The organism is Psychrobacter sp. PSi21, assembly GCF_054960615.1.
The window spans coordinates 173,015-230,685 of the sequence record NZ_JBHNYR010000001.1 but is presented as its reverse complement, the minus strand read 5'-3'; the positions used below and the strand labels follow the sequence as shown (position 1 = coordinate 230,685).

At 48.1% G+C, this 57,671-nt stretch carries 43 protein-coding genes (1 of these 43 cut by a window edge); 20 read left to right on the top strand and 23 right to left on the bottom strand.

Annotated elements, in window-relative coordinates; translation table 11 throughout:
* Positions 1-1,282 carry the final stretch of a preprotein translocase subunit SecA gene (gene secA / locus ACFI32_RS00980; protein ID WP_462624620.1) on the top strand. It extends 1,520 nt beyond the left edge of the window, so the window shows 1,282 of its 2,802 coding nt (coding positions 1,521-2,802); the start codon falls outside the window, past its left edge; its stop codon occupies positions 1,280-1,282.
* A 178-nt stretch (positions 1,283-1,460) separates the two neighbouring features.
* The gene (locus ACFI32_RS00975; protein ID WP_462624619.1) at positions 1,461-1,979 is read left to right on the top strand and encodes a hypothetical protein; all 519 of its coding nucleotides are present in this window, start codon (positions 1,461-1,463) and stop codon (positions 1,977-1,979) included.
* A 102-nt stretch (positions 1,980-2,081) separates the two neighbouring features.
* Here the strand turns inward: ACFI32_RS00975 and ACFI32_RS00970 are convergent, their stop codons facing one another.
* The 5 genes from ACFI32_RS00970 to ACFI32_RS00950 form a co-directional block, all read right to left on the bottom strand.
* A complete protein-coding gene (locus ACFI32_RS00970) occupies positions 2,082-2,735 on the bottom strand; it encodes a YsnF/AvaK domain-containing protein (protein ID WP_462624618.1) in 654 nt (217 codons plus the stop codon).
* A 209-nt stretch (positions 2,736-2,944) separates the two neighbouring features.
* Complete coding sequence (locus ACFI32_RS00965) at positions 2,945-3,811, bottom strand: DUF2382 domain-containing protein (protein WP_462624617.1); 867 nt, start codon at positions 3,809-3,811, stop codon at positions 2,945-2,947.
* A gap of 474 nt (positions 3,812-4,285) precedes the next feature.
* Entirely contained in the window at positions 4,286-5,467 is a 1,182-nt protein-coding gene (locus ACFI32_RS00960; RefSeq protein WP_462624616.1) for a thiolase family protein, read from the bottom strand.
* Between the two features lie 142 nt (positions 5,468-5,609).
* Positions 5,610-6,953, bottom strand: coding sequence for a homoserine dehydrogenase (locus ACFI32_RS00955; protein WP_462624615.1), 1,344 nt, complete (start codon positions 6,951-6,953; stop codon positions 5,610-5,612).
* Positions 6,954-7,074: 121 nt separating this feature from the next.
* The gene (locus ACFI32_RS00950) at positions 7,075-7,914 is read right to left on the bottom strand and encodes a DsbC family protein (protein ID WP_462624614.1); all 840 of its coding nucleotides are present in this window, start codon (positions 7,912-7,914) and stop codon (positions 7,075-7,077) included.
* A gap of 395 nt (positions 7,915-8,309) precedes the next feature.
* Here ACFI32_RS00950 and ACFI32_RS00945 point away from each other — a divergent pair, with 395 nt between their 5' ends.
* The gene (locus tag ACFI32_RS00945) at positions 8,310-9,230 is read left to right on the top strand and encodes a DUF808 domain-containing protein (RefSeq protein ID WP_462624613.1); all 921 of its coding nucleotides are present in this window, start codon (positions 8,310-8,312) and stop codon (positions 9,228-9,230) included.
* A gap of 159 nt (positions 9,231-9,389) precedes the next feature.
* On the opposite strand, the gene ACFI32_RS00940 is transcribed toward ACFI32_RS00945, so the two are convergent.
* Positions 9,390-13,235, bottom strand: coding sequence for an Rne/Rng family ribonuclease (locus tag ACFI32_RS00940; RefSeq protein ID WP_462624612.1), 3,846 nt, complete (start codon positions 13,233-13,235; stop codon positions 9,390-9,392).
* Positions 13,236-14,200: 965 nt separating this feature from the next.
* On the opposite strand from ACFI32_RS00940, the gene ACFI32_RS00935 reads away from it, so the two are divergent.
* A complete protein-coding gene (locus ACFI32_RS00935; protein ID WP_462624611.1) occupies positions 14,201-15,205 on the top strand; it encodes an RluA family pseudouridine synthase in 1,005 nt (334 codons plus the stop codon).
* 98 nt (positions 15,206-15,303) lie between these two features.
* A complete protein-coding gene (locus ACFI32_RS00930) occupies positions 15,304-16,026 on the top strand; it encodes an HAD-IA family hydrolase (protein ID WP_462624610.1) in 723 nt (240 codons plus the stop codon).
* 88 nt (positions 16,027-16,114) lie between these two features.
* Here the strand turns inward: ACFI32_RS00930 and yihA are convergent, their stop codons facing one another.
* Entirely contained in the window at positions 16,115-16,873 is a 759-nt protein-coding gene (yihA, locus tag ACFI32_RS00925; RefSeq protein ID WP_462624609.1) for a ribosome biogenesis GTP-binding protein YihA/YsxC, read from the bottom strand.
* A gap of 287 nt (positions 16,874-17,160) precedes the next feature.
* On the opposite strand from yihA, the gene ACFI32_RS00920 reads away from it, so the two are divergent.
* The 4 genes from ACFI32_RS00920 (at position 17,161) to ACFI32_RS00905 (ending at position 20,153) form a co-directional block, all read left to right on the top strand.
* Complete coding sequence (locus tag ACFI32_RS00920) at positions 17,161-17,496, top strand: c-type cytochrome (RefSeq protein ID WP_462624608.1); 336 nt, start codon at positions 17,161-17,163, stop codon at positions 17,494-17,496.
* A gap of 365 nt (positions 17,497-17,861) precedes the next feature.
* Positions 17,862-18,530, top strand: a complete 669-nt coding sequence (locus ACFI32_RS00915) for a c-type cytochrome (protein ID WP_462624607.1) — start codon at positions 17,862-17,864, stop codon at positions 18,528-18,530.
* A gap of 178 nt (positions 18,531-18,708) precedes the next feature.
* Positions 18,709-19,824 (top strand): hypothetical protein, encoded by a 1,116-nt coding sequence (locus ACFI32_RS00910; RefSeq protein ID WP_462624606.1) that lies wholly within the window; start codon positions 18,709-18,711, stop codon positions 19,822-19,824.
* Positions 19,812-20,153 (top strand): RnfH family protein, encoded by a 342-nt coding sequence (locus ACFI32_RS00905; RefSeq protein WP_462624605.1) that lies wholly within the window; start codon positions 19,812-19,814, stop codon positions 20,151-20,153. Before ACFI32_RS00910 ends, ACFI32_RS00905 begins: the two co-directional genes overlap by 13 nt.
* A 4-nt stretch (positions 20,154-20,157) precedes the next feature.
* On the opposite strand, the gene ACFI32_RS00900 is transcribed toward ACFI32_RS00905, so the two are convergent.
* A complete protein-coding gene (locus tag ACFI32_RS00900) occupies positions 20,158-20,571 on the bottom strand; it encodes an outer membrane protein assembly factor BamE (RefSeq protein ID WP_462624604.1) in 414 nt (137 codons plus the stop codon).
* Positions 20,572-20,885: 314 nt separating this feature from the next.
* On the opposite strand from ACFI32_RS00900, the gene fur reads away from it, so the two are divergent.
* Positions 20,886-21,317 (top strand): ferric iron uptake transcriptional regulator, encoded by a 432-nt coding sequence (gene fur / locus ACFI32_RS00895; RefSeq protein ID WP_462624603.1) that lies wholly within the window; start codon positions 20,886-20,888, stop codon positions 21,315-21,317.
* 97 nt (positions 21,318-21,414) lie between these two features.
* Here fur and ACFI32_RS00890 read toward each other — a convergent pair whose 3' ends face one another.
* Together ACFI32_RS00890 and ACFI32_RS00885 are read right to left on the bottom strand one after the other, a co-directional pair.
* Positions 21,415-22,536 (bottom strand): PilT/PilU family type 4a pilus ATPase, encoded by a 1,122-nt coding sequence (locus tag ACFI32_RS00890; protein WP_462624602.1) that lies wholly within the window; start codon positions 22,534-22,536, stop codon positions 21,415-21,417.
* 98 nt (positions 22,537-22,634) lie between these two features.
* Positions 22,635-23,690 carry a type IV pilus twitching motility protein PilT gene (locus tag ACFI32_RS00885; RefSeq protein ID WP_462624601.1) on the bottom strand — a complete coding sequence of 352 codons (1,056 nt, stop codon included), beginning with the start codon at positions 23,688-23,690 and terminating at the stop codon, positions 22,635-22,637.
* Positions 23,691-24,095: 405 nt separating this feature from the next.
* Here ACFI32_RS00885 and ACFI32_RS00880 point away from each other — a divergent pair, with 405 nt between their 5' ends.
* Entirely contained in the window at positions 24,096-24,788 is a 693-nt protein-coding gene (locus ACFI32_RS00880) for a YggS family pyridoxal phosphate-dependent enzyme (protein ID WP_462624600.1), read from the top strand.
* 40 nt (positions 24,789-24,828) lie between these two features.
* Here ACFI32_RS00880 and paeA read toward each other — a convergent pair whose 3' ends face one another.
* Positions 24,829-26,103, bottom strand: a complete 1,275-nt coding sequence (paeA, locus tag ACFI32_RS00875) for a polyamine export protein PaeA (RefSeq protein WP_462624599.1) — start codon at positions 26,101-26,103, stop codon at positions 24,829-24,831.
* Positions 26,104-26,575: 472 nt separating this feature from the next.
* Positions 26,576-28,267, bottom strand: coding sequence for an NAD+ synthase (locus ACFI32_RS00870; RefSeq protein ID WP_462624598.1), 1,692 nt, complete (start codon positions 28,265-28,267; stop codon positions 26,576-26,578).
* A gap of 674 nt (positions 28,268-28,941) precedes the next feature.
* On the opposite strand from ACFI32_RS00870, the gene ACFI32_RS00865 reads away from it, so the two are divergent.
* The 3 genes from ACFI32_RS00865 to epmA all read left to right on the top strand — a co-directional run bounded on the left by ACFI32_RS00865 (position 28,942) and on the right by epmA (position 32,502).
* Positions 28,942-30,114, top strand: coding sequence for an AI-2E family transporter (locus ACFI32_RS00865; RefSeq protein ID WP_462624597.1), 1,173 nt, complete (start codon positions 28,942-28,944; stop codon positions 30,112-30,114).
* Between the two features lie 71 nt (positions 30,115-30,185).
* Positions 30,186-31,331: a 4-phosphoerythronate dehydrogenase gene (locus tag ACFI32_RS00860; RefSeq protein WP_462624596.1), complete on the top strand. Its 1,146-nt coding sequence runs from the start codon at positions 30,186-30,188 to the stop codon at positions 31,329-31,331.
* 130 nt (positions 31,332-31,461) lie between these two features.
* Complete coding sequence (epmA, locus tag ACFI32_RS00855; RefSeq protein ID WP_462624595.1) at positions 31,462-32,502, top strand: EF-P lysine aminoacylase EpmA; 1,041 nt, start codon at positions 31,462-31,464, stop codon at positions 32,500-32,502.
* Between the two features lie 306 nt (positions 32,503-32,808).
* Here epmA and ACFI32_RS00850 read toward each other — a convergent pair whose 3' ends face one another.
* The 6 genes from ACFI32_RS00850 to ACFI32_RS00825 all read right to left on the bottom strand — a co-directional run bounded on the left by ACFI32_RS00850 (position 32,809) and on the right by ACFI32_RS00825 (position 38,101).
* The gene (locus ACFI32_RS00850) at positions 32,809-33,447 is read right to left on the bottom strand and encodes an NAD(P)-binding oxidoreductase (protein WP_462624594.1); all 639 of its coding nucleotides are present in this window, start codon (positions 33,445-33,447) and stop codon (positions 32,809-32,811) included.
* 394 nt (positions 33,448-33,841) lie between these two features.
* Entirely contained in the window at positions 33,842-34,294 is a 453-nt protein-coding gene (locus ACFI32_RS00845) for a YaiI/YqxD family protein (RefSeq protein WP_462624593.1), read from the bottom strand.
* Complete coding sequence (locus ACFI32_RS00840; protein ID WP_462624592.1) at positions 34,294-35,706, bottom strand: 5-(carboxyamino)imidazole ribonucleotide synthase; 1,413 nt, start codon at positions 35,704-35,706, stop codon at positions 34,294-34,296. Before ACFI32_RS00840 ends, ACFI32_RS00845 begins: the two co-directional genes overlap by 1 nt.
* 222 nt (positions 35,707-35,928) lie before the next feature.
* Entirely contained in the window at positions 35,929-36,471 is a 543-nt protein-coding gene (gene purE / locus ACFI32_RS00835; protein ID WP_462624591.1) for a 5-(carboxyamino)imidazole ribonucleotide mutase, read from the bottom strand.
* A 61-nt stretch (positions 36,472-36,532) separates the two neighbouring features.
* Positions 36,533-37,492 carry a metallophosphoesterase gene (locus tag ACFI32_RS00830; RefSeq protein WP_462624590.1) on the bottom strand — a complete coding sequence of 320 codons (960 nt, stop codon included), beginning with the start codon at positions 37,490-37,492 and terminating at the stop codon, positions 36,533-36,535.
* A gap of 51 nt (positions 37,493-37,543) precedes the next feature.
* Positions 37,544-38,101: a rhomboid family intramembrane serine protease gene (locus tag ACFI32_RS00825; protein WP_462624824.1), complete on the bottom strand. Its 558-nt coding sequence runs from the start codon at positions 38,099-38,101 to the stop codon at positions 37,544-37,546.
* 496 nt (positions 38,102-38,597) lie between these two features.
* Here ACFI32_RS00825 and ACFI32_RS00820 point away from each other — a divergent pair, with 496 nt between their 5' ends.
* Together ACFI32_RS00820 and ACFI32_RS00815 are read left to right on the top strand one after the other, a co-directional pair.
* Positions 38,598-40,208, top strand: a complete 1,611-nt coding sequence (locus ACFI32_RS00820; protein WP_462624589.1) for a hypothetical protein — start codon at positions 38,598-38,600, stop codon at positions 40,206-40,208.
* Between the two features lie 357 nt (positions 40,209-40,565).
* The gene (locus ACFI32_RS00815) at positions 40,566-42,230 is read left to right on the top strand and encodes an OmpA family protein (protein WP_462624588.1); all 1,665 of its coding nucleotides are present in this window, start codon (positions 40,566-40,568) and stop codon (positions 42,228-42,230) included.
* Positions 42,231-42,342: 112 nt separating this feature from the next.
* Here the strand turns inward: ACFI32_RS00815 and nagZ are convergent, their stop codons facing one another.
* Complete coding sequence (gene nagZ / locus ACFI32_RS00810) at positions 42,343-43,440, bottom strand: beta-N-acetylhexosaminidase (RefSeq protein WP_462624587.1); 1,098 nt, start codon at positions 43,438-43,440, stop codon at positions 42,343-42,345.
* 530 nt (positions 43,441-43,970) lie between these two features.
* On the opposite strand from nagZ, the gene ACFI32_RS00805 reads away from it, so the two are divergent.
* Positions 43,971-46,178 (top strand): carboxy terminal-processing peptidase, encoded by a 2,208-nt coding sequence (locus tag ACFI32_RS00805; protein ID WP_462624586.1) that lies wholly within the window; start codon positions 43,971-43,973, stop codon positions 46,176-46,178.
* A gap of 516 nt (positions 46,179-46,694) precedes the next feature.
* Here the strand turns inward: ACFI32_RS00805 and ACFI32_RS00800 are convergent.
* On the bottom strand, positions 46,695-47,180 hold the full coding sequence (locus tag ACFI32_RS00800) for an FKBP-type peptidyl-prolyl cis-trans isomerase (protein WP_462624585.1): 486 nt from the start codon (positions 47,178-47,180) through the stop codon (positions 46,695-46,697).
* Between the two features lie 384 nt (positions 47,181-47,564).
* Between ACFI32_RS00800 and ACFI32_RS00795 the strand changes: the two genes are divergently transcribed.
* The gene (locus ACFI32_RS00795; protein WP_462624584.1) at positions 47,565-49,526 is read left to right on the top strand and encodes a M61 family metallopeptidase; all 1,962 of its coding nucleotides are present in this window, start codon (positions 47,565-47,567) and stop codon (positions 49,524-49,526) included.
* 67 nt (positions 49,527-49,593) lie between these two features.
* Here ACFI32_RS00795 and copM read toward each other — a convergent pair whose 3' ends face one another.
* Positions 49,594-50,493 carry a CopM family metallochaperone gene (gene copM, locus ACFI32_RS00790; protein ID WP_462624583.1) on the bottom strand — a complete coding sequence of 300 codons (900 nt, stop codon included), beginning with the start codon at positions 50,491-50,493 and terminating at the stop codon, positions 49,594-49,596.
* 212 nt (positions 50,494-50,705) lie between these two features.
* Positions 50,706-51,320: a pseudouridine synthase gene (locus ACFI32_RS00785; protein WP_462624582.1), complete on the bottom strand. Its 615-nt coding sequence runs from the start codon at positions 51,318-51,320 to the stop codon at positions 50,706-50,708.
* 451 nt (positions 51,321-51,771) lie between these two features.
* Between ACFI32_RS00785 and icd the strand changes: the two genes are divergently transcribed.
* Positions 51,772-53,031, top strand: coding sequence for an NADP-dependent isocitrate dehydrogenase (icd, locus tag ACFI32_RS00780; RefSeq protein WP_462624581.1), 1,260 nt, complete (start codon positions 51,772-51,774; stop codon positions 53,029-53,031).
* Positions 53,032-53,387: 356 nt separating this feature from the next.
* Here the strand turns inward: icd and ACFI32_RS00775 are convergent, their stop codons facing one another.
* Entirely contained in the window at positions 53,388-55,607 is a 2,220-nt protein-coding gene (locus tag ACFI32_RS00775; protein ID WP_462624580.1) for an NADP-dependent isocitrate dehydrogenase, read from the bottom strand.
* A 700-nt stretch (positions 55,608-56,307) separates the two neighbouring features.
* Between ACFI32_RS00775 and ACFI32_RS00770 the strand changes: the two genes are divergently transcribed.
* On the top strand, positions 56,308-57,669 hold the full coding sequence (locus tag ACFI32_RS00770; RefSeq protein ID WP_462624579.1) for a GNAT family N-acetyltransferase: 1,362 nt from the start codon (positions 56,308-56,310) through the stop codon (positions 57,667-57,669).
* Positions 57,670-57,671: the final 2 nt, after the last annotated feature.

The window sequence follows — 57,671 nt, the reverse complement described above, 5'->3', positions numbered from 1 at the left end:
GGGCCGTGGTACGGATATCATCTTGGGTGGTAACTGGCAATCGTTTATTGAAGATCCTGAGTCGGTCAGTCCTGATGAAATGCAGCGCCTAAAAATCAACTGGCAAGCCAAACACGATCAAGTGGTGGCAGCAGGCGGTTTACACATTATCGGTTCTGAGCGTCATGAATCACGCCGTATTGATAACCAGCTGCGTGGCCGTGCTGGTCGTCAAGGTGACCCCGGTATGTCACGCTTTTTCTTATCGCTTGAAGATGACCTGATGCGTATTTTTGCAGGTGATCGCGTTGTTAACATGATGCGAGCGATGGGTCTAAAAGAAGATGAAGCGATTGAGCACAAAATGGTCTCACGCTCTATCGAAAACGCACAAGGTAAAGTCGAAAGCCGCGATTTTGATGCGCGTAAAAACCTACTCAAATATGATGACGTGGCTAATGAACAGCGTAAAGTCATCTATGGGCAGCGTGACGACCTATTGGCAGAAATGGATTTGCTTGAAGCCATTGAGACCATGAATCATGAAGTCTATAACGCCATGATCAGCCAGTTTATTCCACCAGGTTCGGTTGATGACCAATGGGATATTGATAGTTTAGAGGATGAGCTTGAGGATGAGTTCAAGCTATATATGCCGATCAATGATTGGCTGGATGCTGACAATCGCCTTGATGAAGAAGGGCTACGCGCCAAAATTATCGATACTGCATTGTCGCATTATCACAGCCGCCGCGAGCAAATGGGGCCTGACAATGCCGCCCAGCTTGAGCGTCACTTTATGCTCCAGAGCCTAGATAAGCATTGGAAAGAGCACTTGACCCAAATGGACCAACTGCGTAAAGGCATTCACTTACGCGGCTACGCACAAAAGAATCCTGAGCAAGAGTATAAGCGCGAATCGTTTGAGCTATTCCAGATGATGCTGGGTGCGATTAAATCTGAAACGGTCCAAGATTTGTCTCGTGTCCATATCCCAACCAAAGAAGAGCTTGAGGCACTAGAAGCGCAGCAGCGTACAGACGCGGCCCATATGCAGATGCAGTTTGAGCACGATGATGTCGACAGTCTAACGGGTGAGACGCATTCTGAGAACACTCAAAATCAGCCCGCACGTGCCAATGGACAAATGCAGGTGAACGTTGCCGCTGGTGTGGCCGCAGGTACAGCAGCGGGGGCGGGCGCTAATGAGCCAAATCCATATGCTGGTATGAATATCAGCCGTAATGCGCCATGCCCTTGTGGCTCTGGACTCAAGTACAAGCAATGCCATGGCAAAATCTAATTAAAACAGATTTTGTTTGAAGGAGCACCAAAATACCCATAGCGAGCAGTCGTTATGGGTATTTTTATGAGTATTGACCGATATATCGGGTCACTCATATCTTTTGTTTACAAATTCAGCATAGGCGTGACTGTACGGACACGTTATAGTATTTAGCATCACAAATGAGGAGATTGTCATGAATTTAGGGCATTTGCGTCACTCTGTCTTGATCACTGGTTTATTAGCAAGTGTCATCGGTATGAGTGCCTGCCAAGAACAGCCAGAACCAGAAGCCAGCTTGGGTGAGGACATCGCGGCTGAGCAATCTATGTCAGCTGAGCCTGCCGAGCCCAATGATACGGCGTTGGCCACTGAAAGTAATGACATTGAGATGGTTGCAGATGACACTGCAGCCACGGTAGATGGCGGCGTCACACAGCTGACGTATCTGTGCTCGCCTGAGCTAAAAATCGACGCGACTTATAAAGACGATGCGCGAGAAGTGGTCTTAGATACCGATCAAGGGACACTTACGCTGATGCAGACCAATGACGGCAGTAATCCTGAAGTCTTTGAAGCACAAACAGCGATGGATGGCGGCGAAGGCTTTACGCAGTGGCGTGTGGCGCATGAAGCGCGCGAAACGGGCGTGATGCGGACAGCTGGGACTGACACAAATGACGTGACGACCTATGAGTGTAATAAAGCAGAGTAGTGGTTGAATAATTGCTCAACCCTATTGGTCATCACTCAGGCACAAAAAAAGCAACGATCACGTTGCTTTTTTTGTGCCCGATTCATTCAATCATGTGTTTAATCAGTCGTTGTTGATATCGGGGCCGTTGGTATGGTCTAAAAAACCCTCTTCTTGCACATCAAGCTCTTCATGTTGTAGTTCGACTTGGATGCTGTCAGTGTGTGTATGCGTGGTTTTGCTGACCGATACTTCCTGCACGGCATAAGTGTCTTTGGTGATGTTTGCCACTTGGCGCGATAAAACAATCTCTAACGGCGCATCACCAATATCGACTTTTTTACCATTGATGGTGACCACAGCTTTGCTATCTAGTGATGGAGACACATGACGCACGATGTCCTTGTCGTCATAGCTGCCTGAAAGCAGTTCTTGACTGTCTGTGTCATTGTATTCAGTCTGAATGGTAATGTACTCCTCCACCAACTCAATCGGTACCGTAATGCTCTTGGTACGCGTGTGCTTGGTGACCGTGACTTTGCCAACATCTAGGCGCTCTTTATTGACAACGGGACGCTCCTCTAACAGCTCCAAACTGCCGATAAAGCCTTCTTTGACATTATGATGATCAAGCGCTGTATTGAGGTGGCTGTCATTGTCCATCTCTGGTGAGGGCAGTTGGTTCTCACCGCTATGATCAGTGATTTTTGCTGTACCAGTATGGTTCAGCTGCTGGTCATGAGGCTGGTGGTTCAGATCGTTGTTGTCGATGCTCATTATTGTATTCCTTATTATCAAAACATTGAGATGGCGTTAAAAAGAGGGGCTTTACGTGATGGTTATCACTATAGATGGCTATATTAATCACAAATAGTCTAACCATAAAGAGTCTAACCGCAAAAAAGGCCAGAGACGCGCTCTGACCTTTTTGGTTTTATTGAACCTGCTGGCTGCTTGATATGGTGCAACCAAAATTGGGTCGCAAATTACATACCACGAGCACGGCGTACATCTTCAGCTGTCACATCATCACGATCAACGATGTTACCTTCGCGGTCTACCACATTACCATCACGGTCAACGTCTAGTTCTTCACGCTGAATGGTTTCTACCAATGTTTCGGTGTGATGTTCAGTGGTTTTGCCGACGCTTACTTCTTCAGCAACATAAGTTTCTTTATTGACGCGGGCACGATCTGCCTCTAGCTCAACTTCGATGGTCTGGTTGCCGCTATCTAAGTCTAAGTTATCACCAATGCGGCGGTCTGTTGGACGGTCTACGTTGGTACGCTCAATATGTGCATGCTCTTCTTCAAGCTCTACTTCTACGTTGCGCTCCTCGGTCACGACATGTTTGCCAACTTTGACCAAACCTGCAACGATGCGATCTTTATTAACAGTTAAACGTTCTTCTAGTAGCTCAAGCGTGTTTGGTGCATCATAGGCTGTTTCATGATTGGCAATTTCCATACGCTCTTCTTCTGGCACGCTATCAGCAACAAAAGCTTGACGGTCTTTTTCGTTTTGCTCTTTATAGCTGTACTGATAGTCATGGTCGTATACTTCCATGGCTTCAACTTGTGATTCGGTCAAGCTGTCAAAGAAAACGTCATCGCCAACGATACGGGCAAGACCTGCTGGTACTAATACTTCTTTTGAGCTGAACCAACCGCCTGCGTCGACGATCAGATAACGGATACGGCCAGTAGTATCTTCTACCAATGCGCCTTCGATCTTACCAATTTTGTCTTCGTTAGCACCGTAAGCTGTTTTGCCTGTTGGGTCATAATAGTCGTCACCGATAAGGTCACGGTGAGTGGCTTGGATGTCTTGTAAACGGATTAGTTGACTCATTATTATAATTCCTTTAATTAATTGTTTTTGGATAATCGTCCGGTGAGTATTTACGTTTTCAATCTTTGTGACTTTTTTCTTAGCAACCCAGTCGATGATCATTTGCACTAAAACAAACAAAAAGCGTTCTATAGGCTGTTGATCAATCTATTGGGTTAGTATCTCATGAACTGGTTACTACTTTATCACTCACTTTTAAGTTTCAATACACGAACAAAGTAGCAAAATGTGCATCGGAAGTAATGGAGTGTAATAGGCTGTAAACCTGTTCACAAGGCACAGGTGTGATGTAACCTGACATTACAACAAAATTATTTTTGAGCTAAAAGTACAGAAAAAACAATCCTTTAAGCGGTTCATACGAACATAAAAAAACCGCAGTATCGATGGATACTGCGGTCTATATGAAAGGGGTTAAAATCAAACAATCAACGCATGCTCATTAACAACCTATGTTGTTATGATGGTGTGGCACTAGGGTAATTCGATAGCCACTGCAACTGCTTCGCCGCCGCCAATACACAAGGTAGCCACGCCTTTTTTGCCGCCAGTACGCTGTAGGGAGTTGATAAGCGTCACTAAAATGCGTGCGCCTGAACAGCCCACAGGATGACCAAGGGCACAAGCGCCGCCTTCGATATTGACTTTTTCATGATCGATATTGAGTGTGTCCATAGTGACCATGGTCACCATAGCAAAGGCTTCATTGATTTCCCATAGGTCAACGTCTTCGACAGACCAGTTAGCATTTGCCAGCACTTTTTCAACTGCACCGATTGGCGCAATGGTAAATTCGCTTGGATGGCGTGAGTTTGAGGCCGTGGCGACAATACGAGCTTGATAGTCGAGCCCTTCTGACTCCGCTTGTGAAGCTTTCATCAATACGACCGCAGCACCGCCATCTGAGATGGAGCTGGCATTGGCAGCGGTAATGGTGCCATCTTTGGCAAAGGCAGGGCGCAGCGTTGGAATGCGTTCAGCATTGGCCAAACTGGGCTCTTCATCGGTGGAGACCGTTTTTTCACCTTTACGCGTCTCAAATGTGACGGGCTCAATTTCATGCTCGAAGTGACCGTCATTGATGGCCGTCAAGGCGCGATCGAGCGAGGTAATGGCAAACGCATCCATTTGTTCACGGGTATAGCCACGCTCATCGGCAAGCTCTTGCGCGAACTGCCCCATCAGTTTGCCTGTTTCAGCATCCTCAAGGCCGTCTAAAAACATGTGATCTTTGACCGATTTGTGCCCCATACGATAGCCTGCACGAGCGCCAGGCATGATATAAGGTGCATTGGTCATTGACTCCATACCGCCTGCAACAGCCACATCAAAGCTGCCTGCTTTGATGCCATCATGTGCTTGCATAACGGCTTTAAGCCCTGATCCGCATAGCTTGTTGATGGTGACCGCACCTGTGGCATCAGGCAGACCTGCTTTGCGCATGGCTTGACGCGCAGGGCCTTGTCCCAAACCTGCGGTAAGAATGCAGCCCATGATGACTTCATCAACCTGATCGGCACTGATGCCAGCGCGCGCGACGGCGGCTTTGATAGCCGTGGCACCAAGGTCGGTAGCACTGACGTCTTTTAACGCGCCTTGAAAGCTGCCCATTGGCGTGCGAGCGCCATTGACAATCACAATTGCATCATTTGACATTATTATCTTCCTTGTCTGTGTATTGTTATAAAAATCTGGCCATAAATCATGGCCAGTTAATCTCATATTACACTAGATTGCGGTGATAATTGTTCAAAGAGTGCGACTTGCTGGTCGATTTTTAATGAACAAATGCCAATTATTATGCTAGCTCATCCAAACGAATGCGTACTACGCTATCGGTGATGGTATCTAGCTTTTCAATCTCAGCAATGGCCAGATTCATCTGACTCTCAACCACAGGCAGGGTTAAGATAATGACAGGTACTTGACCGACTTTGTGCGCAGGCTTTTGCAAAATAGCATCGATATTGATGCCTGCCTCACTCAAGATACGGGTGATATCGGCCAAGACGCCTGGGTTGTCATGGGCGTGAACGCGCAAGTAGTAGCCCGTGACCATTTGTTCAGCACGTAATATGGGCGTGTCTGAGAGCTGTTCTGGGATAAAGGCCAAGTGCGGCACGTGATGCCCATGGTTGCTTGGATCGTCGTTATTGAGCACGCGTACCAAATCCATCACATCAGCCATTACTGCAGAAGCGGTTGCACCTGCGCCTGCGCCGTCACCATAATAGAGTGTTTGCCCGAGTGGGTGGGCGTTGACCAATACGGCGTTTTTGACGCCATTGACGTTAGCCAATAAGGCATCTTGCGGAATCAAGGTGGGGTGCACGCGCAGCTCAATGCCAGCAGTATCTTGGTTGTCTGTATCATCATCTGCATGACGACGTACGGCAAAGCCTACATGTTTGATGCGGTAGCCCAACTCTTCAGCGTAGTTGACGTCTTGCAAGGTGATGCCTGTGATGCCTTCGCAGTATACTTTGTCAAACTGTAGCGGTACACCAAATGCGATAGAGGCCAATAACGCCAATTTGTGCGCCGCATCGATCCCTTCAACGTCAAAAGTTGGGTCTGCTTCAGCGTAACCTAGCGCTTGCGCTTCTGCCAACACATCGGCAAACGGACGACCCTTATCACGCATTTCGGTCATGATAAAGTTGCCTGTACCATTGATGATACCCGCCAACCATTCGACTTTGTTGGCGGCTAAGGCTTCACGCATGACTTTGATAATGGGGATACCGCCTGCGACCGCTGCCTCATAAGCGACATGGACATTATTGGCTTCTGCCAATTCAAAAATTTCGTTACCATGTTCAGCAAGTAGTGCTTTGTTGGCAGTGACCACATGCTTGCCGTGCTTAATGGCTTGCATAATCACGTCTTTGGCAAGGGTGGTACCACCAATCACTTCAATCACGATATCGACATTGTCACTGGCTGCAATCGCCATTAAGTCACTGTTTTGGGTAATGGTCGTATCAATATCATCACGCTGACGGCGGGTGCCTACTTCGGTAATAATAATGTCGCGGCCGCTACGGCGTTTGAGCTCGTCTAAGTTGTCATTGAGTAGGTTAACCACGCCAGTGCCGACGGTACCTAAGCCAAGTATCGCTAATTTGATGGATTTGCTCACAGTATCCTCAAGAGGTTGTATTGGTGAATGAAAAGTTGGTGGATAAAAAATTACGGAGTAAAACGGGTGTGTCGCGGTTTATCGTATCATAACGTTACCCATTTGCGGCAATCACAATAGGCTAATTTGCAATCGCGGCTTGTGCCAATTCTGCCGCTGGCAAGTAGCCACCGATTTGCTGGCCTGTGGTGGTATAGATTGCTGGTGTACCGCGAACGCCCAGCTGTTTACCCAGCGCCATTTGCTCGGCTACAGGGTTGCTGCAGTTTGGTGCGAGCACTTCAGCGCCCATTTTAGCTTGATCCATCGCCGCTTTGCGGTCTTCACTACACCAGATGGCATTCATTTTAGGTACGGTTTGTTCGCTACGTGGCCATGCCAAATAGCGCACTTCGATACCGCGTGCATTGATGTCTGCCATTTCTGAATGCAGCTTACGGCAATAGCCACAATCAGCATCGGTAAAGGCATAAACCATCGACTTGGTTTCGCCTTTAGCAGGATAAATAATCATGTCTTTTTTATCGACAGTCTCTAGTGCCGCCTGTGCGCCAGTTGCCATCAGCTTGGCACTGATATCAACAGGTTCACCGGCCCCAATAGAGATGATTTGCCCTTGAATCACATGCTTGCCTGAGGCATCGGTGAAAAATCCGGGCATATTGTCACCGGTTACCCAATAAATACCTGGCATATCAGTGGGTACGGCTGACGTGATGGCCCCGTCAATCCCTGAAGCGGATAGGTTGGCCTGCAATGCTTGCACGACTTCAGGGTCACTATCTGCTGATTGGTCAGGGCTGTGCTGAACCTGTTTACTACTCATACTTTCTGCGCTGGCCACTGTGTCAGCAGCATTGTTAGAGCAGCCAGCGAGGATTGTCATGAGCGCAGCGGCTGATAACGCTTTATACAGGCGTTTAGTGGTAGCCATATTTTGGGCTTGAGAGGAGAAAGTCATATGCATTTCCTATAGGCAGACATGCCTAATTTACAAATGGTGATAAAGGGTGATAAACATAAATATACTGGCGGCTACCATTGATGGCACGGTTATATACTGATGACTATTGTTATAAAGAGAGTGTGTAAGTCACTCTATATTAACATGATTTTTTCGTAAATTAGCCAATAGGCTTACAAGACAGTAGTCTGCTTACACTGATATTGCAAAAAGCAGACCAGTACTTCTGCCATCATATAAGATACATTTGTACTATGTCATATATCGTCTGGTATGGGTAGTCTAGGAGAGTAAACCATATTAATACCAGCCAAGAGGCGCTCATTATCTTAGCTGATCAATGAGTGATAAAGGATTGGTTTTGTTTAATAAAATTATTTTTAGGAGTACTCATGGCAGGCGCCAGTTTATTAACTTTACTTGATGATATCAGCGTGATATTAGATGACGTCTCTGTGATGACCAAGGTGGCAGCAAAGAAAACTGCTGGCGTGTTGGGTGATGACTTAGCGCTTAACGCCGAGCAGGTTACCGGTGTGCGAGCAGAACGCGAGTTGCCAGTGGTTTGGGCGGTGGCAAAAGGCTCGTTTGTTAATAAGCTCATTTTAGTCCCAGCGGCGCTGCTCATCAGCACCATTTATCCGCCTTTGGTAACGTTTTTGTTGATGTGTGGTGGTCTGTTTTTGTCATATGAAGGAGCCGAGAAAATCATTCACAAGTTTTGGCCGCATATTTTGCCCCATGACGAAGATCAAAAAGCGCGGCGTGAAGCCAATGCTGATGATAACGTAGACATGGTGGCTTTTGAAAAACAAAAAATCAAAGGCGCGATACGGACTGATTTTATCCTATCAGCTGAGATCATTGTGATCGCTTTGGGTGCAGCAGCAGGCGCAACTTTGCTTGAGAAAAGCTTGGTACTGTCCATTCTTGCCATCGGTATCACCGTAGGCGTGTATGGATTGGTCGCAGGTATTGTCAAAATTGATGATGTAGGCCTGCACTTGACGAAAAAAGAGAGTGCAACTCAGCAAAAAATTGGCGCGTTTCTTTTGGCTGCTGCGCCTAAACTGATGAAATTTTTGTCGATTGCAGGGACGTTGGCAATGTTTTTAGTCGGTGGTGGTATCTTGGTACACGGCATTGACTTTTTGCATCATGGGGTCGAAGACTTAGCCCATTTGACAGGGATATTTGCAAGTGTGACTACGATGCTGTTAAACGCTATCGTTGGTCTGGTGGTCGGTGCCGTTGTGGTCGCGGTTGTGACCATTATTGGTAAGATGCGTGGCAAAGACAGCACTGCACACTGATCATGAGTCGTGTTCTTTATCAGTTCGCGGCTGTTGATCGATAAGTATCAAGTATAAAAAAGCCCCAACGTTATTAAACGCTGGGGCTTTTTAACTTTGAGAGCTTTTGTTAGGCCGCTGCCGCGATAAATGGTTTATCGCAGCCAGCCGAACAAGAGGTTATTCTTGTTCAGAGTCTTCTTTGTCACCCTCGTTTTCTATCTTTTCAGCTTGTGTGGGCTTTTTATGCTCCACTTTTGGCTTACGACTACGCGCCTTGGGTACTTTTGGTGTGGTTAGATTAAACATGCCTGTCTGCGGCAATAACTGCTCAGCGACATTTTCAATCATGTTTTTATAGCTGGCAATCGTTGTCTTTGATTTGCCTGCTTGCGCGTCGTCTTTGAGCTCGGCATCAGCAGCCAATGCTTGATCGGCCTCTAGCAAGTGCTCACTCTCATGGCTCACGGCCTCAGCCTGAGTCTGCCCCGTTAAGGCCGTCGCTGTCACATCATCCGCTTCAATGGGTATACTGCTGGTAACCTCATCTGAGCTGCTGACTGGTTCAGCATCATCGCCTGACGCGCTGGCAGCAACAAGGTGCTCAGGATGCTGACCACGTGGGTCATTGCTGGCACGTTTGCTGACAGGACGCGGCTCAGCAGTCGTTTTGCCTGCAGTAATTGCAAACTGGCTGACCGCCTGTGTCATCGCATCAAAGCGAGTCACATACTCGTCGCTTAGCGTGGCATAACCATAGTTGCTAAAGTCAAAATCGCGGTTGGCATCGCTATTATCATCAACTTGCACTTGCGTCTGATGAGCAGCCAGCGCATTGATAAAGCTACGAATGATGCCGTCATTGGCCAACTTATGTTGCGCCTCTGGCAACATAGCCTGAATGAACGTACCTACCGAGCCTTGAATCGGTGCTTGGCTGGTTGCAGCTTGTTGATTTGCAGCAGTATCTGACTGCTGCTTACGAACGATACGGGGATCGTTGCTCGCTTGGCCAAATTTTTGCGCGGTGACATAACGTGTGGCAAACAAGGCTTCAGCAGTCAGTTCAAGTGGTGTGGTGCTGGTCACCTCAGGCTGTTGCTGTTGACGACTGTCCTGCGCTTTGGGCGTCGGTGTTTGCTGCGTTTTTGCGTCGGTGTTGACCTTATCAGCAGTAGGTTTGGCTTCGGCAGTATTGCTTTGCGCCGTCTTGTCTGCTTTGGCAGGTGCTTGTGCCTCAGCAGTTTCTACAGGTTTAGACTCAGTATCAGCAGTAGTGGTTTTTTCCACTGCTGCGACTGGCTGTTCTACCGCTTGGTCATCAGTAGTCGGCGTAGGCGCTGAGGGTTTTGTATTGCCTTTGGTAGGAGCTTTATCGGCTTTATTACTGTCCTCATTGCTAATAGGTGCATTATCGTTTGCCTGACCACCTGATGCTGATTCTGCTGGGCTTTGAGTTGACTTGGGCTCAGCAGCAGGTTGCTCTGTCGTTTTGGGTGCTGCGCCTTGCTCTTTACTGTCATCCAGCGAGAGATGCACCACTTCTTTGGCTTTTAAGCGGGTGGGCGCTTCGCTGACTTGCAACATGACCTCATTGGGATCTTGGTTGCGACGCTTGTTGCTGCTTTTGTGTTGCGCAGATGAGTCGGTATTTGACGGCTTATCTTGACCCGCTGCTAGGGTTTCACCGCGTTCAAGTTTACCGCGTGAGCTGCGCTGACTGTGCGGCTTGCGCTTAGAGCGAGGCTGATCTTTGGCATGGTCGTCTTTTTGGTTACCCTTATTACGCTCATTATTGCCGCGATCATTACTGCTACGTTCTTTAGATGGCTGATCACGATCATTGTTACGCTTATTTTCAGTGTCGCGCTTGTCAGCACTATCGGTTTGACTGTCATCTGAGCGGCGATTGTTATCGTTGGTCTCATCACGCGGCTCACGTCTTTGGCGCGACTTTGATGATCTTGATTTGCGCGGTTTACGCTTTCTGCGCTCATCGTTTTTATTGTCTTTGTCATCACTGCTGGCTGCTGGCTCTGCCGCTGACTGATTGTCCTTTTGACGCTCAGCAGGAGCGCTTTGGGTCTGGCTTAAAGCGTTGCCATCTACTTGACCAAAAGCCCCTAGGCTTTGTGCGCCTGTATTGACCAAGGTTTCTATGGCTTCAGCGGCATCATGGCTGCTGACGCTGGTCTCAGTTTGTGCTTGCGGTGCTTGGGCAAACAAGTTAGATAGCCAAGCGACGGCTTGCGGCTGCGGTTTTGCTGGGGTTTCATTGGCTTTGACAGCGGCGACAGGCGCAGCAGCAGACGGACTTGGTGCACGGGTTTGGCTGGTCTCATTTTGACCTTTGTGACGCGCTGCTGCATCGGTATGGTTTTTAGTATTGGTTTGGGCAGGGTGGTTACGCTGTGCGCTATTATGCTGCTGGCCGTTACGCGGTTGACGTTTTGGCTGCTGTTCTGGGCGCTCTTTTTCTGCGGTTTGCCAATCGACATCGTACCCAAGATCGCTGTGCTCTTGTTGCTGGGTATCGGTGATGCGTTCATAGCTTGATGGCGCAAAGCCGTCACGGTTAAAGTGTAGTTTAAAGTTTGGCGACTCTAAGTGAGCGTGCGGTAAAATCGTGATACGCGTGCCACTGTCTTGCTCAAGATATACTAAGCTGTCGCGCTTTTCGTTTAGCAAAAAGGCGGCGATATCCGTTGGGACTTCTGCTTGTACTTCACCTTGACGTTCTTTAAGCGCAATTTGCTCAATCTGGCGCATGATAGATAGGGACAATGAGCGCAGGTCACGAATCATACCGTTGCCATGACAACGCGGGCAGATATAGCCTGTTGACTCTTCAAGTGATGGGCGCAAACGCTGGCGGCTCATTTCCATCAGACCAAATTTTGAAATTTCGCCAAACTGAACACGGGCGCGGTCATATTTGGTGGCATCAACCAGACGCTTTTCAACTTCCTTTTGGTGCTTGTTGTCGTTCATATCGATAAAGTCGATGACAATCAAGCCGCCCATATCACGCAAGCGCAATTGACGGGCGATCTCGTCAGCGGCTTCTAAGTTGGTATGATAGGCGGTCTCAGCCACATCCGAGCCTTTGGTCGATTTGGCGGAGTTGATGTCAATGGAAACCAAGGCTTCGGTCTGATCGATGACGATAGAGCCGCCAGAGGGCAGGCGTACTTCGCGCTGATACGCGGTTTCGATCTGTTTTTCGATGCTAAAGCGTGCAAACATCGGCTCGTAGTCAGTATATTTGCGCAGTTTGTCCGCTTGCTTTGGCATTACAGCATCGATAAAGCCTGCCGCTTCCACATAAGCGTTTTCGTTATCGATCCAGATTTCGCTGATATCATCACGCAGATAGTCACGTACGGCGCGCGTCACCACGCCAGCTTCTTGGTGTACAAGGCGCGGCGAGGGATACTTTTGGTTTTGTTCTTGAATGGCTTGCCAGATGTTGAGCAGATGGTTTAGATCGTGCTGTAAGTCTTCTTGGGTTTTGCCAATACCTGCGGTGCGAATGATGACGCTCATGCCTTTTGGCAAGTCAAGGTTACTCAGCATGCGCTTCATGTCTTCGCGCAATTTGCCTGAGATTTGACGAGAGATACCACCGCCGCGTGGGTTGTTTGGCATCAATACCAAATAACGTCCCGCCAATGACACATAAGTCGATAAGGCTGCGCCCTTATTGCCGCGCTCTTCTTTTTCGACTTGAACGATCAGCTCATCGCCTTCTTTGATGAGTTTTTTGATGTTTTCATCGCGAGGATTGCCTTTCAAATATTCAGCAGAAATTTCACGAATGGGCAAAAAACCCTGACGCTGTGAGCCATATTCGACAAACACGGCTTCAAGTGACGGCTCAACACGGGTCACATGACCTTTATAGATGTTGGATTTTTTTTGTTCTCGGGTACGATTTTCTAAGTCAAAATCATACAAGTGATTGCCTTTACAAAGGGCGACACGAATTTCTTCGTTTTGTGTGGCGTTGATCAAAATGCGTTTCATATTCATATCCTATGAGGCGCACGATCAAGATAAGACGATAGGGCAACTACAGTGGCACGTGACGGCTGTCAAATCCGCGAGAAAAGAGACAATGACTAAAAAGGATAAGTGAATCCGCTACTATTGCGCGCCATGGACAACGAGGTCGTTGCAATCGATGGCGGTGTGTCTAAAGGGCTTAATCGTACCTATTGTTTAAAAAACCAGTCGTCACATCACAGGGTGTAAGGCTGTCATCATGGGCATGTTGGTCTTGTTACAATGTCATCATCAGCGATGGATAACGAGTTATCACTGAGCTTGTCTGTGGATGCCACGCATGGCGGCTTACAGTCGTTATTTAGGCTTACTATCTATACATTTTGTAAGCGTATCAAGCAGTTGTCTCTTTAGATGGTGCAAATGGGTGGATCACATATAAAATCTTTTTATAATGGCTCTTATCTACTTCTAGCTTTGGTCAGGGTGCCGCTGCGCTGTTATCTAGCGGGGCGTACTTGGCAAACAGAAAAAATAAGCCACCAACTGATGGGTGCGGTCTTATTTATCTAACTCTCATCATCTGTTTGTCCGCCAATATTCAGGCAACTGTCAATGGCTAACCATAAGCTATAATCACTTGCTCAGCTGCACTTGCCTGAATATCAATCAATCAAATCGTGGTCGGGCGCGTGGTGAGTAAATGGTGTCTTGTTATCGCATCATCCGCAACGCGAATCATGACGATGGTGTCTGGCACGGTGACCAGTTATCGGGTGTTGTGCTGTATATCATCAGTCACAATACCCAAAAATTCAGATGAGTCGCGCAATGGTTGCATAACCTAGACGTTATTACAGCCGTAGCCAAAGCGTAAAATGTTCATACGCGACCTATAGCAACAATGATTATTACGACAGGCGATGCTTAATTGGCACTCAACATGCTAAACTATAGCAAATCTTTATGTAAATACCTAACTAAAAATGACAAACGCCCCTGACCACGCTCCGATCTTTAACAGTAAAACCCGTCCACAAAGCGCCGATGATGAGATCAGCAACTTCGATAAGGTCAACTACCTTGAAGTCACGCGTCATCAGCATGATCAGCGTTTGGATAACTTTTTGCTCAACCGCTTAAAAGGGTTGCCAAAATCACACATTTACAAGATGATTCGTGCTGATGAAGTACGCGTCAACAATAAGCGTTGCAAGCCGCACGATAGACTACAGCGTGAAGATGTGGTGCGTATTGCCCCTGTACAGCTTGCCACTCGTGACAAGCCCATCATCAGCAATGAATTTGCCAAAAGCTTGCTGGCGCGTGTGGTTTATGAAGATGAAGGATTGCTGGTACTCAACAAGCCTTCAGGCATCGCGGTACACGGTGGTAGCGGTCTTGATTTTGGTGTTATCGAAGCCATGCGTGAAGTCACGGGTAAAAAATATCTGGAGCTGATTCACCGCATCGACAAAGACACCTCAGGTCTGCTGATGATTTCTAAAAAGCGCTCGACGCTGAAAGTCTTGCAGCAGCATTTGGTGGATAAAACCATTCAAAAGCATTACCTTTGCTTGGCAAAAGGCCAGCCTGTACTCAATGAGCAGCGTGTTGATGCGCCTTTGCTGCGCTATACGCTGGCCAGTGGTGAACGCCGCGTCAAAGTTGATACCAAAGATGCGCAGGCCAAAGAGAGCCAAACGGATTTTATCATTCATGGCCGCTTTACAATGGCAAGTCAGCCCGTCAGTTTGATAGAAGCCAAGCCGCTGACTGGTCGTACCCATCAGATCCGTGTGCATTTGGCCCATATTGGTCACGCCATTTTGGGCGATGATAAATATAATGTGCATGACAAATCAGGCGCACATCGTTTGTGCTTGCACGCATGGCGTTTGGATATTCCAGGCTATAAGACCATCACTGCGCCATTGCCAGAAGACATGGCCGATCTGTTGCCCGAAACGGTCACACTGCCAGCGGTATAAGTCTTAGCCGTCACCACACACTGCTATCTAAAGTTCTTCATCGTGGCCTATTACGCTACGATGGGTCGCTGTTTATTCGCCTATCGCCGAGGTTGTTTATGAGCCCATCCACCACCAGTCAAGCTGTATCAGCACATCAGGACACGCCGCATGATTTAACTCAAAAAAAGCTGGTCATCTTTGACTGGGATGGCACATTGATGGATTCTATCGGTTTGATCGTTGAGTCAATGCATGTGGCGGGTCGCGCACATGGCTTTGAGACCACGGACGCCGCGGTGCAAGGCATCATTGGCTTGAGTCTCATGCATGGCATCGATATTTTGTATCCAGACGCCAGCGATGCACAAAAACAAGCCATTAACGACAGTTACGCTGCCTACTATATTCCAAACAGCGCCCGCACGCCGTTTTTTGCAGGTATCGAAGACATGCTAACCAGCTTGCATCAGCAGGGTAAAGTATTAGCAGTCGCAACAGGCAAAAAGCGCCGCGGCCTTGATCGCGTGTTAGATGCCTCAAGCAGTCATGATTATTTTGCCATCACCCGCTGCGCTGATGAGTCAGGATCCAAGCCTGATCCGCAAATGCTCACAGACATTTTAGAGCATACTGGTATGTCGATCGCTGACGCAGTATTCATTGGTGATAGCATTTATGACATTCAAATGGCCACCCAGCTAGGGATGACCAGCATTGCGGTCAACTATGGTACTGAGGCCAGTGAGGTGCTGGCAGATGAGCAGCCCACTTATCAGGTCAATACGCCGCAAGCGCTAGTCGCCTTGTTGACAGCACCTATTCATGCAGACAGCTTGTAGCTGCTGGCAATCGTCCCAAAACCAACGTCATAACAACAAAAAAGCGGCCACCATTTAAAATAAAATGGTGGCCGCTTTTTTGTGTGATTTATTCGCCGTCTGTATCTTTAGAGGTATCGGTCTGCATAGCGTCTATAGTATCTGCCTGTTCATCATTTTCTGGTTGTTGATCTGTCGGCGTGCCAGCCTTCTTGCCATATTCGTACCAATCACCCATCACACCAGCCAGTTCATCAATACCTTCTTTTTTTAGTGCCGAGAACAGCTGAATACTGCAAGACAGTCCCAGTTTTTTGAGTTGCTTACGGGTATTGAGTAGGGCATTTTTGGCCGCGCCATATTTGAGCTTATCGGCTTTGGTCAGCAAGATATGTACAGGCAATTCGCCGTCTTGAGCCCAGTGTAGCATTTGCTCATCAAAAAACTTGAGTGGATGGCGAATGTCAGTCAGTAGTACCAATCCTGCAAGACTTGAGCGTGATACCAAATATTCTTCCAGCTCCACCTGCCATTCTTTTTTCATCTCAAGGGGAACCGCTGCATAGCCATAACCGGGCAAATCCACCAAACGCGTGTCCGCATCGCCAATGCTAAAAAAGTTAATCATTTGCGTGCGCCCAGGGGTTTTTGATGAGCGTGCCAGCTGGCGCTGATTGGTTAACGCATTGATGGCAGAGGATTTGCCCGCGTTTGAGCGCCCAGCAAAGGCGACCTCTAAACCCTCGTCAGCAGGGCACAAACGAAACGTGGGTGCTGACATCATAAATTCAGTCTGCTGTATGCGCTGACGGGCTTTGGTATTAAACGCTGCGCGATCGACAGCGCTATCTGTATACGGGGTACTCATAAATGACTCATTAACATTTAAAAAATTAAAAATAACGCGAGGGCTATAGGTCTGTCAGTAGTCGCTATACTACCGATCATCTTGCTCAGAGAATAAAAAGGATAGCATAACACTAAAGTGTGGGTGTGCTTAGTGAAAAGTGTGGTCAATACCAGATGTGTTACGCATAGGCAACTGAACTTATTTACCGACAAGTGACATTTTTTGTTACAATACAAAATATCAGAATAGGCTGTGGTCAGTGTCCATTGTTCTTGGTGCAGTCTGTCCGCTCAAGGAGATGCCACATGCGCGCTCGAACCCCATTTTTTATCACACTCTGTCATACCTTATGTCGCAGCGCCGTTGCCATCACGGTTGTTACTGCTGCGCTCAGTAGTGCAAATGCTGCTGACATTCCTGCCATCTATGATAACTCATGTGCCGCCTGCCATGATAGCGGTGCGCTTGGCGCGCCCAAAAAAGGGGATAGTGCCAAATGGCAGCAGCTCAAAGAGCAAAAAGGCATACCTGCTCTGGTACATGCGGTGAAAGGAGGCATGATCCAAATGCCTGCAGGCGGGCTATGCGCGAGCTGTGAAGATGACGACTACCGCAAGCTGATTGACTACATGAGTCAATAATATCGTCTACGTTGCTGTTTTTTATGACACGCCCTAGTCAGGAGCGGCAACATAACCGTACCAAACTATAATGAGCGGCCATCCATCACCACATGCTTTTGACGGTAGATATCCCGTAACACGTGACCTGCAATAGAAAAATACGCAGATGCCGCGATTAAGTAGGCAAATGCCATAAAGTCTTGCTATAATAATCGCAAATAAACCCTGATGTTAGTAAGTACTTTCAGGCGGATTGTGATAAAGCGCTTAGATGGTATCTGTAGCCTTGTTTGACGCTCAGTTGAGCACTGCTATTTGTGTCGCCTTTTGGCCTTACAATCAATCTTAATAATGCTTACACCGAGTTAGTAGGATCTATATCCATGAAAAAGTTAATCGCTGCCGCCAGCTTATGTGTTGCAAGTTTCAGCGTACAAGCTGCTATCACTGTTCCTGAATATGACGCTAATGCAGGTAAACAAATTGCCGAAACAGTATGTGCCGCCTGTCATGGTGTTGACGGCGTGAGCATCGTTCCGGCCCAGCCTAATTTGGGTGGTCAAAACGTCAAGTACCTTTACAAACAGTTGGTTAACTTCAAATCGGGCTACCGCAAAAACGGTATCATGCAATCGCAAGTTGCCAATTTATCACAGCAAGATTTGGCCAATGTCGCTGGCTACTATGCCAGTCAAGCACCTTGGAGCGTGGGCTACGGTAACCCTGCGACTACCCAAGAAGCCAGCAAAATTTTCTTAGGTGGTGACAAAACACGTGGCGTTATCGGCTGTGCAGGCTGTCATGGTCCCGATGCTGCTGGTAATACCTTTGCTGCTTTCCCGCGTTTGGGTGGTCAGCATGCTCAGTACATTGCGACCCAGCTTAAACTGTTCCGCGCTGCTGGTCGTGACGATGACATCGATAGCGATGATCAAAAACGTGTCAACGATGCGGCAAAAGAAGGCGAAAAAGGCATGATGCAGACGGTTGCCTCAAGATTGTCTGATCGCGATATCCGCATCCTATCAGAATATGTGAGCGCTGTTCACTAATACGATGATGTCTTGGTAGGGCGGTACTTGCGTGGTTCATGCAGTACTGCCCTTGTTCACATTGTATGATGATTAAACCCCGATTTCGGGGTTTTTTTATAGCTTGTTGACCCTCATAATAAAAGTTTACTTACTCTGTCTTTTATACCTATGACTTTAGCTTGTTTGGATTGAAATTATGATGATCCGCTATGCCTCTTATTTTATGGCCGCATTGTTGCCATTGCTGCTTTTTCGCTGGTTTGCGCCTGTCTCTGTCGGTGAGATTGACTTTTGGCTCTTGTGGCTGGTTGCCATGGTATTGGTATCGTTGCCTGTGGTTTATGCTGAGATTGCCTTGGCTTATCGCAGTACAGAAGCACCGTTGGCAGGTATGCAAAAACTGACTCGCGAAGCCGATGCCAGTCCAGTATGGCGCAGCTTTGGTTGGCTTGCTGCCATCGTCGCGATCATCATTGCAGCCCTTGTCATTTCAGGAGCGGGTGCTGGTATATTGTCTGCGCTCACTGAGCTGGGCAGTGCACCCAGTATCCCAAGCTTTGCGATAGCGGCAGGCTTGATGGTGATTGCGGTATTATTGAGTTTGCTTGGGGTGGCGCCATTACCTATTGGTTTGGGGCTGATGGTCATTGGTCTACTGCTTGGTGTGACAAGCGGCCTACCACAGACTCAGTTTGCTATGACGGATGTCAGCTTAAGCGAGTGGGCGCGTGCAGTGGCGTTGGCACTGGTCAGTGTGGGCGCAGGGACGGGGTTATACTGGTTTGGACAGCATGCCAGTCGTAAGCAATCAGCAGTCGCGACAACAGCACAAGCTGCACCAGAGAAAAGCTACCGTGCGACCACATCGGTATTGCCAATTTGGCTATTACAGTTGGGTGTGGGCGTGGTGGCTTTGTTTACCAGTGGCCTAAGCATGACACCAATCGCGCAGCTGCTATATTGGGCAGGTGTGTTGTTTGTCGCCAGTTATTTGTTACACTACGCCGCGCAGCAAATTGCGCATCGTTTCGGTGTGGTGGTGAGTTTGATCTTGACGCTGGTGCTTGGCTTGATATTGGTAGCCGCCGTACCAACTGGCTGGCTGGCTGGACTGCTGGTAATTTTAAGCAGCATTGCAGTATTGGCATTGTCGTTATTTGCAGGTTGGCAGATGAAGATCAGCCATTTGCGCAAGTCACTCAACTTTAGCAACGAAGCCTTTTATAATCTATGGCGTATTGCGATTCGCTTGGTGGTGCCACTTGCCCTCATGTTGGCATTGATCGGTTGGGTGCTACAGTGGCTGAGCTGATGGTGGTTTATTTGGCTTATGCTGAGACAGCGGCGCAGCAACACTATTTGGTGCAGTCTGTACCGACTGGTACCACGCTTTATGCAGCGCTTGAACACGCAGGATGGTTGACGCGGTTTCCAGAGTTGCAAGCGTGGTGTGATGAAGTGTCGGGACTGAACGCACCAACGGCCAAACGCTGGCATGTGGGTATCTATGCACAAAAGCAGCCGCTGGATTATGTGCTGCAGCCGCGTGATCGCATTGAGGTGTATCGCAGTCTGAGCGCTGATCCGATGTCCCAGCGCAAAAACAAGACGCGCGCACGGCGCATCTTAAAAAGTCGCTAAAGAGTTACGAGGCAGGCAGCGTCTCAATACCATCAATACGCGTCACAATGCCGTTATCATTAAAATAGATCACCAAGTGCTGGCTGGCATTTTGAATGTCCGCTTTGCCTTGGCGCTGGCCTTCAGTACCAGCTTGATAGTCATAGATGTAGTCCCAGCGATTGGGTGCTAGGGTGTCTTTGATGGCGGGGCTGCCCAAGAGGTACAACACTTGGTTTTGGTTCATACCCACTTGCAATTTCTGTGCTTGAGTCTGGGTGATCGGCGTCCCTTGAGGTAGGTCAATTTTGTAGACGTTAAACAATGAACAGCCTGACATGGCAACACAAGTACCAAGAACAGTGGTGAGCATAAGGTGACGTAACGTACGGGCGGTAGGATAAAAGGATAACGGCTTTATCATGATAAAATGACTCATAAAAAATGGGTGGGGTGCGGCGACAGGCCATAGATGCTTGTCTGACCGACAATCACCGATAAATGATACGTTATTTACCAGTCATTGCCTACCATTTACGACATTTTTACCAAACGATAGCGGATATGGGTTATGATTTATGATGTAAATTCATAGACTTGCAATCAAATAATTGGCGTAAGTGATCGTTTTGACGTGGCGTCACAGATAAAAATATTGCAGCTATGAGATCAAAAAATCATTTATAGCTTATGCGTATTCGCCCCAATTTATATAATTTATTTGCTAAGACTTTTATAGTCAGAAGGGATATTATGGCTTTTACCAATCAAGATCTACGTAAAGCGGGTCTTAAAGTGACCTTACCGCGCATCAAAATCTTAGAGCTGCTTGAGCAGGCAGAACATCATCATATGAGTGCTGAAGAGGTTTATAAAGCATTGATTGAGCAAGGTGAAGATGTGGGTTTGGCAACGGTCTATCGTGTGCTGACCCAGTTTGAGCAAGCGGGTATCGTTGAGCGCCACAACTTTGAAAACAACCTATCGGTTTTTGAAATCAGCCAAGATGAACATCATGATCATCTCGTCTGTGACGTGTGCGGCAAGATTATCGAGTTTCATAACGAAGTCATCGAAGAAGAGCAGCTAAAAGTAGCAGAGAAGTACAATTTCAAGCTATCAGGTCACTCATTGGTACTATATGGTATCTGCAGCAACAAAGAGTGTAGAGACAGCGTCAAATAATTGGCCTCTTGCTCAATTAGACTGACCCATTAAAAAGCGCGAGTTGTTTACACTCGCGCTTTTTTTTGTGAATGACTTAACGATCAATCATCCATCGTCAGTCAATATCTAGTGACAGACTGTCTGCGCCTTCATCCAAATTGATGTCATTATGCTTGCTGCTCAGCTTGATTTTGAGGCGTAAATCGTTTGGCGAGTCGGCATGGGCAATGGCATCTTTGTAGGTTATTTCCCCATTTTCGTGCAACTCAAACAATGCCTGATCAAAGGTTTGCATACCGCTGTCACGCGAGCGGGTCATCACATCTTTGATCTCGTGTACTTCACCTTTACGGATATAATCGCTGATCAGTTGCGAGTTAAGCAAAATTTCAATGGCGGCGCGGCGGCTTTTGCCATCGGGTGTGGGAATGAGCTGCTGCGCGATCACGCCTTGTAGGTTGAGGGATAAGTCCATAAACAACTGGCTGTGCCGGTCGGATTCAAAAAAGTGAATGATACGATCGAGCGCTTGGTTGGCATTGTTGGCGTGTAAGGTGGCAAACACCAAGTGACCTGTTTCGGCATATTGAATGGCGTAACTCATGACCTCACGGTTACGAATCTCACCGATTAAGATAACGTCAGGGGCTTGGCGTAGGGTGTTTTTAAGGCCTGCCTCAAAAGAGAGGGTATCAATACCGACCTCGCGCTGGGTGATGATACAGCCGCGATGCTTGTGAACAAACTCGATTGGATCTTCAATGGTAATGATATGACCGTGTGAGTTTATATTACGGTGACCAATCATCGCTGCAAGGGTGGTTGATTTACCCGTACCTGTTGCGCCCACCAACAAGATAATACCGCGCTTTTTCATCGACAGCTCTTTGAGTACAGATGGCAGGCGCAGTTCTTCGACAGTAGGAATTTTGTTTTCGATTTTCCGCAAAATCATTCCTGCCATATCACGCTGCATAAAGGCACTGACCCGAAAACGGGCTTGTTGGGCATTGTCGGAGATGGCGAATTGACACTCGTTGGTGGTGTCAAACTCTTCTTGCTGTGCTTTACTCATGATGCTTTTGACCAGTAGCATGCTTTGGTCAGCGGTCAGTGGGGTTTTGCCTACAGGTAATATCTGTCCATTAACTTTCATAGATGGAGCGACATCAGCGGTAATGAACAAGTCAGAACCATTTTTCTTAATCATCAATTGCAGCAGTTTATCAAATTCCATAATGTATCCAATGTCTATCCAATCTTCAGTAAAGTCTGTCTCTAATACTGGCAGAACGACTACCAAATATGGTTTTTAAATATAGCAGGGCGGTAGCTTTACAAGAAAGCTTCAGGTTGTTTGGCATAAGGTCGTGCCACGTCTCGGCTAATGGTACCTTTGCCGACCAAGTTTTTGAGCGTTTGGTCCAAGGTGATCATACCCTCACCAGCGCTGGTCTGGATAGCAGAATACATCTGCGCGATTTTATTCTCACGAATCAAGTTGCGGATGGCAGGGGTGCCGAGCATGATTTCATGAGCGGCGACGCGGCCGCCAGTTTGCCGTGGCAACAGGGTTTGCGAGATAACCGCTTGCAGGGATTCTGAAATCATGGCTCGAATCATGTCTTTTTCTGCTGCTGGAAACACATCAATCACACGGTCAATGGTCTTGGCAGCCGAGCTGGTATGCAGCGTACCAAAGACCAAGTGACCCGTTTCTGCTGCGGTTAAGGCCAAACGAATGGTCTCAAGGTCACGCAGCTCACCAACCAAGATCACATCTGGATCCTCACGCAGTGCAGAGCGCAGCGCAGGCTCAAAGCCGAGGGTGTGACGGTGTACCTCACGCTGGTTGATCAAGCTTTTTTTCGAGTCATGGACAAATTCGATGGGATCTTCGATGGTGAGAATGTGCTCTTTACGGGTCTCATTGATATAATTGATCATAGCAGCAAGGGTGGTTGATTTGCCCGAGCCTGTTGGCCCTGTGACCAATACCACACCACGCTTGAAATCAGAGACGCGTTTGAATACATCGCCCATTCCTAGGTCTTCCATGGTCAATACTTTGGAAGGAATGGTACGGAATACCGCCCCTGCACCGCGATTTTGGTTAAACGCGTTGACTCGAAAACGGGCGAGATTGGGAATCTCAAAAGAAAAGTCGGTCTCAAAAAACTCTTCAAAATCAGCGCGCTGCTTGTCATTCATGATATCGTAGATCAGCTGATGCACGACTTTGTGACTCATGGTGGGCATATTGATACGCGTCATTTCGCCATCGACACGGATCATCGCAGGCATACCCGCAGAAATGTGTAAATCCGAGGCTTTGTGCTTGACTGTAAAGCGCAGCAAATCTTCAATACTTAGTGTGCTTTTTTCAGACATAGTGAGGTATTCCTATCCGTTAATTGTCAATACATATGGGTAATAGTGCGCAGCGTATGACTATGAGCCTCATTACTATAGACAAAGGCTGTGTTACCACATCATAACAAGACCTTTTATGTCGCGCCATCATCAAAATCAGTAAATACAAAAATAACCCATACAGTCGTGCTAGGTATAGACGGCTGCCCGCATTGGCACAAAGATGATGCACGGTTTATTGGCTGTATAAAAGATGACGTGATGACCACTAACTATAGGTATCCAAGGATGCTTGACAGTATTAAGCGGTTTGAAAATATCTATGATTGCATCAATACGACTGGGCACAGTATCATTGGATAATTCAAAACAGTGCTTGTCACCACCGAGTGACTGTTTTTCATCCGAACATAAGAGACCATTATGAGCACCACTGATCTGATTGACAATTGGCAGCGTGTCCAGCAGCAAGTGACCGAGGCATGCGCTGCGACCAATAGCACGGAACCAGTCACCTTGCTTGCCGTATCCAAAACCAAACCCGCTGATATGATTGCCGCGCTGGCACGTCAGGGGCAGCAGAGTTTTGGTGAAAATTATCTGCAAGAAGCCGTTGAGAAAATCACCGCGCTCAAAGATGAGCCTGATACAAAAGACATTGTCTGGCATTATATCGGTCACATCCAGCGCAATAAAACCCGCGATATCGCTGAGCATTTTGACTGGGTACAGACGGTTGAGCGCGATATTATTGCTAAGCGCTTGCACGATCAGCGCCCAGCACATCTGCCGCCGCTAAACGTATTGATTCAGGTTAACATTGATGACGAGGACAGCAAGTCAGGCTGCTTGCCCGAGCAGGTTCCCGCTTTGGTCGATACCATCAAAGGTTATGCAAATTTGCAGCTGCGCGGTTTGATGATCATCCCCGCAAAGAGCGATACCGATGCGTTTTCTCGTACCCAGCAGCTGTTTTTGGACATCAAACAAGCACACCCAGAGCTTGCTGCATGGGACACCCTCAGTATGGGCATGAGCGGTGATATGACAGCGGCCATTGCCCACGGTGCCACCATGGTGCGCGTGGGTACGGCGATATTTGGTGCGCGCGGTTGAGTCAGATTCAGCTAGGCACTGATAAGTGGCGGAATATAAACTATGCTTCGGCATCAAACTTGGTCACCAGCAGCTGATTGATTTTTAAATTGTTGGTGGCCAGAATTTCAAAACGATAATTGGCATGTTCAATGGTATCGGTTTTCTTCGGAATTTTGCGTAGCATAAACATCATAAATCCGCTGATGGTTTCATAGTTTTCGCTGTGTGGTAGATTGACGATACCCAGTGCACGGATCACGTCTTCAATCGGTGTCATACCATCGATCAGCCATGAGTTATCCGTACGCTGGACGATAGGCTGGTCCTCAAGCGTCACCAGCTCCCCCATGACGATGCTCATCACATCTTTTAAAGTGATGACACCAACCACCAGCGCATATTCATTTACAATGACCGCAAAATCTGCGCCTGTGGATTTAAAAGTCTCAAGCACTTCAAATAGAGACAAGGTGTCAGGAATAAACAGCGCGGGGTTCAGCAGCGACTTATCAGTGATAGAGACCTCTTGCTTTTCAAGGACAGTGGCCAAAAAGCTGCGCGACTCGACGTAACCAACAATGTGCTCAAGATCATCATCATTGCAAACCAAAAACTTGTTATGCGGCTGACGAATCATCACCCCAACCACTTCTTCAGTGCTGACTTGGGTGTCAAAATAGACAATATGCTCACGTGGGTTCATCACTGAGGTGACCGTACGCTCTTGCATCTCGAAGATATTTTCGATCAGATGATGCTCTTGTTTTTTGAGCACGCCTGCTTCTGCGCCCGCATCCATCACCGCATAAATATCTTCTGAGGTCATGTCGTCTTGGCGCACGGTTGAAATACCAAGACCTTTAAAGATGAGATTGGCGGCGCCATCAAACACCCAAATCATCGGCTTTAACACAAAAATTAAAAAAATCATCGGTCGCACTACTTTGACCGCGATCGGTTCTGAGTTTGACATACCCACACGCTTGGGCATCAAATCGGCAAACAGCACAAACAGGCTGGTGACGATGACAAACGAAATGACAGAGGCGAGGGCTTCGTGACCGAAGAGACGCTGTAGATAAGGGCTGATGGCCGATTCACCGATTGCCCCTGCCAAAATGGCAATAGCATTGAGCGCGACCTGCACCACGGTAATAAAGCTGCCAGGGTGCTCCTGCATTTTAAGCACATCGAGGGCGCGGACATCGCCTTCTTTGGCCATTACTTGTAGCTTGATCTTACGGGAAGAGGCGAGGGCCAGCTCGGAGCTGGAGACAAGGGCGCTGAGGGCGATCAGTAAAAAGATAAACACACTAGCAGTTAGCAAGTTCATGAGATACTCGAAAAAAAGCGAATAAAAAAGGATTGGTTGGTGGTTAAGGGTCGGTTAATGGTTAAGAAACTGGCGCGCCAGTCATTGCAAGCAGGTATCGCTCAGCAATCAGGTAAGGAATTGATATAGCGCTGCACGGTTTGGCAAGTTGGCAACATAGGTACAGTCATGCTGTGCTGACCGCGCAGGCCAAGGGCAGCGGGGTCAAGATAAAAAAGGCGGATAGGGAGGTAACCATTTAGGGTTCAGTATTGATATGTCGATCGTTGCAATGCTCTATAACGCTGCAGAAGTAGCGCTGTACTCATGGAGCAATATCATTTAAGTCATCATCATTTATATCATCGAAAATAGGAGTAGAACACACACCAAAAAAGCTGGGCAATATACCCAGCTTTTGGTGCCATCATCACTATAGAGCAGCAATGCTCGCGGCTATTCATTCACTAAGCCGCATTTTTGTAGTGGGGGCTTAGCCTTTAATAGACCACTTATTCACCAGTGGATAACGGCGCTCACGACCAAAGGCACGGTGACTGATTTTAGTGCCAATAGGCGATTGCAAGCGCTTGTATTCGCTATTATCAACCATTTTGATGGTTTTGGCGACCATCTCAGCATCAAAACCTTTGTTCACGATGTCTTGATAGCCCATGTCTTCGTCAATATACAAGGTCAATATGCCATCGAGCACATCATAATCTGGCAGGCTGTCTTGGTCTTTTTGATCAGGGCGCAGCTCTGCTGACGGTGGACGGGTGATGACGCGCTCAGGAATCACCGGTGTGTCTTCTAAGCGGTTGCGATAGTTGGCCAAGTTATACACTTGCGACTTATAGACGTCTTTGAGCACATCAAAGCCACCAGCCATATCACCATATAAGGTGGAGTAGCCAACGGCCAGTTCAGACTTATTGCCTGTGGTGATGACCAAGTGACCAAACTTATTTGATAACGCCATCAAAATCACGCCGCGCGCACGAGCTTGGATATTTTCTTCAGTGGTATCGGTGGGCGACTTATTAAATAGTGGCGCAAGTGTGTGGCGAATACCTTCAACCGCATCAAATATGGGACAAACTGTATAGGAGACATTCAGTCGGCGTGCTTGCGCTTGTGCATCTTCTAGGCTGATTTGTGACGTATATTCATAAGGCATCATGACAGCGTAAACTTTGTCTACGCCTAATGCATCAACGGCGATACATAAGGTCAAGGCCGAATCAATACCGCCTGATAAGCCAACAATGACGCCTTTAAAGCCTGAATTGTTGACATAATCACGTAAGCCCACAACCAGTGCTTGATACATCTCAGACTCAGCGCTGAGTGATAGCGGTGCTTTGGCTTGGGTGTTAAAGGTCAAGGTATTGACATCAAAAGTAGCCAGCATCAATTGATTCAAAAAGCGTGACGCTTCATGAGCCACGCTACCATCTGCCTGTGCCACCAAAGAGCCGCCATCAAAGACAAGATCATCTTGGCCACCAACCGCATTGACATACACGATGGGCAGCTTGTGCTCACGACTGCGTTTGGCCAGCATGGCTTTGCGTGCATCTTGCTTATCTACTTCAAATGGTGACGCGTTGAGGCTGACAATCATATCAGCGCCTTGATCTTTCAGCGCGGCGATGGGGTCTTTTTCCCACAAGTCTTCACAAATAAGTAGGCCAATGGTGATGCCTTTATAATCAAACAAGACCTGATTGCGGCCTTTATCAAAATAACGACGCTCATCAAAGACGCCATAGTTTGGCAGAGACTGTTTGTGATAAAAGCCTTTTTGATGGCCATTGTGCAAAATAGCCGCTGAGTTAAAGGTGCCATGATGATCGACATGTGGATAGCCGACAATCATCACGATATCATCAATGTCGCTCAACGCAGACAACGCGCTTTTGACGCGGCCTGATAAGCTTGGACGTAGCAGCAAATCTTGGGGAGGGTAGCCGAGCAAGGCAAGTTCTGGAAACACAATTACATCTGCGCCTTCATCGCGCGCTTGTAGCGCTAAGGTACGCATCTTTTCGGTGTTTGCGCTGATATCACCAACTAAAAAATGGGCCTGAGCCAGAGCGAAGGTAACGGTTTGCGGTTTTTTTGGGATTGATCCTGCTGCGTCAGACGCAGCTGGGGCTTTGGTATCAGTGTCTTTTGACATTGTTATTGTTCCTATCAAAGTATCAAGTAAAATGTGGCAGATAATATGGGTACACACCCTATATCCTATTAGGTTGTTGCACGGCTTTGAGCAAAAATATCACAAAACCATCAGGTTAAAACCATCCTCACCTCAATCGTTTTGGGTCTAGATGCAACAAAATGGCTGTCGCTAAAAGAAGCCTTATAGAGGCTGCCCAAATACGCATTAAAGTGCCCAGTCGCCATCAAAGGTGTTGCCACTGGGCTATAAAAAGTCCTCACTATGTACTCATGCTAAAAACAGTCTCAGCAGTACTTAAAATTTAAAATAACACTCTTAGTATAGCATTAATCGCAAATTCAACGAGAACGCTATGGTATTTTTGCTAGCATGACAGCAGCGGCAATCAAGAGCAACTAAAGTCCCGAAAATTTGCAAAAATCTACTGGACTGACACAAAAAATCGTCAGGCGCGCTCATAAAATTGTAAGTAAAAATTACAACATAGTATTATTTATTTCTCGTATCTTATTGCATAATGAGCGCTATTGGTTAGGTTTATTTTGGTTGATTGCTGCCAGTCCCTTTTGAGCACTGAGTAGACGGCCACACTGGTACTACTTACTATTTTTTGGCAATACGGTTCTGATTTGACAGTCAGACATCTGCCATCAGTTTTTGGTTGACGCACTATGATGGAAAACTGGACAAAAGAGTTTATTATCCAGCGCTTGCTGGCAATAACCTTGTTGGTGGTGCTGTTTATCCTATGTTTTCAGGTGGTGCAGTTTTTTATAGTACCCGCGTTATGGGCAGCAATTTTGGCCTATGTCACGTTTCCGATTTATACCTTCTTTCATACTAAAGTACACCTTAGCCCAGATTTTAGCGCGGCCGTTATGACGGTCAGTATCTCGCTACTCATCGGCGTGCCTTTGATGATTGGGGTCTTTATCCTACAACAAGAGGCGCTCAGCCTCTACAGCAACCTGATCTACCGTGTCAAAGTCGGCTATCTTGATGTACCAGAGTATTTCAAAAATCTGCCTGTGGTGGGACAACAGATCAAAGATATGCTGTGGGAGATCAATAAAGACCCTGAAGAGGCGCTGGGTGTATTTCGCGCATGGGTTCAGTCGCACCTGTATTATGGTAAGGTGGCGCTCGATGTGGCCTTTAGTAGTCTTGCCAAGATCGGTATGGCGCTGATGACGGTGTTCTTCTTTTATCGCGATGGCACCAGCCTAATTAGGCAAATTCGCCAAGCTTTACGTAATATCATCGGCAATCGTATCGATGGCTATATTGATTCGGTTGGCTCAACGACACGTGCGGTGGTGTATGGCATTGGTTTGACGGCACTGGCACAGGCACTCTTGGCTGGTATCGGTTATTATTTTGCAGGCGCGCCCAGTCCTATTTTGTTGACCTTGTTAACCTTTGTTGTGGCGCTGATTCCGTTTGGGACACCGTTTGCATGGGGCGGGGTAGCGGTTTGGCTACTCAGTCAGGGCCACACTACAGAAGGTATTGGGTTGGCACTGTGGGGTGTGTTGGTCATTAGCTGGGTGGATAACTTGATCCGTCCGATTGTGATCAGCGGTGCGACCAAGATTCCGTTTATTATTATCTTTATTGGGGTGCTGGGTGGTTTGACAGCCTTTGGCTTTGTTGGGTTGTTTATTGGCCCTGTGGTACTCGCCATTGGTCTTGCCGTCTGGCGTGAGTGGATATCGCAGCACAAAAATGAGATATTTGCCGCCCAAGAGCTGTCACAGAACGAGCCACAACCTGCCATAGCGCCGCCAGCACCAGCCGCGCCCAGTAGCGTCATACCGCCGCGATCAGATAGGGATAAACCTTAAAACCACCTATAAAAGCCGCTTTGACATCAGTTAGCGCGGCTGATTTAATTTTTCGATACAAGGGCCTTATGATGCCGCATACTCGCACCGCTACTGATATCATCGACCCGACATGCCAGACGCTGACCATCATTGCAGACAGTAATATTGCCAGTCTTGAGGCATTTTTTAACCCAAAGACGTTGGGGCAAACGGCTGATGGTACGATAGCGCGCACGGTAAAGATCATTGAGGTGGCAGGACGTGAGATCGATGCGCAGTTGCTGGCCAAGATACAGCCTGAGGTGCTACTCATACGTTCTGTCACGCCTATCAATGCTGACTTACTTGCAGATAATCGAAGCGTCCAGTTTGTCGGCTCGGCCACGATTGGCACCGACCATGTTGATCAAGACTATCTGGCTGAACGTGGTATTACTTTTGCCAATGCGGCAGGCTGTAGCAAGCATTCGGTGGCACAGTATGTGCTGACAGCAGCGCTGACATTGCGGCCAGAGTATTGGGAGCAGGCCCCACGTATTGGTATTATCGGTTTGGGCAATATTGGCAGTACCTTGGCGCAATACGCACAGGATTTGGGCTGGCAGGTGCGCGGCTATGATCCGCTATTGCCTGCTTCAGCGACCAACAATAGCAGTTTTGATGACGTGATTGGCAAAAGCGATATCATTAGCCTGCACGTGCCTTTGACAAACCGTAAAACGAGCGCCTATCCCACCATGCATCTGATCGATGCCAACGCATTGGCGGCCATGCGTCCTGACGCGCTACTCATCAATAGTGCTCGCGGTGCGGTGGTTGATGCGCAGGCTTTAGAAAACGATACCCGCAATAATGAGCGCCAAACTGTGCTGGATGTGTTTGAGCACGAACCGCAAATATCTGCAGCGCTGCTGTCTACATTGTCCATTGCCACTCCGCATATTGCGGGTTATAGCTTAGAGGGCAAGCTGCGCGGCACGCAAATGATTTATGACGCGTTGTGTGAGCATATTGGAGCTGCGCCAACGCAAACCATGCATCAGCTACTTCCTGAAAACCTATTTTTGTGGTCAGAGCTGCGCGCGCATCCTGAAAAACTGCCAAAATATTATGCCATCATGGCAGATGATGCGGCGCTGCGTGCCCAGCTTAAAGAGGGTGAAGTCAATGGGAAAGCGTTTGATCAGCTCAGACGCGAATATCACTTGCGTCGTGAGTGGCAACGAGATACCTAAGCACCAATATTGTTGTAGAGCTCTGATAGAGCATCAGACAGTCCGCTGCGCCAGAGCGCATCAATAGGCAGCGCCGCCAAGCCACTTGTAGGCAACACTTTTTCATTCATCATTATAGTGCTACGTGACAATGAGTTCATCATCCCAACACACTGTACCCACCAAGTCAGGCCAGTCCGCCAGCGGCGCACCAGCGACCTATGCCCCGACCATGTCGCTGGCAATGGCGCAAAAACGTGCCCAAATGCTGCATGATATGCGTCAATTTTTTGCCCAGCGTCATGTGCTCGAAGTGCAAACACCGCTACTGTCACAGGCTGGCAACACGGATACCTTTTTGCAGTCAGTAGCCGCAGAAGTGACCTATCAAGATCAGCCGCGCCGCTACCATCTGCACACCTCACCTGAATTTGCTATGAAGCGGCTACTGGCCAGTTGGCAGGTGCCGATTTATCAAATTTGCTCGGTGTTTCGCGACAACGAAATGGGTACGCGGCATAACATTGAATTCACTATGCTGGAATGGTATCAGCCGCATTATAGCTTGGCTGATTTGGCCGAGGAGTTAAAAGCCTTGCTATCAGCGCTATATGGGCGCGCTATAGTGATGAATCATTATCGCTATGTCGATGCGTTTATGGACTTTGTGGGCATTCACCCGCTAACGGCCAGTATGGATGCGCTGCAAGCAGTGGCAGAAGATAAGGGCTTGATCGGCTTTGATTTTGGGGTAGAGGATACGGCAGATACGCGCCAAAGTTGGCTTGATTTGCTTTTTAGCCACGCGGTAGAGCCAAATCTTGGCCATGATTTGCCAACATTGATTACTGACTATCCGCTGGCGACCGCCGCCTTAGCAAAAACAGCCCTTGATAAGGAGGGCAATGAAGTGGCCAAACGCTTTGAGCTGTATATCAATGGCATCGAGATTGCCAACGCTTATGATGAGCTGGCAGATGGGCAAGCACTCAAGCGCCGTTTTGAGCAAGACAACGCCTTGCGCGCGCAGCACGGTTTGCCCATTATGAAGATAGATGAGCATCTGCTGGCAGCTTGTGATGATCTGCCGCCATGTAGTGGTATTGCTGTTGGTATCGATAGATTGTTGATGGTCATAACGGGTGCCAATCATTTACAAGAGGTGATCAGCTTTCCCAGTCATTTGGCATAATCGTTCATGATCCAAACAGATGACCCATAAAATAAAGGCAGCCAATTGGCTGCCTTGATGATATCCGCTTTTTAACGGTTTTAGGGCGTGTCATCATTTAGCCCATTAAATCATTTAGCGGTCTTAAACTGGCTAAATCTTGTCAAACATCGTCAAAAATCTTGCGAATATACCTATATTCTCTGCGATTTTTCTCATTTTAAGCCTCGCTATCTAAATGATGACACGCCCTAATTGTCTAGATAAATAATCAATAGAAACACGTAAAAATAACGTAACGTATCACGCCAATATCATTCTAAAAAACTAGACCGCTGCAATTGCTTCAGCAATGGGCGTATCGCCATTTTTCATCGCAAACACCTTTCTATAAGTGTTTTTGGCGGTCAATGCTGCGGCTAAGGTGCTGGCCACATCAACGACGGCATTTTCGCCTGCTTCGTCAGCGTTTACGGCAATCTCACCAGTACCTTGACGCTCTTTTAGTGCCCCTGGCTGTACGATGGTATAATCTAAGGTGCTATTATTGACCAGCCACTGATCGGCGTAGTGTTTGGCGATGTAGTAGCCTTTGAGCTGCTCTACAGCAGGCGATGTCCATTTTGAGGTGTCCAACGAGAAAACCGCGCTGAGCATGATATAACGGTCGATGCCTTTGTCTTGCGCGGCCTGCATGGATTTGACTGCGCCATGTAAGTCTACTTCCAGCACGTCACTACCGCCAGATCCCGCCACAAAATAGACCGCCTCAATATCGCTGTCCATTTGCGCCTGAATGCTGTCTTTGCTGGCAAGCAAATCCAAATCAAGCTGTGAGTAATTGTCCGCCTCAAACAGCTTTTCTTTATCGCGTGTGGTGCCGATCACTTGATGGTTTTCAGAAAGCAGTTGTTCAACCAGATCACTACCCACACGGCCACTGGCGCCAATCACTAAAATTTTCATAATCATTCCTATTATTTTGATATTGGTGTTGTCTGGGCGATAAAGGTCATGACAACCTTGTTAATTATCACGTCATCGCTCAAATCAGATGTATTACCATAACAAAAATGATGTCTGTGTTTCGTTATGAAGCGTGCCAATGGCAGGGTGTTTGGTTGCAGAATGTATGAGGTTTGCAAGATACGGCAAGAGCTGCCGTATTAGACGTCGGTACGATGAAAAAAGAAATATAGTGGAGTCTTTATAAAAAAGATGCAGCGAGATTTCACCGTATTGGTCATGATGTGTCTTTTGAATAAAAAGGTTAAAAAAATAGGCAGACGCATCAAACGCCTGCCTATTTTTCTCAATCTCTTACCAATCAGTACATAACAAAGCAAGTGGTATCAAGCGGTCAGGGACGTACCAAGCGGTTTAGCCCATCAGCAAATGCCTTCTTGTCACGATCGCCGTAAGGTTTTTGTCCGCTCATCTCCTGCAACTCAAGCACCCCAGTACCGCGCATGGTGTCCATAAAATCGCGCATATTGAGTTTTTGCTTGATGTTGTGCTGGTCATAAATGACGCCGCGCGGGGTAATGACCTTGCCGCCTTTATCAAGGATGTCATTGGCCAACGGAATGTCACTGGTGATGGCCAAATCACCTGCTTGAATGTGTTCGGCAATATAGTCATCTGCCTTATCAAACCCTTGCGGCACCACTGTCATCACCAACAGTGGTGACTTGCGCAGTTTGATGGGTTGATTGGCAACAAATAACGCCATGGTTTGCGTGCGCTCAGCGGTCTTAATGATCAGCTCTTTGGCAACCAGTGGAACGGCATCGGCATCTACCCAAATCTGCATTATGGCTTGGCCTTAGTGTTTGTATTCGCGTCAGCAGCCTTGGCTTTTTGGCTGTCTTTACGGTTGTTGGCGGTTGCTTTATCGGCGACCACCGCTTTGGTACTGTCTGTATCGGTACTGGTATCGGCAGGTACGTCCGCTGCGCTATCAGCAATCTGCTCGCTGGCGGTGGTGGCTGGTGTGGTTGGGCTGCCGCTATTCACGGCGCTGCGTTTTTTATCCAGACCGACCTTGTTAGGCAATACGGCAACCAGCTGACTCAAGGCACGCTCCAAATCGGCCACATCGTTTGGCATTAAGGTGATGTGTGCGATTTTGCGATCTTCGCGCTCAGCCTTGTGGTAGCTGTGATAGTGCAGTCCATCAATGCCCATGATGGCGCTGATATCTGGATATTGACCCAAGACATTGACCATAATCGCAGGATGAACGTTATCGGTATCACCAAGGGGCAAATTGACCACGGCACGGATGTGGTTTTCAAACTGGCTGGTAATCGCACCTTCAATGCTCCAGTGGCCTGAATTGTGCACACGTGGGGCAATTTCATTAGCAAGCAAGCGATCATGACCGCGCGCGTCTTTGCTGACAAACAGCTCAAGCGCCATCACGCCCACATAATCTAAATGGTTCATCACGGTACTGATGGCTTGCTCTGCTTGCTGAAACAAATGACTGGTGCCAACGGCAGGGGCTTGGGTTTTCGCCAAAATACCATGATGGTGATGATTTTCGACCAGATCATAGCAGCGGACACGGCCATCTTGAGCGCGTGCGGCAATGATAGAAACCTCGCGGCTAAAGTGAATAAAGCCCTCGGCAATCAGTGGCGCTGGCGTTGGCGTCAGGCTGCCTTGACCGCTGACCGCGTCTTTGAGCGCTTGCCATGCAGGCATGATGTCGCTTTCGTCTTTGATGACGTATTGACCTTTGCCGTCATAGCCGCCGCGACTGGTTTTTAACACAATGGGCAACCCCAATGTGTCGCACGCCTGCTGCAATTCTGCTGCCGAGCTGACCGACATAAAGGGTACGGTGGCGATGTCCAAGTCATTAAACATCTGCTTTTCTTTGAGACGGTCTTGGGCAATCTCAAGGGCGATCGGCGGTGGGTACATGCCTTGTTTGAGGCCTTGTGCGGACAGCTGCGCTAATTGCTCAACGGTCGCCGTTGGGGTGTTTTCAAACTCTAGGGTAAAGACATCCGCAGCGGCGATAAAATCGTCAAGCGCTGCACGGTTATAAACCTTGCCATATAGGCTGGAAGGGCAATCAGGATTGTCTTCTAAAAACACACACTGATAACCAAGGGGCAAGGCCGCTTGGGCCAGCATCATACCGAGCTGACCACCGCCTAAAATACCGATGGTGCGAATGGTTTGGGTTGTGGGATAAGCATTGGCTGTAGTCATGGCAGGCCTTTGGATTAGCAATGAATGGAATAAGTGAGCATCACTGGCTGTGTTAACTGGATATGGTAGTCACTGGGTGTGTGAACTGAGTGTTTTTTAATGAGTACTTTTTAAGTCACTGGGTGCGCTAAAATAGGAAAAGGTGCACCGTATGCACCTTATCTTTCAGTAAAACCTATCTAAAAATAAATATCAAGTCAAGAATGAGCAAATAACGCACAATCAGGTATTGATGATGCCAGGGGTGGGACTGGCTAAGATGGTTTCTGTCTGGGTTTGGCGCATGTCGTCAAGTTTTGATGCAAGGGCGTCATCATGTAGTGCCAACATTTGAATGGCAAGCAGTGCCGCGTTATAAGCGCCTGCAGTACCGATGGCCAGTGTACCAACGGCCACGCCTTTTGGCATTTGAACGATGGACAACAAGCTATCCCAGCCGCTAAGCATCGATGATTTTACAGGAACGCCGAGAACAGGAAGTGGGGTTTGACTGGCACACATACCCGGCAGGTGCGCCGCGCCACCAGCACCAGCGATGATGACTTGTAGACCATTGCCTTTGGCACTTTTGGCATAATCAAACAGTCTATCTGGGGTACGATGTGCTGAGACCACCTCGCATTCAAACGCCACACCAAAATCTGCCAGCAACTGTGCAGCAGCGCTCATCGTGGCCCAGTCAGATTGTGAGCCCATGATAATGCCAACTTTGGCTTGACCAGCTGGTGATGTGATTGGGTCGGGATGTGCAGCGGTAGTGCTCATGATGAGATATCCTCAAAAAGACCATCATACAAAAAATAAACGTCTGTCGTAAAGCCAAGTTTCACTCAGATGAGGTTTCATCGTGGCGATATTGCACAAAGTTGCTGGCGTGCAGTGGTAGTGGCCGCGCAGTATCGAGCTGATACGCGGTCAGATGACCACTATCCACAGCTGCAGAATAATCGGTACACACCACTTGAGTGCTTAACGGCTCAGGTGTACCCGTCAGCCAATAATGGCCGACAAACACAGGCTTGTGTGTCTTTAGCGCAAAGTCGATATTCTCTGCAAGGGCATCGGCTGGAATTTGTGCCAACCCCGACTTTGGCGCGCGCGCGATGTCATGAATGGTGCGGCTGTGCAAGCCCTCCAACCACCAGCGTACCCGCACTTGCGTCCGCGCTGTGCCCTCTTTGTCCACCATGACCAGACCGTCAGGCAGTGGTGTTTCCACACCTTTGAGTACTCGCTCTAGCGCCTGATAAGGCAGTGAGTCTTTTTCTGAGGTCGCAATAAGGGCGGCAGGGGTCAAGCAGTTGTCCACCGTCAACATCGGTCGCAGCACTGCCATACTGTCAACATCCCAGCAGGCATGAACAAAGCAGGCAGACGGCGTCTCAAGCCAGAGCGGAATCTCATATAACCGCGCAAGCCAGTAGCGATGGGCTGCCGAATCAAATGGCAGCTCAGCCAAAAATGCCTCATGCTGGCTGGTGTGTCTTGGGTTATGCGCGCGCAAGTAGCGCTCAGGATCAGCAGGATCACGGGTCGCAAAGGCCAGCGCATTGTATTCGTGATTGCCCATCACCGCATCGGCCACGTCAGCATCCAGCATGGCAAAAACCATCTCAAGGGTCGCTACTTGCTGCGGGCCACGGTCGATTAAATCACCAATAAACAGCGCACGGTGCCCGTTTGGTGGCACAAAATGATGACCGTTATGCACGTAGCCGAGCTGCTTAAGCAGACCTGTCAGCTTATCGGCATAACCATGAATATCACCAATAATGTCTATAATCATAAATTGTTATCGTATTTTGAAGGGTTGAGCGCTTGGCCTGATATGTAGACGTTAAGACAGCGGCGAGAGCAGTGCGTTGGCAAAGTGTGGTAGGACTTTTGGCTGCATAATGATGGTGGCCACCACGCCAAAGGCGCCGCCCCACAGGTGCGCCATATGGTTGATGTTTGATCTGCCGCGCTTATCAGCATAGATACTATACACCACATATGCTACCGCAAATAAAATGGCAGGTATTGGCACGATGGCAAACAGATAAATCATCTCCCACGGCGCGAGCAAAATAAAGGCGAACAGCACTGCCGATACTCCGCCTGACGCGCCAAGACTCAAATAGCTGGCGTTGTCTTTATTTCTGACATAACTTGGGATAATCGCGGCGATAATTGCCAGCACATAAAATACCACAAAGCCATAACCACCCAAAAATGAGCGATAGAGTCCTTCAATAGCGCTGCCAAAAAAATACAGAGTAAACATATTAAACAGCAAATGCATGCTGTCGGCATGAATAAAACCGTGTGTCACAAAGCGATCCCACTGGCCTTTATTAATCGCAGGTGGATAAAAGATCAGCCGATTGAAGAGTGCCTTGTTTTGCCATGCCATTAAGCTGACAATGACAGTGATAATAATAATAAGGGTAGTGTGGTTAAACAAAGGGTATTCCTTAGGTCGAGCCTAATCAGTAAGCATATTAGCCGCTAACTCGGTTAGCATAAAAACAGCAAGATAATAAAAGTGTTATGGCAAATGTTGGTGCATGCTTGAGGTCTCATCTTAGAGACTTTGACTATAAACCACAATCACTGCTCATTGTAATTTACATACACATACAAATTAAAGATAATTCATGATGAATAGCTTATATTAGGGCGTATTGAACATTCACAAATAGTCTCTGTTAGTGCTATGGTCGAATATCAAACACGCCCTAACTTCATGTATCATAAGTACGATTTGTGCTTGAGCCTACATCGGCTTTCATAAATAAAGATGATCGTATGGTAGTGTGATGGTTTGTCATCACCTTATCTAACATGATGGTAGCGAACACATCGTTACCTTGCTCATTTGACAACCCACGCTGGTAAAGGCCACTGCTATGACCCTCATTGATCAACTCGAACAAACCGTAACGCCTGCTGTTTTAGGCACTGATAACAGCATGGCGCAGATCAGCCTGCTGGAGCAGTTTTATGCCATTTTGGCATCGCGTTTGACCATGCCTGAAATATATACGCAGTTGGTACAAGAGCAGCAAAGCCAACCAGAACTCGCCAGTGCCAAGCAGGTGTTACTAGAGCAGCTATGGCAACAACCAAGCCAGCGTAAGCTATTGGTTCAAGAGTTGTCAGCCGCGCATCATGTGGATGAGCTGACCACTGAGTCGCTGCTGGTTAGTGCGGCACATTTAGGTTATCAAGAGCTGAAAAATGCGTCCAATGGTCAGTATTTGCCCGCATTTTTACAAGCGAAACAAGCGGATGTGCGTCCTTATCTGCCGGTATGGGCGTCAGCGGTGGTATCACCTGTCGTGGCGGTAGTCGATGAAGCACCGCCACTGACCAGTGCAGGAGCCACTGATGCGGCGCTTTATGACAACCATGAGCGCCCAAGTGTGACCGCCGCTGAGCAGGCGCATGCTACGGACGCGGTGCCCGTTATTGTCGATACTGAAGAGCCGCCTGCCACGGATGCCATTCACGCCAATCCTTCAGCACATCATACCCCTGAGGGACTGGCAGCAGTTCGCCGCCGTAACCAACGCAATGATCTACTGGTGCGGTTGTTATTATTGGTGGGTGCGCTGGTCGCTATGGTCGCCGTGTGGGCGCTGTTTTTTAGGCAGGAGCCAGCCGAGCCTGCGCCTGTGGTCGCTGAGCCTGCACCTGTGGTGGTCGCTGCCGAACCCGAACCCGTCCCTGAGCCAGTGGTATTGACCCCAGCTGAGCTCAGTATTGCTGTCGATGATCGTGGTAATTTATACAGCTGCACGGCAACGGTTGGCGACGTGGCGCTGCAAGGGGCGCTGATGCAAGCGTTAGCCAGCAGCTTTGCCGATCAAACCAGCCTCTGTAATATCCGCGTACAAGAAGGCGTGGCGACCACGCTAAGTAATATTGATCTGGCTACCTTGCCGCAAGCGCTTACCTTTATGCGTACTGCGCCGTTTTCTCGCTTTGAGCTGCAAGACGATGCGGTGACCATCGAAGCACCTGATGACATGCTGCTCCAGCATTTGGTTGGTAACATGCGTACCGTACTGCCATCGACCAATATCATCGCGGCTGAGCCGATTGCGATTGCACAGCCGCCAGCCAATACTTATGATGAAACCTATAACAACGGCTACAATAATGATGGCTATGACAATAGCGGTACTTATAATAACGGTGCTTATAACAACGATGACTCCATCCCCAATCCGCAACCAAACGTGCAAAGCGCACCAATCATCAATGATGGCGGTGTGATTACCAATCAGCCTCAGCAAGCACCCACTACAGGTGTTAACCCCAGCCCCAACTATAACAACCAAGTGCCCAGCATTGCACCGCAAAATAGCCCCACCAACAGCGGCACGAGTAACAATCTGCCAGCGGTCAACCAAAACAATATACCAGTAGGGGGGATCTCACCAGCCGAAGCAGATGCGATGGCAAACAGCGTCATCGTGGCCGAGCCTGCACAAGTCAATCGTCCTGCAAACTGATCAGGGCTATTGGGTGAGCGCGCAACAACCTATGCACCACCGAGAACAAGCACTTAAATAGGCTGTGCCGCTTACACTATTATGGCTAAGTCGTTACGCGTTACTACTCAAAGATTACTCAATGTAGCATTTAGACAACAGCTTCTTTATTGTGATGTATCCATGATTGTTCATATACTGGTGGGGTTTAGAGCTGACATAACAGCTTGAAAAAATTACGATATTTATCAGGATTAGGTAATAACATAGTTCATAATTTTGATACTTAGCTTAGCAGCCTAATCATTGATATTTTTTGGATAAGCTGCTTTTGCCTTACCGATCGTAGTAAATAATTATAAACTAAGGATAGCCCTCATGGATATTATCAACCATCTCTCCCGTACCGTTAGTCCAGCTGTACTCAGCGACGACAACCCTACTAAAAAGAATCTACTTGAGCAGTTTTATGCCATCTTTGCGGCGCGCTTAGCCGACGATCATACTTACAGCCGTTTTGCTAATGATGCCATCGCCCCAGATGACCAGCGTTTTTACGATCGTGTTTGGACAGAAGACAGCCAACGTGATCAGATTGCACGCGAGTTGGCAAGCAAGCACAATGTTGATGCGACAGAATCACGTGCGCTGTTGGCGCTGGCTGCACCACTGGCCTTTAATGAGATAAAAAATCTGGCAGGTGACACGCCTGTGCCGCAGTTTTTACGTAACAACCGTGCCAATTATGAAAGCCATATCCCTGCTTGGGCTGCGGCGGTATTGCCCGCCAGTGCACTGGCAGGTGCCGCCCCTGTGAGCACGGCGCCGCTGCAGCGTACTGAGGAAGAAAAGGGCAGCTTTATGAAAGCCCTGCTGCCTATTATTGGTTTGATTATTTTGGGGGCATTAGCGTGGGCGTTATTGCGCGGTTGCCAAGACAACCCTGAGCCTGTTGGCACACCAATGGTCACTGAGCAGCAAGAGGCGGCGGCTGGCGCCGATGCTCCAGACGCGACAACGGCAACAGCGGTGGCTGTTGAGCCTGCCTCATTGCGCTTGGCTACAGGTGAGACCAATACGCTGTATGCCTGTCATATGAATGTGGGTGATGCCAACTTGCAGGCAACCGTCATGAATGCTATGAACAATGTCTTTGGTGAGGAGACAGACAAGTGCCGCGCAGATGTTGATGATGCCTATGCAGCGGACATGCTTGCTGCGGATAAGCTGGCGACCATCTTACCGATTTTCAAAAGCGTACCGAATGCCAGTATGGTCATCAAAGGTGATGAAATCGTGGTTAACGCGCCCGACCAAGATGTACTTACCAATCTGGTCACTGACCTAAAAGCGGTCGTTCCTTCAATGACAGTGATGGCTGAAGGCCCGCTTGATCTACAAGATGAAATTGACGACAGTGTCACTGCTGCCCAGACGGCAATGGATAATCTGGATGAGCAGCCAGATCCTCGTGATGTGGCACGTGCCTTAAGTTTGCAGGTGATTAATTTTGAGCTGGATAAGGCCGTTATCCCTGACGTCAACAAACCGCTGCTTGATCGCGCGGTGGAGATGATGGAGCAAGTGCCGGATATGACGCTGATGATTATCGGTCATACTGACAGCTTGGCATCAGATGAATACAATATGCAGCTGTCACAAGAGCGCGCGCAAGCTGTCAAAGATTACATGGTATCGCAAGGCGCTGACCCCAGTAAACTGATGACCAAAGGCATGGGTGAGAGCGATCCAATCGCTGACAACTCAACCGAACAAGGTCGTTTCCGTAACCGCCGCATCGAGTTTACCGTTTATGACGAACAAACAGCGACAGGTGATGGCATCACGGTGACCGCAGGCGATAATGGTGATATGGGCATGACCAATCGTAGCCTTGACGCAGATGGTAATGCTGACAGCACGACAGGCACTACCAACATGCCTGACCCTGATTTGAATCCACTGGACAATAATAACGATGACGTGTTACCAGATGGCGATGATCCGACACGCGGCACGGTGCTAGACCCTGATGCGCAATAAGGTCGTAACAAAATAATGTAACCAACAATATAACATTGCCAAATAATATATTTGAACAGTCAAAAGGCCGCACGTGATTACCGTGCGGCCTTTTTATGGGTATGGCAAACGCTTATGCATTGGGTTGATAAGCAGTTGGGTCGGCCAAATCCAGTACAGTCTTGTCCACTTGAGCGGTCGTAGCCGGCGCATCAAAAAATGTCTTTTGGATACGGTCACGCGCCGTTTGCCAGTGGTCAAACTGCTGGCACGTTGATTCAAGGTCGCCTTGCCACACAGGAATACGGCCACACATGGTTTTGATACGGGTTTGGTTGGGATAGGGCAGATCACAGGCAGCAAGCGCCGCTTCATGGGCGGCAACGCGGTCGTTACAGACCAGCGCAATGTCACAACCTGCAGTGATGGCTGCTTGCACGCGCGCCCCAATATCCCCTGCCGCTTTGGCTCCTGCCATGGACAAATCGTCAGAAAACAACACGCCATCGAAGTTCAGCTCACGGCGCAGGATATCTTGAAGCCATATTTTGGAGAAGCCAGCAGGCTTGTTATCGACTTGTGAAAAAATCACATGAGCAGGCATCAGCGCATCGAGCCACGGCAGCGTTTGTACAAATGGCTCCATATCGCTTTGCTTGATCTCCTCTAAGCTGCGGTCATCCACGGCCTCTGCCACATGCGAATCAGGCGCAATCGCACCGTGACCGGGGAAATGCTTACCGGTGGTGGCCATACCCGCCGCCTTCATACCGCGCATCAGCTGGGTGGCCAGCGCTGCGATAATTTGTGGGTCTTGATGAAAGCTGCGATCGCCAATCACTTGGCTGATACCGTCTCGATCAAGCACGGGAGCAAAGCTCACATCAATACCGACGGCCAGTACCTCAGCTGCCATTAGATAACCGCAGTCATAAGCAGCGCTGAGCGCGTCGCTGGGGTCTTTGGCAAACAGCTCACCAAGTTTACCCATCGCAGGCAGCGGACTAAAGCCTTGACGCAGCCGTGCCACGCGGCCGCCTTCTTGATCGACGCCAATCAGAATATCTGGGTTGTGATAGCGGATGTCATCACACAGATGGCGCACTTGCTGCGCGCTTTCTACGTTGCGACCAAAGAGAATCACGCCGCCTACTTGCGCCTGTTTGATCAAGCTGACATCTTCAGCGGTGAGCGCGGTGTTATCGATATCAATCATTAAGACGCCGTACATGGGCTGCTCCAAAATAGCTTAAGGGTGACAAATGGTTATCGAGTATTTTATAGACCATAAAACAGTCGTCTGCTGCGACCGATAACCTATTATGCCAGTTATTGGTCGTACTGACTAACGCGTCGATAGTGTTCGCAAATATGATCAAACGTCATAATAGGGACAAAGCACACCACTTGTTATGATAGTTTTGTACTATTGTTGATTTAATTGCTCAAATGGTCGTTAATGATTTGGCGCAGCGCTGGGTAGCGTGTAAGATTGCTTATACAGTTTGAGACAGCTTTTATCCCAGACGCATGCTAGTATAGAGTGTTTTTTAGTTCCAGATACTTGCTCTAGAGCGGCTTGAGAGTGCTGTCTTATTTGCCAACCTGATTCATGAGAACCATAATAGGTTAAGGCGACAGCATCACCCAACCGTATCAGCACCCAGTGGCGCGTCAATAATAATAAAAACACCCCTTTTGCAGCGACTGCCCATCACATTGTATTTCTCAATTTTTTTACTTTAGGACTAGGTGTATAACATGAAAAAACAACCCGCACAGTGGTTACTTAGCGCAGCTTCCGTTGGTGTTGCAGGCCTTATTTTGGCACAAAGTTATGGCACCGCCGTGGCCAACAGCGATACTGGTAGCTTTGTGCAAACACCTGAACAAAAAACCACCACCAGACAAGTGGCCGCGCTATTAGATCGTAGCCATTATCTCAATCAACCGCTTGATAGTAAGATGGGTCGCGAGATCCTTGAGATGTATATCGATACCCTTGACCCCAATCACACGCTGTTTTTGCAGTCGGACGTCGATGAATTTAACCGCAAATATGGCAGTGATTTTGCCAATCTATTAAAGCGCGGTGATCTCACAGCAGGCGTGGCGATTTTTGAGCGCTATCGTGAGCGTTCTAATGAATACTTTAACATGGCCAAAAAACTGCTTAATACCGATATAGATTTGACCAGTGATGACACCATCATTCTTGACCGTGAAAAACTGCCGCACTTTAAAACCAAAAAAGCCCAGCGCGATTATTGGGCGCGTCAGCTTCAGTTTCAGCTGATCAGTATTACCTTGGGACAAGAAGACGAGAAAGCCAAAGAAAAAATATTTTTGAGCGATCCAGACATCACCCGTGGCCAAGATTTGGTGCGTAACGATCAGCGTACGCCTAGTGAGATCTTGCTCAACCGCTTAGAGCGTCAGCAAGGACAGCTGCGGCGTCTAAAAGACGATGAAATCATGGAAACGGTACTCAACACCGCCATGCTCACGTATGACCCACACAGCAACTATTATGCACCCATTCAAGCAACCGAATTGCAAATTCAGTCCAGCCTACAGCTTGAGGGTATCGGCGTATCCATTCGCCCTGATCGTAAAAACCCAGACTATACTCGTATCGTGACCTTAGTTGAGGGTGGCCCCGCAGCCAAAAGTGGCCAAATCAAGCCCAATGACTTGATCGTTGGTATTGCCAAAGATGGCAAAAACATGACGGACGTGGTCGGCTGGTCAACCCGTGAAATCGTTGGCCTCATTCGTGGTAAGCGCGGCACATCTGTGACCCTCAAACTGCGTCAACCCAACGCGCCTGAAGCCAGCGCTCGCACTGTGACCGTGGTACGCGATATCATTGAGCAAGAAGAGTCAGGCGTGACCCATCGTGTGGTGGAGCTGCCGCAGCCAAACGGCGCCGCCCCCAAACGCGTCGGTGTCCTTGAGATTCCAAGCTTTTATCTTAATTACCGTGCTCGCCGTAATGGTGAAGACTACCGCAGCGTCAGCATTGATACCGAGCGGGCGCTACAAGCGCTCAATCAAGAAAATATCGATGGTTTGGTGGTTGATTTGCGCAACAACCCTGGTGGCTCATTAAGCGAAGTGGCCAGTATGCTGGGTCTATTTATCAAAGATGGCCCCTTAGTACAGATCCGTGACAATCGCGGTAACGTGCAGGTGTTTGATGATGAAGATAATGGTGCACAATTATATGATGGCAAAATGGCCGTATTGACCAACTTGGCCTCTGCCTCTGCCAGCGAAATCTTTGCCGCCGCGATTCAAGATTATGGCCGCGGCCTCATCGTTGGTAACACCACCACAGGTAAGGGTTCAGCGCAGGTACAGCTTGATAACCTCGCGCTTGGTTCAGCCACTTTAACGCAGCGTAAGTTTTACCGTATCACTGGTGGCAGTACACAAAACAAAGGGGTCGTACCTGATGTCGAGCTGGTTAATATTTATGATGATGCCACTTTTGGTGAGCGCGCGCAAAAAAATGCGTTGCCATGGGATACCATCAAAACGGCTGCCTACAAGCCTGAAGGCAAGTTCACCTCAAGCACGCTGGCTACTTTGAATGAGCAGTCCAAAATCCGTCAGGAGAAAAATCCGCAGTTTGTTTATTTGTCGGATTTGAATGACATCCGCGATATGGAAGATGAGCAAAAACCGATCGTACTGGACATCAACAGTCGCCGCGAAAAAATGAAACTGGTCGAAAAACGTACCCTACAGGCTGAGAACCAGCGCCGTAAAGCGGTCGGTGAGCGTCCTTATGCCAACTGGAACACCTATCAAGCCGCGATTGATGCCAAGTTTGAAGAGCGCAGCCAGATGAAAGCAGCAGAGCGTCCGCAGCTGCCAGAGGATGAAGCCTACATCAATGAAGCGGCTTATTTGATGTTTAGCGCTGAACCAAAAGCGAGCGTTAGCCCACAGAGCAAGCACTGATTGATGGTCAATCATGGGTGTAAGCATATGCTTACACGCAATGACGCCACAACCTCTTATCAAAAATGGGTAAATCTGCGATTATGAACTCACTGCACAGCGAAACGATACTAGGGATTGGTATAGACGCTCACGCAGAATATGCAAGGCTCATTGCATAGGCTTTATGATTAAAGCCCTAAATGATTGGGTAGGATGCCCTTCAGTTAAGATCAGTCTTGGGATTGGATTGGTCTGACAATAACCAAGGATGGTTAGTGATAAAAACCGCATAGCGCTTGTCGTTGTGCGGTTTTGTTACGTTTGTGGCATCAGTTTTTGAGCAGACGTTTTTTAGGCAGTGACATACGCCGCAGAGTTGAGTATCAAACATAAAAAAGCCAGTAATACCATGGATATGGTCTACTGACTTTTTTTGATTCAGACAACTTTGATCTAGACAGCAAAGTAAAAATGGCTAAGCCAACTTGTTGTCTAAAGCACTGATCCAAACGTAAAACGTCAAGATATCAGTGATTAGTGCTCAACGCCGCCTGCGCCATGAACGTGGCCATGGTTTAGCTCTTCTTCAGTAGCTGCACGTACTTCTTCGATTTCAACATCAAAAGTCAAACGCTTACCAGCAAGTGGGTGGTTAGCATCAACCGTCACTTCTTGATCGTTTACGTCAGTAACAGTTACCAGCATGACTTGGCCACCAGCTTCTGACTGAAACTGCATGCCAGGCTGGATATCTTCAACGCCTTGGAAGTTTTCGCGTGGTACTCTTTGTACCGCTTGCTCTTGGTACTCGCCGTAGCCGTCAACAGGCTCAACAACAGCATTGACCTGTTCGCCAGCTGATTTGCCTTCTAGTTGCTGCTCAAGACCTGGGATGATGTTTTGATGGCCATGCAAATAAGCAAGTGGCTGACCTTCTGGAGACTGATCAAGTACGTTGCCTTCGTCGTCTTTTAGTGTGTAGTTGAATTTGACGGCAGTATCTTTTGCGATAGTAGTCATAAATAATCCTAAATATATTTCATTAAAAAATAAGTTAAGTACGGTTGCAATAAACCTAAAAAAGCCAATCAGCAAGCCAAAAGCCACGTCATTAGTTAGTTATCATCAGTTTATTAAGGTAACTTTAGCAGTTAGCATCTTTAATTGAGATGACAATAATAACTTTCAAGGTAAAAAACATAAAAAAAAGCAATTAGTGGTCATTTTAGTATAAATGACGCAAAACTTTCATAAATGCCAGAAAAAAGCGGTGGGTAATAGGACGGTGTTGCACATTAGCTTTGCGTAGGTTATGCCTCCTACCAAGCCAGTTACGTTGACGGTTGCGTTTTTGACGGCAGACTTCTACTATGAAGAAGAATGCGATAACCATAAGCCAATCATATGAATAACACGATCTCAACAACAGCCGAGCCGCCTATGTCAGCGGCCAATACCATCTGCTATCAACTGGACTTTGCACGCTTTTATGAGCATCTGGTTGATGTCACGCTGACCTTTACGGCTCATATTGATGCGCCCAAGTTATGGTTGCCAGCATGGATACCGGGCAGCTATTTGATGCGCGAATTTGCCCGTAACCTCACGGCGGTACACTATCTGCCGCTGGCAGAAGAGGATGCTACAGCTTCTGCGCCGCAGCGGGCACAAAAAATCGATAAGCATACGTGGCAGCTGCCCCATGTCCAAGCAGGACAAAAGGTGCGGGTACAATATGAAGTATACTGCTATGATTTATCAGTACGCACCGCTTACGTCGATCAGCAGCGGCTATATGGCAATTTTACCTCGCTAGCGCTCGCCGTTGACGGTCAAGAGACACAGCCTGTCATGGTCAATCTGATGGTTCCGGCAGCGTTTATTGATGCTCAGCATGAAGATGTGGCAGGCATAGAACCGGTACGCCCTGTGACGATTGCTTGTGGTCTTGCAGAGACACTGTTATCTACGGATGAGCAGCGTGTATATCGTTTGGCAACAAGCAGCTATCATGACCTGATCGATTATCCCTTTGAGATCGCCGCGCAAGACCGTTTTGATTTTATCGTACAAGATGAGGCGCATCAGACGCTCGGTCATCGCTTCTTTTTGGCAGGTAGGCACAGTGCCAATTTAGGAAGATTGCAGCAAGATGTCACCCAGATTTGCCAAAGTTATGTGAATTGGCTGGGTGATGCGCCATTTACAGACTATACCTTTATGACCTACGCCAGTGGTCAAGATTATGGCGGTCTTGAGCACATCAATTCGACCAGTTTGGTGACGCCGCGCCGTGATTTGCCGCGTCGTGATGAGCCAGAAAACCCAAGTAGTGCTTACCAGCGGTTTTTGGGGCTGTGTAGTCATGAGTATTTTCATGCGTGGTGGGTCAAAACGGTACGCCCTGATGTAATGCTGGCGGTGGATCTGCGCCGTGAAGCCTTCACGCCGCTACTGTGGGTATTTGAAGGTTTTACCTCTTATATTGACGACTTTATGCTACAAGCATCAGGTGTGATTGATAAAGGCAGTTATTTGACCTTGCTGAGTGAGCAGATCAGCCGCTATTACCAGACCCATGGCCGCGCCCATCAAAGTGTGGCTGAGTCGAGCTTTGATGCATGGATCAAGCTGTATCGCAGTGACGAAAACACGGGTAATGCGGGTATTAGTTACTACAACAAAGGCGCATTGGTGGCGCTGTGTCTTGATTTGACCTTGCTACAACACAGCGGTGGCCGCTATCGTCTGTTTGACGTGGTGAAAGCGTTTTATACCGCGGCCAAAGCAGAGGACAGACAGCGCATCGGTATCAGTAGTGCGGATATAGGGGCGATGATCGCGCAGTTTATGTCCGCTGAGGAGTGGCAGACATTTGAGCAGCGCTATGTTAACGGTGTCGAGGAGCTGCCCCTTGAGTCGCTCTTGCTCGCAAACGGTGTCAGCATGCATGATGACCGCAAAGACACCGCTGCCAAGCACATACCGCTTGGCATGCGCTGCACAGAAACACCCGCAGGCTTAAAGGTCAATCGGGTACAACGCGGCAGCATAGCCGCACAAGCAGGCATTTCGGCGCATGATGTTATTATTGCCATTGATGGGATCAGGGCAGATATCAAGCAGCTGGCAATACTGCAGACGACCATGCAGCAAGCCGCTACTGACGATCAAGTTGCTGTGGTTTGTCATCTATTCCGCCGTGATGAGCTATTATCAGTGACTGTGGCGGCCGATATGGCCAACCAACAAGCAGTCGATCGGCATAAGGTCAATCTGCGCTTTGTCAAAGACAAGCCCCATGCAGACGATAGTGGTGAGGTGGTACCGCTGTGGCAAACATGGCTTGGGATAATGGATCGTTAACAAAAAGGCCGCTTAAGAGACAGCGGCCTTTTTATGCATGCTTAGAAAGTGCGAGGACTGAGCTGGTTTAGGCCGCAGGTTTTGCGCTTGTTTCTGTGTCTTTTTGCTCAGTATCTTTTGCTTCCGTATTCGTATTTTCAGCATCTTCGGCATCAGTCTCTGCATTAGCATCAGTTTGTGCGTCGTCATCGGTTTGTAGTGATTCATCCTCTGGCGCGTAGGTGGCCAGCCAGTTTTGTAGCTGCTGAATCTCAGTAAGCTGAGAGTCAATAATTTGCTGTGCCAACTGACGCATTTCTTCATCGTCGCCATACTGCAGTTGTGCTCTGGCCATATCGACTGCACCAATATGATGTGGCAACATTCCGCGAGCAAAGGCCATATCGGGCACAGGGTCGGTGACACCCACCATCATCTCGCCATGCATCGCTTGCATGTTATCGGCAAAGGCTTGCTGCATGGCCGCTGCATTGGGGTTGGGTTTGACCGTATCAGGGTGGCTGGCAAGCCATTTTTTGAGGATATCAATCTCTGCCTGTTGTTCCTCAATCACCGTCTGTGCAAACTGCTGCATGGCAATATCTGTACCATACTTTAGCTCAAGTTTGGCCATATCGATCGCGCCGCGATGATGCCCAAGCATGCTCTTAGCAAATGCGGTATCGGGGTTGTTGTAACCCATACCAATCATCATTTCGTCATGCATCTTGGACATGGCGCGGTTATAGTCCTTGAGCATATCGGTCATCTGCTCATCATCTGTTACCGTGTCATCTACCACCAGCGCCATATCAGGATCGACTTGCTCGGTCACCTCTTCGCTACTCTCTAGCGGTGGAAGGTCGACCGGCTGCGGACTGACTGCCGTCGTCGTTTCGGTATCATCAGGTGATGGCTGGCAGGCACTCAAAACCCCTGCGACCATCATAGAAGCAAAAAGTAGGGAAAAGCGATAGGCGGGGGTCATGAGGTATCCTTAAATAAACGTCAATGCGCCAAATAAGCGGCTGACAAAACCTGCAAGTGCGCAATAAGGTATTGAATCTTATCAGATAAATGATACCCGTTCGAGACGCGGTGTTTTAAACTTCGTAACGCCAGTAACAGCGCCGTGATAAATTCATCGTAATCAACAAACAACCATAAAAACCATTATTACGCTTTAAAAAGAGTAAAGCCTCAAAAAGCCAGTCCCAAATCGCGACGCCGCTCTTGATTCAGATGCAGGCGCACAAACTCGCCCACCGCCAAATCACCCAGCTCAAACCCAGCTACCGACCAGCGGATCAGCCGTAAGCAGGGCAGGCCAACGTGGGCGGTCATGCGTCTGACTTGACGATTTTTACCTTCGTAAATGGTTAGCATCAGCCATGAGTCTGGGACATTTTTGCGCTCGCGAATGGGCGGCTGACGTTGCCAGAGCGTCATGGGTAGCGCATCTTCACTAACGTGCTCGACTTCGGCAGGCAGGGTTTTACCATCTTTGAGAACTACGCCACTTCTTAGCTGCTCTAGCTGCTCAGCACTAGGAATGCCTTCCACTTGTACCAAGTAGGTCTTGCCTTGTTTACGACCTGCATTGGCTTTTGGCGGGTGAGTGATGGCTTTGTTGACTCGGCCATCACTGGTCAAAATCAACAGCCCCTCTGAGGTGGCATCAAGCCTACCTGCCACGCGTAGCGACTTGTCAGTAAAATAAGGCGCTAAGGTTGAGTGCGGGTTATTGCCATCATCACGAAACTGGCTCTGTACCCCATAAGGCTTGTTAAATAAGATAAGACTGGTGCTGGACATAAATGAGCCATTCCTAAAGATAAGACCACAGGCAGCCAGTTGGTCAACGCCTACCGTCTGTTGTAATAGCACAAGCTATCATGACGATATATCAATATACTCACCAATATATTGTATTGATGCTCGTCATTACGCTGCTGAATGCAACAAACCATAAAATCTGCAACTCGCTACATACAACACGTAACACTACCGCGATTGGGAGCGGATAAAATGCATATTATCACATTGATATTTGCTGAAATCGTACGCTGAACGATAATACATCGGTTTGGGCATCCATGTGATATCAACATATGTATACCATTTACAATAATAAATAATAATGACATCAGGCATGCCGTTGGTCGGTATTTTACGCCGTTTAGCACGCACTTTTAAAGGGGTTATTAGAATAAAATACCCCGCGCGCTGATGATGTCCAATAATATACCATCAAGGAGTGTAATGCATGCCATACGATAAGGTCACTGTGCCAAAAAGCGGCGAAAAAATTACCGTAAACGCTGATTTGTCCCTTAATGTACCCAACTATCCGATTGTCCCGTTCATCGAAGGCGATGGTATTGGCGTGGATATTACCCCAGTAATGAAAAAGGTGGTCGATGCAGCGGTCGACAAAGCCTATAACAGCACAAAATCCATTGTCTGGATGGAAGCCTATCTAGGCGAAAAAGCGGCCAAGATATATGAAGGCAATTACCTACCAGACGAGACCCTAGAAGTTTTAAAAGAGTATGCCATTAGTATCAAAGGCCCGTTAACCACACCAGTGGGCGGCGGCATGCGCTCGCTCAATGTGGCCTTGCGTCAGACGCTTGACTTGTATGTTTGCCAGCGTCCGGTGCGTTGGTTTGAAGGCGTACCCAGTCCTGTGCGCCATCCTGAGCTGACGGATATGGTTATCTTTCGCGAAAATTTAGAAGATATTTACGCTGGCATCGAGTGGAAAGCGGGCAGCGACGATGCCAACAAAGTCATTAAGTTTTTAGAAGAAGAGATGGGCGTGACTCAGATTCGCTTTGATGAAAACTGCGGTATCGGTATCAAGCCTGTCTCAAAAGAAGGCTCCGAGCGGCTTGTGCGTAGAGCCATACAGCATGCAATCGACAATGATTTGCCCAGTGTCACCTTGGTACACAAAGGCAATATCATGAAATTCACTGAAGGCGCGTTTAAAGCGTGGAGCTATAACATCGCGGCCAATGAGTTTGGTGCTGAGCTGTTGGACGGTGGGCCATGGATGACGATAAAAAACCCAACGACAGGCAACGATATCGTGATCAAAGACGTGATTGCCGATGCGTTCTTGCAGCAGATATTGATGCGTCCTGCAGAGTATGCTGTCATTGCAACATTGAATCTCAATGGCGACTATATTTCAGATGCACTCGCAGCTCAAGTCGGCGGTATCGGTATCGCACCTGGGGCAAATAAAGGTGACGCGATAGCGGTGTATGAAGCAACGCATGGCACCGCACCCAAGTATGCAGGACAAGACAAAGTCAATCCAGGCTCATTGATACTGTCCGCTGAGATGATGTTACGTGATATGGGCTGGGAGGCAGCGGCGGATCTGATCATCGACGGGATCAAAGGCGCGATTGCAAACAAAACGGTTACTTATGATTTTGAGCGTATGATGCCGGATGCGACGTTACTGAGTACCTCTGAGTTTGGTGACGCGATTATTAAACATATGGAAGCCTAAACCACTTCTCGCTCTCTAGGACGTGTCTTCAATTCAAACGCTCAAAACTAAATGGGCTAAAAATGGCTAAATTTTCGCAAAACGGTGTCAAATAGCGGGTCAATATCTTGATATTATCTGCGCTATTTTCCTTACTTGCCTGCAATTTATCTCATTTTTATCACCATTTTTTAAATGAAGACACGCCCTAATACTAATGGCTACATTTGCCAAAATAAAAAAGCCACCTGTTTATATAGGTGGCTTTTTTGTACAAACGTATTGTAACCATTAAAGGGCAGTGCATAAAAAACTACCGCCGCTATGGGTAGCGACGGTGGTTTGGGTGTCAATAAACGATATGATGGCGCGTTAGCTTATAGCGAGGCTAAGGCATCGTTGAACAACGCGCTTGGACGCATGGCTTTTTTCGCAAGCGCTTCATCAGCATAGTAGTAGCCTTTGATATCGACTGGCTTACCTTGTGCATCATTGAACTCTTTGACGATAGCGTCTTCGTTTTCTGCAAGCTTCTGTGCAAATGGGGTGAATTGCGCTTTTAGTTCGCTGTCTTGATCCTGCGCCGCCAGCTCTTCAGCCCAGTATTTGGCTAAATAGAAATGGCTACCACGGTTATCCAGCTCACCAGTTTTGCGTGATGGTGACTTGTCATTAAGCAGCAGTTTTTCGGTCGCTGTATCCAGCGCATCTGCCAAGATTCGAGCTTTGGCATTATTGTCATTGCTTGCCAAATGCTCTAGCGAGACATTTAAGGCTAAGAATTCACCGAGTGAATCCCAACGCAGATGGTTTTCTTCGGTAAGCTGTTCAACGTGTTTCGGTGCAGAACCGCCTGCGCCCGTTTCAAACAGACCGCCGCCTTTCATTAGTGGCACAACCGATAGCATCTTCGCACTGGTGCCTAGCTCTAGGATGGGGAACAAGTCAGTGAGGTAGTCACGTAAAATGTTACCTGTCGCAGAGATGGTATCGAGGCCGCGAGCGACGCGCTCTAGGGTGTAACGCATGGCGCGAACCTGAGACATGATTTCGATATGTAAGCCATCAGTATCATGGTCTTTTAGATACGTTTGAACCTTTTTGATCAGCTCGTTCTCATGCGGACGGTATGGGTCGAGCCAGAAGATAACCGGCGTATCTGATTCGCGTGCACGGCGCACTGCAAGTTTTACCCAATCTTGGATAGGGGCATCTTTGACCTGACACATGCGCCAGATATCGCCTTTTTCAACGCGTTTTTCGAGCAACACTTCATCAGTGTCAACGTCCACAATACGGGCAATACCAGCATCGCTAGACTCAAAGGTCTTATCGTGTGAGCCGTACTCTTCTGCTTTTTGAGCCATTAGGCCGACGTTTGGTACCGTACCCATCGTCGTTGGATCAAAGTTGCCATGCCATTTGCAAAAATTAATCATTTCTTGGTAAATACGAGCAAAGGTAGACTCGGGCATGACCGCTTTACAGTCATACATTTTGCCATCAGCGCCCCACATTTTACCGCCGCTACGGATCATCGCTGGCATAGACGCATCAACGATCACATCGCTTGGTGAATGGAAGTTGGTGATACCTTTGGCAGAATCAACCATCGCTAGACGCGGGCGATGCTCTTGGCAAGCATGCAAATCTTGTTCGATCTCTTCACGTGTTGAGGTTGGCAAGGTGGCAATCTTATCGTATAGATCTGCCATACCATTGTTGACGTTGATGCCCAGCTCATCAAAAAGCTCACCATGTTTCTCAAACGCGTCTTTATAGTAAATGCGAACCGCATGGCCGAATACGATAGGGTGTGAGACTTTCATCATCGTGGCTTTTACGTGTAATGAGAACAGGATACCCGCTTCGCGGCAATCTTCCATTTCACGCTCATAAAACTCAAGCAAGGCTTTTTTGCTCATGACCATCAGGTCGATAACTTCTTTATCGAGTAAGTCGATTTTAGGCTTTAATACCTTTTGGGTGCCATCATCAAGTAGCAAGTCCATACGAACCGTGCGCGCTTTATCCAACGTCATCGATTGCTCGCCGTCGTAAAAGTCGCCGCCGTGCATGTGTGACACGTGCGTGCTTGACCACTGTTTCCATTCACCCATTGAGTGTGGATGCTTGCGCGCATAGTTTTTGACCGCTTTTGGCGCACGGCGATCTGAGTTGCCTTCACGTAGTACTGGGTTCACTGCACTACCTAAGCTCTTGCCATAGCGTTTGCGTAGCGCTTTTTCTTCATCCGTTTGTGGATCTTCTGGAAAGTCAGGTAAGGCATAGCCTTTACTTTGTAGCTCTTTAATCGCCGCTTTTAGCTGCTGCACAGAGGCACTGATGTTCGGCAGTTTGATGATATTGGTGTTGGGGTCTTGAGTTAAGCGACCAAGCTCTGCTAAGTTGTCAGGGACGCGTTGCTCTTCGGTTAAGTATTCAGGGAATTCGGCCAATATACGCGCTGCAACAGAAATGTCGCTGGTGGTCACTTCAATGCCTGCGGTATTGGTGAACGCTTCGACGATTGGCAGAAATGATAAAGTGGCAAGCGCAGGGGCTTCGTCAGTTTTTGTATAAATAATTTTTGACATTATAGTAAGCTCTTCCTTTAGGCTGTCGTGAATAATAGGGCATGACTGTTGCTACAGCATGCTCAAAGCAATGCTGCAAGCATAAAGTGGGCAGTCAGACCAAGTGCAAATATGCCGCCGCCAAAAGTGTGTCAAGACGGCGTAAAGTGTTGCTTTCGTTAGTTATTACATGATCGCGCATCGTTGCGTTATCCATATGCCTAGGCCGTTTGATACAAGTCCGTCTGGTATCTACAGTTTGGCTGGGGCATGTGCGCGTGTGGTACAGACTCAACTGGTATTAAGCAGATAGCACGGTTATTCTATCAGTCATCGACAAAAATATCATCTGCTCTAGTAGCGCCAAATCGCACAAAATAGTGCTTCAAGCCCTTTGTGTGTATGTGTTTGCGCGATTAAAAACATATATATCTATACTATAAAAACAAATGTATAGCCATTATTTAGCCACTTTATACCTATTGATCATAAAAGGGTTGCATAAAATTTTTGCTGCGTTTTTTGATCATAACCTACCACTAACTGTCGCTATCAAACACACCGTCATTTAGTGATTAAACATTTAGTAATCAAACAGTCTGTTCGTCCATCATAACTGCAAACACTGACTATGAGTGTGCAGATTTATTTGCAAATTGTGACAGCATCAGTGCTCGATTTTAGCTAGGGTAAAGGGAACTAAAAAAAGATAGTGGTATCCATGATGATGACTTACACCTTAACCGCCGATATGCGCTGGCAGCAGCAAACCGTGTGGCAAACGTCAGACACGCCCTTTATGTTGTTTGCTTTTTGGCAAGCGCTGGCAGATACGGATGCCATTGGTGAGTCGGCAGGGTGGCTGCCGCTGTTTGTGCTGGTTTATCGCGGTCATGAGGATAGCGGCCGCGAAGACAACGACAGTATGCAGAGCGCCGCGCCGATTGCGGTGATGCCTGTGTTTATCAAAGGGCACCATCATGGTGAGTTCGTCTTTGATTATGGCTGGGCTGAGGCCTATGCGCGCTACGGACTGGATTACTATCCAAGGCTAGTGACCAGTGTGCCGTATACGCCCATCACAGGCGAGCGGCTGTGGCTGGCAAAGGGAGAGGTGCTGACCAAAGATATCATTGCTGCGGCGCTGGCTGGGGTAGATGATATTGCCAAGCAGGTTGGGGCGTCCAGCTGGCATGGACTGTTTGTCACACCAATGCTGGCGGCGCTTAGTAGTGAGCTGCTGCCTGAGTCTGAAATCAGCGCCGATGCCATGCCATCAAATGCCACATTGGCGGCCATTGCGGCCAAACCGCCCATCCTTGAGCGCCAAGGCTGCCAGTTTTTGTGGCAAAACCAAAACCTGATGCAAGGCGGTGCGCCATTTGCAGACTTTGAGGCCTTTTTAGCAACGCTGACGGCCAAAAAGCGCAAAACCATTCGCGCCGAGCGGCGCAAAGTGGCAGCACAAGGCATTCGCTGCTATCGCAAATGCGGCCTTGAAATCAGTACGGCTGACTGGGAAGCCTTTTATCAATGCTATGTGATGACCTATGCCATACGTGGACAGCAGGCTTATTTGAGTTTGGACTTCTTTACCCAGCTTGCCGCGACCATGCCTGAGCATTTGTTTTTGGCGCAGGCCTGCGACGCGGATGGTGACATCATTGCCAGTAGTTTATTTTTGTACGATGTGCCACATAGTGATAAAAATGGGTCAAGTACCGAGCCAACAGCCAGCCAACCAACAGCCAGTACCGCTGCTGCGACGCTTTATGGCCGCTATTGGGGCGCGCTTGGCGACTACGACAGTCTGCATTTTGAGCTATGCTATTATCAAGGGATTGAGTTTGCGATTGAGCGCGGCCTGATGTACTTTGACCCCGGTACGCAGGGCGAGCACAAACTGATTCGCGGTTTTGTACCCACACCGACGCACTCGATCCACCGTATTTATGATGCGCGCTTTGTGCCTGCGATTGGCGAATTTTGCCGCAAAGATCGTGAACACATGGCCGCTTATCGACGCGAGGCGCATGCGGCCTTGCCCTTTAATCATGATAATATGCCCACTTTTAAGTCCTAGGG

Excerpts from the sequence above, each read along its gene's own strand:
- ACFI32_RS00900 (WP_462624604.1), bottom strand. The coding sequence starts at position 20,571 with ATGAGTCATTTTATCATGATAAAGCCGTTATCCTTTTATCCTACCGCC.
- ACFI32_RS00915 (WP_462624607.1), top strand. The coding sequence starts at position 17,862 with ATGAAAAAGTTAATCGCTGCCGCCAGCTTATGTGTTGCAAGTTTCAGC.
- ACFI32_RS00920 (WP_462624608.1), top strand. The coding sequence starts at position 17,161 with ATGCGCGCTCGAACCCCATTTTTTATCACACTCTGTCATACCTTATGT.
- ACFI32_RS00825 (WP_462624824.1), bottom strand. The coding sequence starts at position 38,101 with ATGGCATGGCAAAACAAGGCACTCTTCAATCGGCTGATCTTTTATCCA.
- ACFI32_RS00775 (WP_462624580.1), bottom strand. The coding sequence starts at position 55,607 with ATGTCAAAAATTATTTATACAAAAACTGACGAAGCCCCTGCGCTTGCC.
- purE (WP_462624591.1), bottom strand. The coding sequence starts at position 36,471 with ATGAGCACTACCGCTGCACATCCCGACCCAATCACATCACCAGCTGGT.
- ACFI32_RS00815 (WP_462624588.1), top strand. The coding sequence starts at position 40,566 with ATGGATATTATCAACCATCTCTCCCGTACCGTTAGTCCAGCTGTACTC.
- ACFI32_RS00930 (WP_462624610.1), top strand. The coding sequence starts at position 15,304 with ATGAGCCCATCCACCACCAGTCAAGCTGTATCAGCACATCAGGACACG.
- ACFI32_RS00800 (WP_462624585.1), bottom strand. The coding sequence starts at position 47,180 with ATGACTACTATCGCAAAAGATACTGCCGTCAAATTCAACTACACACTA.
- ACFI32_RS00795 (WP_462624584.1), top strand. The coding sequence starts at position 47,565 with ATGAATAACACGATCTCAACAACAGCCGAGCCGCCTATGTCAGCGGCC.
- nagZ (WP_462624587.1), bottom strand. The coding sequence starts at position 43,440 with ATGTACGGCGTCTTAATGATTGATATCGATAACACCGCGCTCACCGCT.
- ACFI32_RS00830 (WP_462624590.1), bottom strand. The coding sequence starts at position 37,492 with ATGATTATAGACATTATTGGTGATATTCATGGTTATGCCGATAAGCTG.
- ACFI32_RS00885 (WP_462624601.1), bottom strand. The coding sequence starts at position 23,690 with ATGTCTGAAAAAAGCACACTAAGTATTGAAGATTTGCTGCGCTTTACA.
- ACFI32_RS00960 (WP_462624616.1), bottom strand. The coding sequence starts at position 5,467 with ATGTCAAATGATGCAATTGTGATTGTCAATGGCGCTCGCACGCCAATG.
- ACFI32_RS00845 (WP_462624593.1), bottom strand. The coding sequence starts at position 34,294 with ATGCAGATTTGGGTAGATGCCGATGCCGTTCCACTGGTTGCCAAAGAG.
- ACFI32_RS00865 (WP_462624597.1), top strand. The coding sequence starts at position 28,942 with ATGATGGAAAACTGGACAAAAGAGTTTATTATCCAGCGCTTGCTGGCA.
- ACFI32_RS00850 (WP_462624594.1), bottom strand. The coding sequence starts at position 33,447 with ATGAAAATTTTAGTGATTGGCGCCAGTGGCCGTGTGGGTAGTGATCTG.
- copM (WP_462624583.1), bottom strand. The coding sequence starts at position 50,493 with ATGACCCCCGCCTATCGCTTTTCCCTACTTTTTGCTTCTATGATGGTC.
- ACFI32_RS00880 (WP_462624600.1), top strand. The coding sequence starts at position 24,096 with ATGAGCACCACTGATCTGATTGACAATTGGCAGCGTGTCCAGCAGCAA.
- ACFI32_RS00970 (WP_462624618.1), bottom strand. The coding sequence starts at position 2,735 with ATGAGCATCGACAACAACGATCTGAACCACCAGCCTCATGACCAGCAG.
- yihA (WP_462624609.1), bottom strand. The coding sequence starts at position 16,873 with ATGAGTACCCCGTATACAGATAGCGCTGTCGATCGCGCAGCGTTTAAT.
- ACFI32_RS00940 (WP_462624612.1), bottom strand. The coding sequence starts at position 13,235 with ATGAAACGCATTTTGATCAACGCCACACAAAACGAAGAAATTCGTGTC.
- ACFI32_RS00785 (WP_462624582.1), bottom strand. The coding sequence starts at position 51,320 with ATGTCCAGCACCAGTCTTATCTTATTTAACAAGCCTTATGGGGTACAG.
- ACFI32_RS00910 (WP_462624606.1), top strand. The coding sequence starts at position 18,709 with ATGATGATCCGCTATGCCTCTTATTTTATGGCCGCATTGTTGCCATTG.
- ACFI32_RS00950 (WP_462624614.1), bottom strand. The coding sequence starts at position 7,914 with ATGACTTTCTCCTCTCAAGCCCAAAATATGGCTACCACTAAACGCCTG.
- epmA (WP_462624595.1), top strand. The coding sequence starts at position 31,462 with ATGAGTTCATCATCCCAACACACTGTACCCACCAAGTCAGGCCAGTCC.
- paeA (WP_462624599.1), bottom strand. The coding sequence starts at position 26,103 with ATGAACTTGCTAACTGCTAGTGTGTTTATCTTTTTACTGATCGCCCTC.
- fur (WP_462624603.1), top strand. The coding sequence starts at position 20,886 with ATGGCTTTTACCAATCAAGATCTACGTAAAGCGGGTCTTAAAGTGACC.
- ACFI32_RS00820 (WP_462624589.1), top strand. The coding sequence starts at position 38,598 with ATGACCCTCATTGATCAACTCGAACAAACCGTAACGCCTGCTGTTTTA.
- ACFI32_RS00860 (WP_462624596.1), top strand. The coding sequence starts at position 30,186 with ATGCCGCATACTCGCACCGCTACTGATATCATCGACCCGACATGCCAG.
- ACFI32_RS00890 (WP_462624602.1), bottom strand. The coding sequence starts at position 22,536 with ATGGAATTTGATAAACTGCTGCAATTGATGATTAAGAAAAATGGTTCT.
- ACFI32_RS00965 (WP_462624617.1), bottom strand. The coding sequence starts at position 3,811 with ATGAGTCAACTAATCCGTTTACAAGACATCCAAGCCACTCACCGTGAC.
- icd (WP_462624581.1), top strand. The coding sequence starts at position 51,772 with ATGCCATACGATAAGGTCACTGTGCCAAAAAGCGGCGAAAAAATTACC.
- ACFI32_RS00870 (WP_462624598.1), bottom strand. The coding sequence starts at position 28,267 with ATGTCAAAAGACACTGATACCAAAGCCCCAGCTGCGTCTGACGCAGCA.
- ACFI32_RS00935 (WP_462624611.1), top strand. The coding sequence starts at position 14,201 with ATGACAAACGCCCCTGACCACGCTCCGATCTTTAACAGTAAAACCCGT.
- ACFI32_RS00975 (WP_462624619.1), top strand. The coding sequence starts at position 1,461 with ATGAATTTAGGGCATTTGCGTCACTCTGTCTTGATCACTGGTTTATTA.
- ACFI32_RS00840 (WP_462624592.1), bottom strand. The coding sequence starts at position 35,706 with ATGACTACAGCCAATGCTTATCCCACAACCCAAACCATTCGCACCATC.
- ACFI32_RS00945 (WP_462624613.1), top strand. The coding sequence starts at position 8,310 with ATGGCAGGCGCCAGTTTATTAACTTTACTTGATGATATCAGCGTGATA.
- ACFI32_RS00805 (WP_462624586.1), top strand. The coding sequence starts at position 43,971 with ATGAAAAAACAACCCGCACAGTGGTTACTTAGCGCAGCTTCCGTTGGT.
- ACFI32_RS00770 (WP_462624579.1), top strand. The coding sequence starts at position 56,308 with ATGATGATGACTTACACCTTAACCGCCGATATGCGCTGGCAGCAGCAA.